50 protein-coding genes (2 of these 50 running past the window's edge) are annotated in these 57,200 nt (G+C 66.6%); 34 read left to right on the top strand and 16 right to left on the bottom strand.

The genetic code is table 11. The features are described 5' to 3' along the window. The 4 genes from OEJ37_RS11195 to fdhA all read left to right on the top strand — a co-directional run. A protein-coding gene (locus OEJ37_RS11195) for a glycosyltransferase family 2 protein (protein ID WP_263344315.1) crosses the window boundary here: on the top strand, positions 1-701 show its 3' portion. The gene continues 247 nt to the left of window position 1, outside the view; the window shows 701 of its 948 coding nt (coding positions 248-948); its start codon lies beyond the left edge, outside the window; it ends in the stop codon at positions 699-701. Next, positions 698-2,557 (top strand): efflux transporter outer membrane subunit, encoded by a 1,860-nt coding sequence (locus OEJ37_RS11190; protein ID WP_411859255.1) that lies wholly within the window; start codon positions 698-700, stop codon positions 2,555-2,557. Before OEJ37_RS11195 ends, OEJ37_RS11190 begins: the two co-directional genes overlap by 4 nt. After that, positions 2,557-3,747, top strand: a complete 1,191-nt coding sequence (locus OEJ37_RS11185) for an efflux RND transporter periplasmic adaptor subunit (protein ID WP_263344313.1) — start codon at positions 2,557-2,559, stop codon at positions 3,745-3,747. Before OEJ37_RS11190 ends, OEJ37_RS11185 begins: the two co-directional genes overlap by 1 nt. Positions 3,748-4,003: 256 nt before the next feature. Beyond that, positions 4,004-5,200: a formaldehyde dehydrogenase, glutathione-independent gene (gene fdhA, locus OEJ37_RS11180; RefSeq protein ID WP_129515652.1), complete on the top strand. Its 1,197-nt coding sequence runs from the start codon at positions 4,004-4,006 to the stop codon at positions 5,198-5,200. Positions 5,201-5,293: 93 nt separating this feature from the next. On the opposite strand, the gene OEJ37_RS11175 is transcribed toward fdhA, so the two are convergent. Together OEJ37_RS11175 and OEJ37_RS11170 are read right to left on the bottom strand one after the other, a co-directional pair. Then, entirely contained in the window at positions 5,294-6,064 is a 771-nt protein-coding gene (locus OEJ37_RS11175) for a hypothetical protein (protein ID WP_263344393.1), read from the bottom strand. A 263-nt stretch (positions 6,065-6,327) separates the two neighbouring features. Next, positions 6,328-7,749 carry a PLP-dependent aminotransferase family protein gene (locus OEJ37_RS11170; RefSeq protein WP_263344312.1) on the bottom strand — a complete coding sequence of 474 codons (1,422 nt, stop codon included), beginning with the start codon at positions 7,747-7,749 and terminating at the stop codon, positions 6,328-6,330. Between the two features lie 268 nt (positions 7,750-8,017). Between OEJ37_RS11170 and OEJ37_RS11165 the strand changes: the two genes are divergently transcribed. Then, a complete protein-coding gene (locus OEJ37_RS11165) occupies positions 8,018-9,430 on the top strand; it encodes a discoidin domain-containing protein (RefSeq protein WP_263344310.1) in 1,413 nt (470 codons plus the stop codon). Positions 9,431-9,493: 63 nt separating this feature from the next. Here the strand turns inward: OEJ37_RS11165 and OEJ37_RS11160 are convergent, their stop codons facing one another. Further along, a complete protein-coding gene (locus OEJ37_RS11160; RefSeq protein ID WP_263344309.1) occupies positions 9,494-10,519 on the bottom strand; it encodes a GlxA family transcriptional regulator in 1,026 nt (341 codons plus the stop codon). Between the two features lie 444 nt (positions 10,520-10,963). Here OEJ37_RS11160 and OEJ37_RS11155 point away from each other — a divergent pair, with 444 nt between their 5' ends. The 11 genes from OEJ37_RS11155 to OEJ37_RS11105 all read left to right on the top strand — a co-directional run bounded on the left by OEJ37_RS11155 (position 10,964) and on the right by OEJ37_RS11105 (position 25,242). Further along, positions 10,964-12,238 carry a serine hydroxymethyltransferase gene (locus OEJ37_RS11155; RefSeq protein ID WP_263344307.1) on the top strand — a complete coding sequence of 425 codons (1,275 nt, stop codon included), beginning with the start codon at positions 10,964-10,966 and terminating at the stop codon, positions 12,236-12,238. A 40-nt stretch (positions 12,239-12,278) separates the two neighbouring features. Beyond that, positions 12,279-13,250, top strand: coding sequence for a dipeptidase (locus OEJ37_RS11150; RefSeq protein WP_174417596.1), 972 nt, complete (start codon positions 12,279-12,281; stop codon positions 13,248-13,250). Positions 13,251-13,389: 139 nt separating this feature from the next. Continuing rightward, positions 13,390-13,923: a DUF5943 domain-containing protein gene (locus OEJ37_RS11145; RefSeq protein WP_059451758.1), complete on the top strand. Its 534-nt coding sequence runs from the start codon at positions 13,390-13,392 to the stop codon at positions 13,921-13,923. A 66-nt stretch (positions 13,924-13,989) separates the two neighbouring features. Continuing rightward, positions 13,990-16,053 (top strand): NADH:flavin oxidoreductase, encoded by a 2,064-nt coding sequence (locus OEJ37_RS11140; protein WP_175918492.1) that lies wholly within the window; start codon positions 13,990-13,992, stop codon positions 16,051-16,053. A 2-nt stretch (positions 16,054-16,055) separates the two neighbouring features. Beyond that, complete coding sequence (locus tag OEJ37_RS11135) at positions 16,056-17,981, top strand: (Fe-S)-binding protein (RefSeq protein WP_175918491.1); 1,926 nt, start codon at positions 16,056-16,058, stop codon at positions 17,979-17,981. A gap of 8 nt (positions 17,982-17,989) precedes the next feature. Then, positions 17,990-19,156 (top strand): electron transfer flavoprotein subunit alpha/FixB family protein, encoded by a 1,167-nt coding sequence (locus OEJ37_RS11130; protein WP_175918490.1) that lies wholly within the window; start codon positions 17,990-17,992, stop codon positions 19,154-19,156. Beyond that, on the top strand, positions 19,153-19,938 hold the full coding sequence (locus tag OEJ37_RS11125) for an electron transfer flavoprotein subunit beta/FixA family protein (protein WP_263344298.1): 786 nt from the start codon (positions 19,153-19,155) through the stop codon (positions 19,936-19,938). The genes OEJ37_RS11130 and OEJ37_RS11125 overlap by 4 nt, the downstream gene beginning before the upstream one ends. A 52-nt stretch (positions 19,939-19,990) precedes the next feature. Beyond that, positions 19,991-21,232 carry an aromatic ring-hydroxylating oxygenase subunit alpha gene (locus OEJ37_RS11120; protein WP_174417592.1) on the top strand — a complete coding sequence of 414 codons (1,242 nt, stop codon included), beginning with the start codon at positions 19,991-19,993 and terminating at the stop codon, positions 21,230-21,232. A 29-nt stretch (positions 21,233-21,261) separates the two neighbouring features. Beyond that, a complete protein-coding gene (locus OEJ37_RS11115; RefSeq protein ID WP_174417591.1) occupies positions 21,262-22,410 on the top strand; it encodes a hybrid-cluster NAD(P)-dependent oxidoreductase in 1,149 nt (382 codons plus the stop codon). Between the two features lie 133 nt (positions 22,411-22,543). Further along, positions 22,544-23,407, top strand: a complete 864-nt coding sequence (locus OEJ37_RS11110) for a glycine betaine ABC transporter substrate-binding protein (RefSeq protein ID WP_175918488.1) — start codon at positions 22,544-22,546, stop codon at positions 23,405-23,407. 179 nt (positions 23,408-23,586) lie between these two features. Then, complete coding sequence (locus tag OEJ37_RS11105; RefSeq protein ID WP_263344296.1) at positions 23,587-25,242, top strand: APC family permease; 1,656 nt, start codon at positions 23,587-23,589, stop codon at positions 25,240-25,242. Positions 25,243-25,400: 158 nt separating this feature from the next. On the opposite strand, the gene purU is transcribed toward OEJ37_RS11105, so the two are convergent. Both purU and OEJ37_RS11095 read right to left on the bottom strand, forming a co-directional pair. Beyond that, positions 25,401-26,276: a formyltetrahydrofolate deformylase gene (gene purU, locus OEJ37_RS11100; protein ID WP_072441954.1), complete on the bottom strand. Its 876-nt coding sequence runs from the start codon at positions 26,274-26,276 to the stop codon at positions 25,401-25,403. Between the two features lie 170 nt (positions 26,277-26,446). Beyond that, positions 26,447-27,352, bottom strand: coding sequence for a choline sulfate utilization transcriptional regulator (locus OEJ37_RS11095; RefSeq protein WP_174417587.1), 906 nt, complete (start codon positions 27,350-27,352; stop codon positions 26,447-26,449). 241 nt (positions 27,353-27,593) lie between these two features. Here OEJ37_RS11095 and betC point away from each other — a divergent pair, with 241 nt between their 5' ends. From betC to OEJ37_RS11080, 3 genes are all read left to right on the top strand, one after another. Continuing rightward, on the top strand, positions 27,594-29,129 hold the full coding sequence (gene betC, locus OEJ37_RS11090) for a choline-sulfatase (protein WP_263344294.1): 1,536 nt from the start codon (positions 27,594-27,596) through the stop codon (positions 29,127-29,129). 45 nt (positions 29,130-29,174) lie between these two features. Then, complete coding sequence (gene choX, locus OEJ37_RS11085; protein WP_174417585.1) at positions 29,175-30,140, top strand: choline ABC transporter substrate-binding protein; 966 nt, start codon at positions 29,175-29,177, stop codon at positions 30,138-30,140. 256 nt (positions 30,141-30,396) lie between these two features. Beyond that, positions 30,397-31,536, top strand: a complete 1,140-nt coding sequence (locus tag OEJ37_RS11080) for a porin (RefSeq protein ID WP_175918486.1) — start codon at positions 30,397-30,399, stop codon at positions 31,534-31,536. A 105-nt stretch (positions 31,537-31,641) separates the two neighbouring features. Here the strand turns inward: OEJ37_RS11080 and OEJ37_RS11075 are convergent, their stop codons facing one another. Then, on the bottom strand, positions 31,642-32,652 hold the full coding sequence (locus tag OEJ37_RS11075; protein WP_263344293.1) for a helix-turn-helix transcriptional regulator: 1,011 nt from the start codon (positions 32,650-32,652) through the stop codon (positions 31,642-31,644). Positions 32,653-32,912: 260 nt separating this feature from the next. Between OEJ37_RS11075 and OEJ37_RS11070 the strand changes: the two genes are divergently transcribed. Further along, positions 32,913-33,746 (top strand): alpha/beta hydrolase, encoded by an 834-nt coding sequence (locus OEJ37_RS11070; protein ID WP_208459176.1) that lies wholly within the window; start codon positions 32,913-32,915, stop codon positions 33,744-33,746. A gap of 57 nt (positions 33,747-33,803) precedes the next feature. On the opposite strand, the gene OEJ37_RS11065 is transcribed toward OEJ37_RS11070, so the two are convergent. From OEJ37_RS11065 to OEJ37_RS11045, 5 genes are all read right to left on the bottom strand, one after another. Next, complete coding sequence (locus tag OEJ37_RS11065) at positions 33,804-34,166, bottom strand: YbjQ family protein (protein WP_263344291.1); 363 nt, start codon at positions 34,164-34,166, stop codon at positions 33,804-33,806. Between the two features lie 131 nt (positions 34,167-34,297). After that, positions 34,298-35,551 (bottom strand): M20/M25/M40 family metallo-hydrolase, encoded by a 1,254-nt coding sequence (locus tag OEJ37_RS11060; RefSeq protein WP_174417580.1) that lies wholly within the window; start codon positions 35,549-35,551, stop codon positions 34,298-34,300. Between the two features lie 79 nt (positions 35,552-35,630). Continuing rightward, a complete protein-coding gene (locus OEJ37_RS11055; RefSeq protein WP_174417579.1) occupies positions 35,631-37,343 on the bottom strand; it encodes a M36 family metallopeptidase in 1,713 nt (570 codons plus the stop codon). A 479-nt stretch (positions 37,344-37,822) separates the two neighbouring features. Further along, positions 37,823-38,767: a GlxA family transcriptional regulator gene (locus OEJ37_RS11050; protein WP_111018779.1), complete on the bottom strand. Its 945-nt coding sequence runs from the start codon at positions 38,765-38,767 to the stop codon at positions 37,823-37,825. Positions 38,768-38,896: 129 nt separating this feature from the next. After that, the gene (locus tag OEJ37_RS11045) at positions 38,897-39,841 is read right to left on the bottom strand and encodes a helix-turn-helix domain-containing protein (RefSeq protein ID WP_411859260.1); all 945 of its coding nucleotides are present in this window, start codon (positions 39,839-39,841) and stop codon (positions 38,897-38,899) included. Between the two features lie 262 nt (positions 39,842-40,103). Between OEJ37_RS11045 and OEJ37_RS11040 the strand changes: the two genes are divergently transcribed. From OEJ37_RS11040 to OEJ37_RS11010, 7 genes are read left to right on the top strand one after another with little or no spacing between them, the layout of a single operon-like run. Next, entirely contained in the window at positions 40,104-41,261 is a 1,158-nt protein-coding gene (locus OEJ37_RS11040; protein WP_263344288.1) for an amine dehydrogenase large subunit, read from the top strand. Between the two features lie 7 nt (positions 41,262-41,268). Continuing rightward, positions 41,269-41,823 carry a MauE/DoxX family redox-associated membrane protein gene (locus OEJ37_RS11035; protein WP_263344287.1) on the top strand — a complete coding sequence of 185 codons (555 nt, stop codon included), beginning with the start codon at positions 41,269-41,271 and terminating at the stop codon, positions 41,821-41,823. After that, on the top strand, positions 41,820-42,446 hold the full coding sequence (gene mauD / locus OEJ37_RS11030; protein WP_263344286.1) for a methylamine dehydrogenase accessory protein MauD: 627 nt from the start codon (positions 41,820-41,822) through the stop codon (positions 42,444-42,446). Before OEJ37_RS11035 ends, mauD begins: the two co-directional genes overlap by 4 nt. 39 nt (positions 42,447-42,485) lie before the next feature. After that, positions 42,486-43,034 (top strand): methylamine dehydrogenase light chain, encoded by a 549-nt coding sequence (locus tag OEJ37_RS11025; RefSeq protein WP_174417574.1) that lies wholly within the window; start codon positions 42,486-42,488, stop codon positions 43,032-43,034. Next, positions 43,031-43,531 carry a c-type cytochrome gene (locus OEJ37_RS11020; protein WP_263344285.1) on the top strand — a complete coding sequence of 167 codons (501 nt, stop codon included), beginning with the start codon at positions 43,031-43,033 and terminating at the stop codon, positions 43,529-43,531. Before OEJ37_RS11025 ends, OEJ37_RS11020 begins: the two co-directional genes overlap by 4 nt. Positions 43,532-43,563: 32 nt before the next feature. Beyond that, positions 43,564-44,079 (top strand): c-type cytochrome, encoded by a 516-nt coding sequence (locus OEJ37_RS11015; RefSeq protein WP_263344392.1) that lies wholly within the window; start codon positions 43,564-43,566, stop codon positions 44,077-44,079. Between the two features lie 33 nt (positions 44,080-44,112). Beyond that, positions 44,113-45,618, top strand: coding sequence for an aldehyde dehydrogenase family protein (locus OEJ37_RS11010; RefSeq protein WP_263344284.1), 1,506 nt, complete (start codon positions 44,113-44,115; stop codon positions 45,616-45,618). A 151-nt stretch (positions 45,619-45,769) separates the two neighbouring features. On the opposite strand, the gene OEJ37_RS11005 is transcribed toward OEJ37_RS11010, so the two are convergent. Both OEJ37_RS11005 and OEJ37_RS11000 read right to left on the bottom strand, forming a co-directional pair. Beyond that, a complete protein-coding gene (locus tag OEJ37_RS11005) occupies positions 45,770-47,350 on the bottom strand; it encodes an isocitrate lyase (protein ID WP_263344283.1) in 1,581 nt (526 codons plus the stop codon). 1 nt (position 47,351) lies between these two features. After that, positions 47,352-47,633 carry a hypothetical protein gene (locus OEJ37_RS11000; protein ID WP_263344282.1) on the bottom strand — a complete coding sequence of 94 codons (282 nt, stop codon included), beginning with the start codon at positions 47,631-47,633 and terminating at the stop codon, positions 47,352-47,354. Positions 47,634-48,060: 427 nt separating this feature from the next. Here OEJ37_RS11000 and OEJ37_RS10995 point away from each other — a divergent pair, with 427 nt between their 5' ends. The 6 genes from OEJ37_RS10995 to OEJ37_RS10970 all read left to right on the top strand — a co-directional run bounded on the left by OEJ37_RS10995 (position 48,061) and on the right by OEJ37_RS10970 (position 53,776). After that, the gene (locus tag OEJ37_RS10995; RefSeq protein ID WP_175944087.1) at positions 48,061-49,014 is read left to right on the top strand and encodes a choline ABC transporter substrate-binding protein; all 954 of its coding nucleotides are present in this window, start codon (positions 48,061-48,063) and stop codon (positions 49,012-49,014) included. A gap of 79 nt (positions 49,015-49,093) precedes the next feature. Continuing rightward, positions 49,094-50,023 carry a 3-keto-5-aminohexanoate cleavage protein gene (locus tag OEJ37_RS10990; RefSeq protein ID WP_263344281.1) on the top strand — a complete coding sequence of 310 codons (930 nt, stop codon included), beginning with the start codon at positions 49,094-49,096 and terminating at the stop codon, positions 50,021-50,023. 84 nt (positions 50,024-50,107) lie between these two features. Next, positions 50,108-51,073, top strand: coding sequence for an L-carnitine dehydrogenase (locus OEJ37_RS10985; protein ID WP_072441925.1), 966 nt, complete (start codon positions 50,108-50,110; stop codon positions 51,071-51,073). Between the two features lie 10 nt (positions 51,074-51,083). Beyond that, on the top strand, positions 51,084-51,572 hold the full coding sequence (locus OEJ37_RS10980) for a thioesterase family protein (protein ID WP_072441924.1): 489 nt from the start codon (positions 51,084-51,086) through the stop codon (positions 51,570-51,572). Positions 51,573-51,600: 28 nt separating this feature from the next. Further along, on the top strand, positions 51,601-52,557 hold the full coding sequence (locus tag OEJ37_RS10975) for an alpha/beta hydrolase (protein ID WP_263344279.1): 957 nt from the start codon (positions 51,601-51,603) through the stop codon (positions 52,555-52,557). 22 nt (positions 52,558-52,579) lie between these two features. Continuing rightward, on the top strand, positions 52,580-53,776 hold the full coding sequence (locus tag OEJ37_RS10970) for a TauD/TfdA family dioxygenase (protein WP_263344278.1): 1,197 nt from the start codon (positions 52,580-52,582) through the stop codon (positions 53,774-53,776). Between the two features lie 200 nt (positions 53,777-53,976). On the opposite strand, the gene OEJ37_RS10965 is transcribed toward OEJ37_RS10970, so the two are convergent. The 3 genes from OEJ37_RS10965 to OEJ37_RS10955 all read right to left on the bottom strand — a co-directional run bounded on the left by OEJ37_RS10965 (position 53,977) and on the right by OEJ37_RS10955 (position 55,937). Next, entirely contained in the window at positions 53,977-54,279 is a 303-nt protein-coding gene (locus OEJ37_RS10965) for a DUF4148 domain-containing protein (protein ID WP_174417566.1), read from the bottom strand. A gap of 214 nt (positions 54,280-54,493) precedes the next feature. Then, positions 54,494-55,480: an oxidoreductase gene (locus OEJ37_RS10960; protein ID WP_263344276.1), complete on the bottom strand. Its 987-nt coding sequence runs from the start codon at positions 55,478-55,480 to the stop codon at positions 54,494-54,496. A 166-nt stretch (positions 55,481-55,646) separates the two neighbouring features. Next, the gene (locus tag OEJ37_RS10955) at positions 55,647-55,937 is read right to left on the bottom strand and encodes a DUF3331 domain-containing protein (RefSeq protein ID WP_152858126.1); all 291 of its coding nucleotides are present in this window, start codon (positions 55,935-55,937) and stop codon (positions 55,647-55,649) included. Positions 55,938-56,602: 665 nt separating this feature from the next. On the opposite strand from OEJ37_RS10955, the gene OEJ37_RS10950 reads away from it, so the two are divergent. Continuing rightward, positions 56,603-57,200, top strand: partial view of an SDR family oxidoreductase gene (locus OEJ37_RS10950; protein WP_174417563.1) — the 5' portion only. Its footprint extends 167 nt past the window's final position; 598 of the gene's 765 nt are visible here — the first part of the coding sequence; the start codon lies at positions 56,603-56,605; its stop codon lies off the right edge, out of view.

The following is a 57,200-nucleotide window of genomic DNA, read 5'->3' as shown; positions in this document are numbered from 1 at the left end:
TTGCGCTGTTCGACCAGGATTCGTCGGTGCCGGCCGCGTATTTCCCGGCGATGCGCGATGTCTGCGCGGGGCTCGCGGGGCGTGCGTTCCTGGCCGGCCCGCGCATCTTCGACGAGAACGCGCGCAGCTTCCTGCCCGAACTCTCGACCAACGGGATCGGGCTGCGCCGCCTGCGCATCGAGCCGGGCGCGCCGCTGCAGCGCTGCGCGTTCCTGATCTCGTCGGGCTGCGTCGTATCGCGCGACGCGTTCGACGTGCTCGGCCGGTTCGACGAGACGCTGTTCATCGATCACGTCGACACCGAATACAGCTTCCGCGCACTGTCGCGCAACGTGCCGCTTTATGTCGTGCCGTCGCTGGTGCTGCCGCACCGGATCGGCGCGAAGCAGCGTCACGCGATCGGCCCTTTTGAAATGACGTCGATGAATCACTCGTGGCAACGGCGCTACTACAGCGCGCGCAATGCGGTGCAGCTCGGGATGCAGTACGGGCTGCGCTTTCCGGTGGCGATCGTGCCGAACCTGCTGACCGTGTGGCAGGTCGTGCAGATCGCGCTCGTCGAGCGCGACAAGCGCGCGAAGCTCGCCGGCATTCTGTTCGGTGTCGCCGATGGCCTGTTCGGCCGGCTCGGCCCGCTCGAACGCACGCGGCCGCGGCTCGTTGCGCGCGAAGCGCATTCGGCAAGGGTGAGGGCACGATGAGGCGTATGAAAAAGGCGGCAGGTCTGGCGTGTGGCGTGCAACGCGGCTCGATGATCGCGGCGGCGGCCGTGCTGCTGGCACTGGGCGGATGCGTGCCGTCGGGCTTCCTGCCGTCGCTGTCGCTGCGCGCGCCGGCCGGCGATGCGCTCGCGCACACGGCCGGCCCCGGCGCGAACGGCGCGTGGCCGTCGCCCGACTGGGTGAAGCAGTTGCAGGATCCGCAGCTCGACGCACTGGTGACGGAAGCATCGCAGAACAACCCCGATCTGCAGGTCGCGCAGGCGCGGCTGCGGATCGCGCAGGCGCAGCTTCGGCAGTTCGATTCGCTGACGGGGCTGACGGGCACCGCCGGCGCTACGGTCAGCCGCGCGCGGATGCCGAAGCCCGGCGACATCGCCGACGTGACGGCCGGCGGCTATCGCGTGCCGGTCGAGATATTCGGCGATCCGAACGTATCGCCGTCGTCGGTGTTCGTCGGGCTGAACTACCAGCTCGACCTGTGGGGGAAGAACCGCGCCGCGACGAAAAGCCTGATGTCGCTGCGCGATGCGGCCGCCGTCGAGGCCGAACAGGTGCGGCTCACGCTCGCCGTCGCGATCGTCACCGTGTACTGCCAGCTCGACCAGGCGTACGCGGTGCGCGACCTGCTGCAGCAGAAGCTGAAGATCAGCCAGCGGGTGACGGCCGTGCTGCGCGAGCGCACCGCGCGCGGCCTCGACAACGCGTACGACGCGAGCGACGCGTCGATCAAGCGCAGTCGCCTGCTTGAACAGATCGCGCTGAACGACGAGCAGATCAAGCTCGCGCAACTGCAGCTCGGCGTGCTGTCGGGCCGCGGCCCCGAGCGCGGGCTCTCGCTGCAGCGGCCGCGCGTCGGCGCGTTCGCGGGCAGCGCGGTGCCGGCGCGGCTGCCGGCCGACCTGCTCGGCCGTCGGCCCGACATCGTCGCCGCGCGGCTGCGCGTCGAAGCCGCGTTCGCGAATGCCGATTCGACGCGCGCGCAGTTCTATCCGGACGTGAACCTCGTCGCGCTCGGCGGCGTATTCGCGCTCACACCCGCATCGCTGTTCTCGCGCGACTCGCTTGCAGGCTCCGTCGGCCCGGCGATCTCGCTGCCGATCTTCGATCGCGGCCGGCTCAAGGCGAAGCTCGGCGCGGATGTCGCGCAGGCCGACGTCGCGATCGGGTTGTACAACAAGACCGTTGACGATGCGCTCGGGCAGGTCGCGCAGCTCGTCACGTCGCTGCAAACTTCGCAGACGCTCGTCACGCAGCAGCAGGACGCGGTGGCCGCCGCGCAGAAGATCGTGCAGATCGCGGCCGACCGCCATCGGCGCGGCGTGCTGATGCAGAAGGATGTCGATGTCGCGGATCTCACGCTGATCGACGAGCGCGCGCAGATGATCGCGTTGCTCGGCCGGCAGCGGGCGCTGCGCGTCGGGTTGATCGGCGCGCTCGGCGGCGGGTTCGATGCGGGCGCAACGGTTGCGCAGGCGCCGGTGGTGCATCAGGCGCGCAGCGGAGCGGCAAGACGCGGTGCGGCGACCGCGGCGGCCGCCGGCACGGCTGCGACCGCGAATCGGGCGGCGGCGGGTACGTCGAACGACGCGCGCCCGGGGAGCGTGGCAGTGCCGCCGGCTACCGGTACGGCGAGTTCCGCACCCGCAACCGCAACCGCATCGCGTAACGACGCGGCGCGTCCGTCGACGGTCGGTGCGACCAACCCCGGCGCGACGCCTCGCGGTACGCCTGTTCTCGCGCGCACGGCATCGGCGAGCCCGGCGCCGGGCCAGTCGGTCATGCCGGCGATCCCTGTCTTTCAGCACGATCGTCTGATCGTTACGCAAAGCGACTGATGCACCACGACAACCTTCATACCGCCGCGCAACCGGCCGCGCTGAACGATCCGGCACTCGATGCGCGCCGCGCAACGCGCCGCAAGCGCTTCACGGTGTTCTTCGCGGTCGTGCTGCTCGCCGCGCTCGCGTGGATCGCGTTCTGGCTGTTGAGCGGCCGCTATTACGAAGACACCGACGACGCGTATGTCGCGGGCAGCATCGTGCAGGTCGCTGCGCAGATTCCGGGCGCCGTGACCGACGTGCTGGTTGCCGATACGCAGGCCGTGCGCGCCGGGCAGACGCTCGTGCGGCTCGACGACACCGAGGCGTCCGTCGCGTTCGCGCAGGCGAAGGCGCAGCTCGCGCAGGCCGTGCGGCAGGTCGCGAACGCGAAGATCTCGAACACGATGTACGTCGAGGCCGTGAACGCGCGGCGCGCTGACCTGTCGCTCGCGCAGCGCGCGCTGGTCGCGCGCTCGGGCGCGTCGGTCGAGATCGTCGCACCCGAGGAGCTGGCGCGTGCGCGCGCGGCGGTGGCCGGCGCGCAGGCGAATCTCGCGGCCGCGCAGGCGCAGCTCGATGCCGCGCGCGCGCTCGGCAGCAAGCTGCCGGTCGACGAAAGTCCGGCCGTCGTGCAGTCGGCCGCGCAGTTCAAGCTCGCGTACCGGAACCTGAAGCGCACGACGATCGTCGCGCCCGTCGACGGCACGATCGGGCAGCGCTCGGTGCAGGTCGGCCAACAGGTCGGGCCCGGCGTGCCGCTGATGTCGGTCGTGCAGTTGAACCGGCTGTGGATCGAGGCGAATTTCAAGGAAGGGCAGATTCGCCACATGCGCGTCGGGCAACCGGTCGAGGTCGTGTCGGATCTCTATGGCACCCGTGTTGCCTATCGCGGCCGCGTGCAGGGGTTCTCGGCGGGCACGGGCAGCGCGTTTTCGATGCTGCCGTCGCAGAACGCGGCCGGCAACTGGATCAAGGTCGTGCAGCGCGTGCCGGTGGTGATCGCGATCGATCCGCGCGATCTCGCCGCGCATCCGCTGCGCGTCGGGCTGTCGATGCGCGCGACGGTCGACACGCACGACCGCAATGGCCATGCGCTCGACAGCGAGCCGCCGACGCCGGCCGTCAGCACGCGCGTGCATGACGGCGTCGCGAGCGAGGCGGAGGCGGCTGCCGCGGCGGTCATCCGCGAGAATCAGGGCGGGTAACGCACGCCGAAAAAAGGGCAGGGCCGGTCATCAGGATCGGTCCGACCCGAGATGCGTCCCGCCGCGTCCCGGCTGCTCCGTCGTTTCCCGCTCGACTTTCGTATTTCCGCCATCGATGTCGGCGCCGTTCAAACACATGTCGCGTTTGAGACATCGGCGCCCCTGCCTCCGGGACTACTCTCGAACAGCACGTTGCGTGTGCGCCGCATTGGCCGGCGCGCCGCCGCGCCATCCAACGAGACATGGAGACAATACGATGAGCAGCAATCGAGGTGTCGTCTATCTTGGACCGGGCCAGGTCGAAGTCCAGAGCATCGATTATCCGAAGATGGTCGATCCGAGCGGCCGCGCGATCGGCCACGGCGTGATTCTGAAAGTGGTCAGCACGAACATCTGCGGTTCCGACCAGCATATGGTGCGCGGCCGCACGACCGCACCGGTCGGCCTCGTGCTCGGTCACGAGATCACGGGCGAAGTGGTCGAGGTGGGTCGCGACGTCGAGACGCTGAAGATCGGCGATCTCGTGTCGGTGCCGTTCAACGTCGCGTGCGGCCGCTGCGCGATGTGCAAGGACACGCATACGGGCGTGTGCCTGAACGTGAATCCGTCGCGTGCCGGCGGTGCATACGGCTACGTCGACATGGGCGGCTGGATCGGCGGCCAGGCCGAATACGTGCTCGTGCCGTATGCCGATTTCAACCTGCTCAAATTCCCCGACCGCGACCAGGCGATGGCGAAGATTCGCGATCTGACCTGCCTGTCCGACATTTTGCCGACCGGCTATCACGGTGCGGTCAGTGCGGGCGTGAAGCCGGGCTCGACCGTCTATATCGCGGGCGCGGGCCCGGTCGGGATGGCGGCGGCCGCGTCGGCGCGCCTGCTCGGCGCGGCCGTGACGATCGTCGGCGACATGAACGCCGAGCGCCTCGCGCACGCGAGGGCGATGGGCTTCGAGACGGTCGACCTGTCGAAGGACGCGTCGCTCGGCGAACAGATCGAGCAGATTCTCGGCGTGCCCGAGATCGATTGCGCGGTCGACTGCGTCGGCTTCGAGGCGCACGGCCACGGTTCGTCGGGCCACTCGGAGGAAGCACCCGCGACGGTGCTGAACTCGCTGATGGAAATCACGCGGCCGGCCGGCGCGATCGGCATCCCGGGCCTGTACGTGACCGACGATCCGGGCGCGAAGGACAAGGCCGCGCAGCACGGCAGCCTGAGCATCCGCTTCGGCCTCGGCTGGGCGAAGTCGCATTCGTTCTTCACGGGCCAGACGCCGGTGCTGAAGTACAACCGCAACCTGATGCAGGCGATCCTGTTCGACCGCCTGCCGATCGCGAAGATCGTCAACGTCGAGGTGATCTCGCTCGACCAGGCGCCGGAAGGCTACAAGAAGTTCGACGGCGGCGCGCCGCGCAAATTCGTCATCGACCCGCACGGGTTGCTGGCGGCCTGATGCGCTAGCGTTCGACAGGCGTAACGCGAAACGGGCGGCTCCGGAAACGGGCCGCCCGTTTTTGCTGTGGGCGCGAACGACAGGATCACGCGCTCAGTGGCCGGCATAGAGCTTCGCGATATCGGCTTTGTCGGATGCATTGCGCCGCGCGTGGCTATGGCCGTGGCCGGTGTGCAGGCCCACACGGCGGATCGCATGCGAGCGATGCGCGGGATCGCGACTGCGTTGCCAGTCCGTCACGCGAACTGCCCTGGTGTGGGTCCGGCCAGGTTCGCGAATCGATGGTGCGGCCTGCGCAACCGGCATCCGGGTTGCGGGTTCGCCGGCGCTCGGGCCGCCGTGTAATGGATTGGCCGCCAGTTGCGTTCCGTCAGTCGAATGAAACGGATAGACGGGCACCGGCAACACCGGCAGCGCCGGATCATTCGATGCAAGCAGACCGGACTCGGCCGCCGACGCGGCAGGCGTGTCGGAGCCGCGACAAACGGGATCGGCCTTGCACGACCGGTCGGCCGTCACGTAGCCACCGACCAGCAGCATGAGCGTCAGGATGCTCAGGATCGGTGCGCTCGATGCGTGAGGCCGCCGGAAGGCCGCGTTGCGCAGCGTACGCGCGACGCGTGACGACCACGTGTGGAAGGATCGTGGCGCACGTGTGGCGTGCGCGTCGTCCGATGCGCGGTGAATCGGATCGAACGGCCAGTTCCACCGGCCGCAGACGGGGCAGTGCTCGAGTGCGCGAAATGCTACGAAGCCGCATGCCCTGCAGCGGCAGCAAGCGGTATGCCGCGATTCGGCGCGCGTGTTCAGCACGACGCGCCAGGCATCGCGCGCGCGGACGTTCCGGTTGGGCAGGACTCGCATGGTTCGAAGCGGGCAGGTGTCATTGACGAGACGAAGGGTCGCCGACGAGCGTGTTTTTCTCGTACGCGGCAATCGATCCACGCGCGCCATCAGCCAGCGGAGCGTGCGTCGTCGACTGTCGTTCGCATGCGGTGCTCATGTGATTCTCCATAACATCGGACGCGTTGAACACGTTCGTCCGCAGCTGCCTTCCGCTTCATTCTTTGTCGCTCGCGTGCGAAACGCAAGGAGCATGTCGGTCGTCGCGATCCGCACGTTCTGCGCTAACCCTCGTGCCGCTGCCGGGCCGCGAGCGTCCCGATGGTCTCCATCGCACGCTCGACTGCCGGCGTCCACGGCCGGCCGTAGTTGAGCCGCAGATAACGGCGGAATCCGCCGGTCGCGGAAAAGATCGGCCCCGGCGCGATGCTGACGCCGCTTTCCATCGCATCGCCGAACAGGTGCATCGCATCCACGCGCGGCGGCAGTTCGATCCACAGGAAATACCCGCCGCGTGGCGCGAAGACTTCGGTGCCGGCCGGAAAATACGCGCGAACGGCGGCGAGCATCTGCGCCTGGTGTGCGGCGAGATTGCGCCGCAGTTTCCGCAGGAAGCGGTCGTACGCGCCGTTGCGCAGGTAGCTCGAAATCGCCATCTGCGCGGGCACGTCGGCCGACGGCGCGCTCGCGTCTTTCGCCTGCCGGATCTGTCGCACGTAGCGTCCGGCCGCGACCCAGCCGATCCGGAATCCGGGCGCGAGGCATTTCGAGAACGAACCGCAATGCAGGACGAGCCCGCTGTCGTCATACAGTTTCGCGGGGCGCGTGGGAGCCGATCCGAAATGCAGTTCACCGTACACGTCGTCCTCGATCAGCGGCACGCCGCGCGATGCGAGCAGGTCGATCAGCGCGCGCTTGCGCTCGTCGGTCAACGTCGCGCCGGTCGGGTTGTGGAACGACGTCATGAACCAGCAGGCGCGCACCGGGTGCGTATCGAGCGCCTCGGCGAGCGCGTCGAGGTCGAGGCCGGTGAGCGGGTCGACCGGGATCTCGACGGCCTTCAGATGCTGGCGCTGCACGGCCTGCAGCACCGCATGGAACGCCGGTCGTTCGATCGCGACGATGTCGCCGGGGCGCGTCAGCGCCTGCAGGCTGAGCGTCAGCGCTTCGAGCGCGCCGGTCGTGACGACGATCTCGTCCATCGGCAATGCCGCGCCCGCGCTCAGGTAGCGCAACGCGATCTCGCGACGCAGCGCGTCGTTGCCGGGCGGCAAGCCGGACAGCAGCTTCGTGTGATCCATGCTGCGGGCCGCCGACGCCATATAGCGCCACAGGCTGCTCATCGGGAACAGCGAATAGCTGGCGAATGCCGAGCCGAGCGGGACGATGTCCTCGCACTTCAGCGAGTCGAGCAGGCGGAACAGCGGATCGTCGTCGCCGGTTTGCGCAGCGGCCGGCTTGCGCGGCGGATTGTGGCCGCCCCGTACGTGCTTGTCTTCCAGGTTCGCAACGAAATAACCGGACCGCGCACGCGCGACGATCAGACCCTCGCTTTCGAGCGCGTAGTACGCGCGAAATACGGTGGATGGGCTCACGCTATACGCGCGGCACGCGGCGCGCACGGTGGGGATGCGCGCGCCGGCCGCCAAGTCGCCACGCCGGATCGCATCGGCGATCGTCTGTGCCAGCGTCGCATATCGCTTCATGCCAGCCCTCCGGCCGCTCGGGGCCCTGCTGAAAAAAGAGTAGCACGGCACCCGTCGCGCGCAATCGCGCCCCAATCGCTGATCCGCATGTTTTTGAACGGCTCTGATCCTTTTCTTTCGTCTGACAAGCGGGCATGCTCCTGCAAGTCTTGTTCCCGATGTCCGACCGATACGGAATTCACGGTGCCCGACGGCGGATCCGTGGCCCCCGCGCGTTCCGCGCGGGACCTTGTCTGCGGCGTCCTTACCTTACCCGGAAGCATTCAGCGTGAAATCGAAGACCCTCATCGCGGGCCTGGTGGCCGGCATCGCCCTCAACCTGTTCGGCGGCGCCGCCACGGCGGCCTGCATCAGCAATCCCGCGGCCCAGCCGAACGCGACGTTCCCCGCCGCGCTGACCGGCAAGCTCGTCTATCACAGCTACGTCAATTACGGCGACGGCACGAGCCAGCTGTTCCTCTACGATTTCTCGGCCCATACGCTGACGCAACTGAGCAAGAGCACGTGGGGCATCACCGATCCGATGAACGGCGTGTTCAGCCCCGACGGCAAGTGGCTCGCGTTCATGGGCATCAGCAACGGCGCATGGAACGTCTTCATGCTGCAGCTCGGCGCCGGCACGCCGCCCGTCAACATGACGAACAGCACGGGCGCCACGCGCAACGAGGACCCGAAATTCAGCGCGGACGGCAGGACGCTCGTGTTCAAGCAGAACGGCGACGTCAAGCAGGCCACGCTGTCGTACACGAGCGCGGGCCCGGTGTTCACGTCGGTCGTGAGCCTGACCAACGCGCCGGCCGGCGCCGAATACTCGATGCCGTATCTCGCGCCGGACGCGAGCGCCGTCTACTACGCGACCGGCACGGGCTCGAACATGGGGCTGATGAAGCGCACGATCGCGACCGGCGCGACTGCTGTGTTCGATCGTCCGGCCGGGCTGCAGACGTACTACCCGATCGTGCGTGCGGACGGCATGGTGTTCTACGCGCGCTGGAAAGACAGCGGTGGGGCCGACCAGATCTATTCGAAGACTGCCGACCCGGCGTCGACGCCGAACGCGTTGTCGCTCAACGACTGCGTGAGCAACAACTCGGACCCGGCACCGGTGAGCGGTACGAACTACCTGTTCTTCTCGTCGACGACGGCGGGCGGCTATCAACTCTATGTCGGCGACGTGACGACCGGCCAGCGCTGGAGCCTGTCGCAGTTCGGCGTGAATGCCGATACGACGAAGGCCAAGCTCGGGTCGAGCTACTACGGCGGCCCGGCCGCCGCGCAGCCGACGCTGCTGTCGCAAGGGCGTCCGGCTGCCGCGTCGGCGAGCTACAACGCGTCGCTCACGCCCGACAAGGCGTTCGACGGCAACACCACGAGCACGCGCTGGGATTCGCCGGAAGGCGCGGGCGTCGATCCGCAATGGATCTCGGTCGATCTCGGTGCGACGAAGCATATCGATCACGTCGATCTGTACTGGGATGCGGGCGCGCTTGTCTACCAGATCCAGACGTCGAACGACAACGCGAACTGGACGACGATCTACTCGACGAACAACGGCGTGTCGTACGGCCATGTGACGCTGCCGAACCTGAAGGCGAGCGGCCGCTACGTGCGGATGCTGGGCACGAAGCGCGCGACGCAGTGGGGTTATTCGCTCGACGAAATGCAGGTGTGGGGATCGTAAGCGAAAAAAAGGCGGCTTTCAAAGCCGCCTTTTTTATTCGTCATGCGTCACGCGCTGCGCGCTTCACGCATGCAGCACATGCGTCGGAAACGCCGGACTGGCACTGGCCGCACCCTGCGCGAGCGGCGCGACCTGCTTGCGGCGCTCTCTCGTCGGCGCGACGCCGAACGAGTCGCGATAGCTCTTGCTGAAGTGGCACGCCGACTGGAAGCCGCACGCCATCGTGATGTGCATGATCGACATGTCGGTCTGCAGCAGCAGTTCGCGCGCGCGGCGCAGCCGCAGCGTCAGGTAGTAGTGCGTCGGCGTCATCCCGAGATGTTCGCGGAACAGCCGCTGTAATTGCCGCTGCGACATGTTCGCGAGCCGTGCGAGCTCCTCGCGCGACAGCGGCTCCTCGATGTTGTTCTCCATCAGCGAGATCACTTCGAACAGCGACTTGTTCGCCGAGCCGAGGCGCGCGACGAGCGGCATGCGTTGCTGCGCGCTGGTGTCGCGCACGTGTTCGACGATGAACTGCTCGGCGATCTGCGTGACGCGCGCGGTGCCCACGCGCGCGGCGATCAGGTTCAGCATCATGTCGAGCGGCGCGACGCCGCCCGTGCACGTGATGCGGTCGCGGTCGATCACGAACAGTTCCTTCAGGAAGCGCGTATCCGGAAACTCTTCCTTCAGCGCCGACATGTTTTCCCAGTGGATCGCGCACGCGTAGCCCGCGAGCAGCCCCGACTTCGCGAGCGCATAGGTGCCCGTGCACAGGCTGCCGAGCGGGATGCCCGAACGCGCGAAGCGGCGCAGCGCCGACAGATGGGCGGGCGTGGTCGCGCGCTGCACGTCGACGCCGCCGCACACGAATACGATGTCGGGCTGCCCGACGCATTCGGCCGGGCCCGTGTCGACCGTGAGCCCGTTGCTCGCCGTGATCGGGCCGCCGTCCGGGCTGATCACCGACCAGCGGTAGAGCGGCTGGCCGCTCAGGTAGTTCGCCATCCGAAGCACCTCGATCGCATTGGTGAACGCGATCATCGTGAAGTTCGGTAAAGGCATGAACGCGAAGTGGGACAGCGACGCTGTGCGGTCGGGCGACATGGGGAGCTTCCTGGAATCTCTAATAGCTATAGGCCCGAGGCACGAATCGGGCTGCGGTATTGTGTGAGCGAGCGCAACAAGCGTGCCATACGGCTAAACCCTAGCCGCTTTCGTTGATCTGGCTCAAGCGCATGCTGCACTGCACCGAACCCGTGACGCGCTGCACCTGCGCCGGGCGGCGGTGGCACCGCCGAAGTGCCTGTTCATAGGTAAACGCGCTCCGCGTATTTCATTGGCCATCCGGAAAAGCACGACCGGTCACTTGTATAAAACGGACGCGCATGGCGGAAAAGGCAAAGAACGCGTCTAAATTCATCAATCCGCCGAAAATCCGAACGACAAGAATAGAGCCGTCGGCAGCCTTGCACTGGGCAAGCAGGAAACCCAGGCAGGGCGGGCCTTGAGCTTCGGTTTCAGCCCCTTATTCTTCGTCACGGACGCACTATGTCGAACACCCAGCCTTTCTTCTCGCAGCCCCTTGCCGAGCGCGACGCGCCGGTGCGCAGCGCCATCCTGAAGGAACTCGAGCGTCAGCAGTCGCAGGTCGAGCTGATCGCGTCGGAAAACATCGTGTCGCGCGCCGTGCTCGAAGCGCAGGGTTCGGTGCTGACCAACAAGTACGCGGAAGGCTATCCCGGCAAGCGCTACTACGGCGGCTGCGAATTCGCGGACGAAGTCGAGGCGCTCGCGATCGAGCGCGTGAAGCAGATCTTCAACGCCAGTTATGCGAACGTGCAGCCGCACTCGGGCGCGCAGGCGAACGGCTCGGTGATGCTCGCGCTGGCCAAGCCGGGCGACACGGTGCTCGGCATGTCGCTCGATGCGGGCGGCCACCTGACGCACGGCGCGAAGCCGGCGCTGTCGGGCAAGTGGTTCAACGCCGTTCAGTACGGCGTGAACCGCGACACGATGCTGATCGATTACGACCAGGTCGAGGCACTCGCTCACGAGCACAAGCCGAACCTGATCATCGCCGGCTTCTCGGCGTACCCGCGCGCGCTCGACTTCGCGCGCTTCCGTGCGATCGCCGACAGCGTCGGCGCGAAGCTGATGGTCGACATGGCGCACATCGCGGGCGTGATCGCCGCGGGCCGCCACGCGAACCCGGTCGAGCACGCGCACGTCGTCACGTCGACCACGCACAAGACGCTGCGCGGCCCGCGCGGCGGCTTCGTGCTGACCAACGACGAGGACATCGCGAAGAAGATCAACTCGGCCGTGTTCCCCGGCCTGCAGGGCGGCCCGCTGATGCATGTGATCGCCGGCAAGGCCGTCGCGTTCGGCGAAGTGCTGCATGCGGACTTCAAGACCTATATCGACAACGTGCTCGCGAACGCACAGGCGCTCGGCGAAGTGCTGAAGGCCGGCGGCGTCGATCTCGTCACGGGCGGCACCGACAACCACCTGCTGCTGGTCGACCTGCGCCCGAAGGGCCTGAAGGGTGCGCCGGTCGAACAGGCGCTGGAGCGCGCGGGCATCACCTGCAACAAGAACGGCATTCCGTTCGACACCGAGAAGCCGACCGTCACGTCGGGCATTCGCCTCGGCACGCCGGCCGGCACGACGCGCGGCTTCGGCGTCGCGGAGTTCCGCGAAGTGGGCCGCCTGATCCTCGAGGTGTTCGACGCGCTGCGCGCGAACCCGGAAGGCGACCACGCGACCGAACAGCGCGTGCGCCGCGAGATCTTCGCGCTTTGCGAGCGTTTCCCGATTTACTGATCGACACCGACAAGACCAGAGACTCAAGCGAGAGGCGGATATGAGCACGCTGCATCAGGACAGCATCATCATCGACGGACTGAACATCTCGAAGTTCGAGAAGCCGGTGTTCGAAGACATGCGCAAGGGCGGCATCACGGCCGCGAACTGCACGGTGTCGGTGTGGGAGAACTTCACCAAGACCGTCGACAACATCGGCGTGATGAAGAAGAAGATCCGCGACAACGGCGAGCTGCTGACGCTGGTGCGCACGACGGACGACATCTTCCGCGCGAAGAAGGAAGGCAAGACCGGGATCATCCTCGGCTTCCAGAACGCGCACGCGTTCGAGGACAACCTCGGCTACATCGAGGCGTTCCACGACATGGGCGTGCGCGTCGTGCAGCTTTGCTACAACACGCAGAACCTGGTCGGCACGGGCTGCTACGAGCGCGACGGCGGGCTGTCGGACTTCGGCCGCGAAGTGATCACCGAGATGAACCGCGTCGGCATCATGGTCGACCTGTCGCATGTGGGCGGCAACACGTCGTCGGAAGCGATCGCGTTCTCGAAGAAGCCGGTGTGCTATTCGCACTGCCTGCCGTCGGGCCTGAAGGAGCATCCGCGCAACAAGAGCGATGAGCAGCTGAAGGAGATCGCCGATGCGGGCGGCTTCGTCGGCGTGACGATGTTCGCGCCGTTCCTGAAGCGCGGGATCGAGGCGACGATCGACGACTACATCGAGGCGATCGATTACGTCGTGAACCTGATCGGCGAGGACGCGGTCGGCATCGGCACGGATTTCACGCAGGATTTCGCGAAGGAATTCTTCGACATGCTGACGCATGACAAGGGCCGCTATCGCCAGCTGACGAACTTCGGCAAGGTGATCAACCCGGACGGTATCCGCACGATCGGCGAATTCCCGAACCTGACCGCGGCAATGGAACGCGCGGGCTGGAAGGAGTCGCGCATCCGCAAGATCATGGGCGAGAACTGGGTGCGCGTGTTCAAGGACGTGTGGGGCGCGTAAGCGCCACGCCGGCCGGACCGCCCCCAGCGATTCAACAAATTAAAAATCGGGACGTGCCCGCGCAAGCCGCGCGGGCACGCGGACGATGTCGTGCCTGCGCGCCGAGACGCGCGGCCAATTTCCTCACGGAGTCACCACGATGCAACCGCAACTGCCGATCAACGTCGATCCCGATACCGGCGTCTGGACCACCGATGCGCTGCCTATGCTGTACGTGCCGCGCCACTTCTTCACGAACAACCACGTCGCGGTCGAGGAAGCGCTCGGCGTCGAAGCGTATGCCGAGATCCTCTACAAGGCCGGCTACAAGTCCGCATACCACTGGTGCGACAAGGAAGCGAAGCTGCACGGTCTGACCGGCATGGCCGTGTTCGAGCACTACCTGAAGCGCCTGTCGCAGCGCGGCTGGGGCCTGTTCTCGATCATCGAGGCCGATCCGGCCAGTGCGCGCGCGAAGATCGAGCTGCGCCACTCGTCGTTCGTGCTCCAGCAGCCGGGCAAGGAAGGCAAGCTCTGCTACATGTTCGCCGGCTGGTTCGCCGGTGCGATGGACTGGGTCAACGACACGACGCCGGAAGGCAAGGGCGCGCCGCGCGCGCATTCGAAGGAAGTGCAGTGCGCGGCCGAGCATCACGACCACTGCGTCTTCGAAGTGTCGCCGATCGCGCACTGAAGTACCGACTCACCGACACAGAACAACCCGCAACACGAGACATTCGAACGCCAGAGGTCGCCTGCGATGCGTTATCCCCACCTGTTCAAACCCATGCAGCTGAACCAGCTGACGCTGCGCAACCGGATCGTCAGCACCGCGCACGCCGAGGTGTATGCCGAGCCGGGCGGCCTGCCGGGCGACCGCTATATCCGCTACTACGAAGAAAAGGCGAAGGGTGGCGTCGGCCTCGCGATCTGCGGCGGGTCGAGCCCGGTGTCGATCGACAGCCCGCAGGGCTGGTGGAAATCGGTGAACCTGTCGAACGACAAGATCATCGATCCGCTTACGCGTCTCGCCGACACGATGCACAAGCACGGCGCGAAGATCATGATCCAGGCGACGCACATGGGCCGCCGCTCGTCGTTCCACGGCGAGCACTGGCCGCACCTGATGTCGCCGTCGGGCGTGCGCGAGCCGGTGCACCGCGGCAACGCGAAGATCATCGAGATCGAGGAAATCCGCCGCATCATCGGCGATTTCGCTGCGGCCGCGAAGCGCGTGAAGGCCGCCGGCATGGACGGCATCGAAATCTCGGCCGCTCACCAGCACTTGATCGACCAGTTCTGGAGCAAGCGCTCGAACCACCGCACCGACGAATGGGGCGGCAGCCTGGAGAACCGCCTGCGCTTCGGCATCGAGGTGCTGACGGCGGTGCGCGAGGCGGTCGGCAAGGATTTCTGCGTCGGCCTGCGCATGTGCGGCGACGAATTCCACGAGGACGGCCTCGATCACGAAGCGCTGAAGGAAATCGCGCAGGCGATGTCGGAGACGGGCCTGATCGACTACCTGAGCGTGGTCGGTTCGGGCGGCGACACGCACAACACGATCGCCAACTGCATGCCGCCGATGGCATTGCCGCCGGAGCCGTTCGTGCACCTCGCGGCCGGCATCAAGTCGGTCGTGAAGATTCCGGTGATGCACGCGCAAAGCATCCGCGATGCGGGCCAGGCCGAACGCCTGCTCGCCACCGGCATGATCGACCTGGTCGGCATGACGCGTGCGCAGATCGCCGATCCGCACATGGTGATCAAGATTCGCGACGGCCGCGAGGACGAAATCAAGCAGTGCGTCGGCGCGAACTACTGCATCGACCGCCAGTACAACGGCCTCGACGTGCTCTGCATTCAAAACGCCGCGACGTCGCGCGAAGCGACGATGCCGCACATCGTCGAGAAGTCGCGCGGCCCGAAGCGCAAGGTGGTGGTGGTGGGCGCCGGCCCGGCGGGCCTCGAGGCGGCGCGCGTCGCGAAGCTGCGCGGCCACGACGTCGTGCTGTTCGAGAAGAACACGGAAGTGGGCGGCCAGGTGATGATCGCCGCGAAGGCGCCGCAGCGCGAACAGATGTCGGGGATCATCCGCTGGTTCGACATGGAAACCAAGCGCCTGGGCGTCGATCGCCGCTTGGGCGTCGCCGCCGACGAGAAGATGATCATGGCCGAGAAGCCGGACATCGTCGTGCTCGCGACGGGCGGCTCGAGCTTCACGTGGCAGGTGCCGGGTTGGGGCGTGGCCGAAGGCCTGGCCGTCAGCTCGTGGGACATCCTGACCGGCAAGGTCGAACCGAAGCAGAACGTGCTGCTGTTCGACGGCGTGAGCACCCATGCGGGCGCGGGCGTGGCCGACTTCATGGCGAGCCGCGGCTCGAAGGTCGAGGTCGTTACGCCGGACGTGAAGGTGGCCGACGATTGCGGCGGCACGACGTTCCCGATCTTCTATCGTCGCCTGTACGCGCTCGGCGTGATCCCGACGCCGAACACGATGCTCGACCGCGTCTATGAAGAAGACGGCAAGAAGATCGCCGTGCTGCGCAACGAGTACACGGAAGAACTGGAAGAGCGTGCGGTCGACCAGGTGGTGATCGAGAACGGTTCGTCGCCGAACGACGAGCTGTACTGGAAGCTCAAGCCGGAATCGCTGAACCGCGGCCAGATCGATCCGCACACGCTGTTTGCGGCCGAACCGCAGCCGTGCCTGTCGGAAGAACTCGGCAACGGCCGTTTCCTGCTGTTCCGTGTCGGCGACTGCATCTCGATGCACAACGTCCACGGCGCGATTTACGACTCGCTGCGTCTCGTGAAGGATTTCTGAAGATGAATCCGTCCTTCCTCATTACCGCACTGTTGTGGCTGTCGGTGGCGGGGCTCGCGTTCGCGGTCGCGAAGCGCTCGTCCTACTGGCGTCTCGGCCGGGCCACGGCGCCCGGCTCGTTCGGCGTCGCGAACCTGTTCGCGATTCCGAAGCGCTATTTCGTCGACCTGCACCATGTGGTTGCCCGCGATCCGTACATCGCGAAGACCCACGTCGCGACCGCCGGCGGCGCGATCGGCGCGCTCGCGCTGGTGTTCGTCAACTACGGCCTCGCGATCTACTCGCCGTGGCTCGACAAGCTGATCTTCCTCGCGGCGCTCGCGATGCTGGTCGGCGCGGTGTTCGTGTGGCGCCGGCGCGCGGCGAAGGACGTGCCCGCCCGCCTGTCGCGCGGCCCGTGGAATACGCTGCCCTGGCTGCTCGGTTCGTTCGCGCTCGGCCTCGTGCTGTTCATGCTGGTGCCGACCGGCGCGATGTCGGGTGCGTTCGCGGTGCTCTGCGCGCTGCTGATCGGCATCGGCGCATTCACGATGACGGTCGGCGCCGCGAAGGGCGGCCCGATGAAGCACGCGATCGCCGGCCTGCTGCACCTCGCCTTCCACCCGCGCCAGGAGCGTTTCGCGGCCACACGCGAGTCGTTCACCGGCAACGGCACGGCCACGCCGCCGACCGCGCTGAAGCTGCCGGACATCGAGCATCAGGAGTACGGCGTCGCGAAGCCGGTCGAATTCCGCTGGAACCAGCTGCTGAGCTTCGACGCGTGCGTGCAGTGCGGCAAGTGCGAAGCAGCGTGCCCCGCGTTCGCGTCGGGCCAGCCGCTGAACCCGAAGAAGCTGATCCAGGATCTCGTGGTCGGGATGGCCGGCGGCACCGATGCCGCGTACGCGGGCAGTCCGACCCCGGGCCTCGCGGTCGGCCAGCATCGCGGCGAGCCGAACGGCCCGATCGTGTCGGGCCTGATTGAAGAACAGACGCTGTGGTCGTGCACGACCTGCCGCGCGTGCGTGCAGGAATGCCCGATGCTGATCGAGCACGTCGACGCGATCGTCGACATGCGCCGCAACCGCACGCTCGTGCACGGCTCGGTGCCGGGCAAGGGCCAGGAAGTGCTTGCGAACCTGCGCGAGACCGGCACGATGGGCGGCTACGACACGGCCGCGCGCTACGACTGGTCGGTCGACCTGAGCGCGCCGGTCGCGCAGCCGGGCAAGCCGGTCGACGTGCTGTTCGTCGCGGGCGAAGGCGCGTTCGACATGCGCTACCAGCGCACGCTGCGCGCGTTCGTCAAGGTGCTGAACAAGGCCGGCGTCGACTACGCGGTGCTCGGCTCGACCGAGACCGACACGGGCGACGTCGCGCGCCGGCTCGGCGACGAAGCGACGTTCCAGCAGATGGCGAAGCGCCTGATCGGCACGCTCGGCACGCTGTCGTATAAGCAGATCGTGACGGCCGACCCGCACGTGATGCACAGTCTGCGCAACGAATACCGTGCGCTCGGGCTGCGCGTGACGGTCAAGCATCACACGACCTATCTCGCCGAACTGGCCGACAGCGGCAAGATCGTGCCGAAGGCCGTCGAAGCGCTGAGCGAGAAGCGCACCACGTATCACGACCCGTGTTATCTCGGCCGCTACAACGGCGAGACGGAAGCGCCGCGCAAGCTGCTAAAGACGATCGGCATCCAGGTCGTCGAGATGGAGCGCAACGGCATGCGCGGCCGCTGCTGCGGCGGTGGCGGCGGTGCGCCGCTGACCGACATCCCCGGCAAGCAGCGCATTCCGGACATCCGCATCGCCGACGCACGCACGATCGGCGCGGACGTGGTCGCGGTTGCGTGCCCGAACTGCACGGCGATGCTCGAAGGCGTCGTGGGCCCGCGCCCCGACGTGCTCGACGTAGCCGAACTCGTTGCCGCTTCGCTGGAGTGAGTGAATCGATGAATACGATCAAACGAATCGATCCGCGCCGGCCGTTCATCATCACGGCCGCAGGCCTGAAGCGCATCACGCTCGGCGAGGAAGGCAGCGCCGACGCGAGCGCCGCACACTGGTCCGCGCACGGCCACGCGGCTGCCGCGAAGCCGCGCCGCGCGGTGCAGGAGCCGAAGCACGTGGTGCTGGTGGTCGCGCACGGCGAACGCGGCGCACTCGACGATCACGCACGGCAGGCGATTGCCGCCGCCGCGGTGCTCGCCGATGCCCAGACCGAAGTCGCGCTGCTTGCATTCGGCGAACTGAAGGACGACGTCGCCGAACTCGGCGTCGACAAGCTGGTTGAACTCGCCGGCTTCGATCGCCGCGCATTCGATCCCGAAAGCGAATTGCAAGCGTTGCAGGCGTGCGTGGCGGCGCTCTCGCCGAAACACGTGTTCGTGCCCGACAACGCGACGGGCGACGGCGATCTCGGCCGGCGTTACGCGGCGGCCGCCGGTGCGAGCGTCGCGACCAACGTCGTCGAGATCGACGCGAAGCATGTCGGCGCGTATGCGCAGGCCGGCCGCGCGTTCGCGACGCGCGGGCTGCCCGACGTGATCCTGCTCGCGCAGAACGCGGTCGACGCGAAGCTGCCGTTCGTCGGTGCGGGCGAACGCCTGGCCGCCGACTTCATCCGCCCGGCCCATGACGCCGCGCAGCCTTACCGCGATCTCGGCCTCGAGGAAATCGATGCGGCGCGGGTTGCGCTCGAGGAAGCCGATTTCATCGTGTCGGCCGGCAACGGCGTGTCCGACATCGGCGCGTTCGAGCAGCTGGCCGGTGCGTTCGGCGCGGCGATCGGCGCGAGCCGCGTCGCGGTCGACAACGGCCACTTCACGCGCGACAAGCAGGTCGGCGCGACCGGCAAGACGGTCGAGGCGAGCGTGTATATCGCGTTCGGCATTTCGGGCGCGGTGCAGCATCTGCAGGGGATCAAGGACTGCCGCCACGTGATCGCGGTGAACCTCGACGGCAGCGCGCCGATCGCGAAGCGCGCGAACCTGACGGTGGTCGGCGATGCGCAGGCGACGATCGCCGCGCTGATCGAACAGGTGCAGGCCGCGCGGGTCGCGCGCGGACAATCGCCGGCCGCGGTCGGCAACCGTGAACCGGAAGGAGTCGCAGCATGAACGCCCCTCGCCAGTTGCAACGCATCGCGGTGCTCGTGTCCGTCGGCCGGCACCGGGTCAGCGGCGTCGCGCGATACAGCCGCAACGACGCGGCCGCGCTCGAAACCGGCCGCCAGCTCGCGGAACGGCATCGCGCGCAGCTCGACGTGATCCATGCAGGCGACCCCGCGAACGCGGCGCTTGCCGAATATCTCGCGCTGGGCGCGCGGGAGGTCGAAGTGCTGGCCTGCCGCGACGGCGACGATGCCGTGCATGCGCTCGCCGCGCGCGTCGAAGGCTACGACGTCGTGCTGACCGGCACGCGCGCCGAGGGCGCGTACGACACCGGGATGCTGCCGTATCGCATCGCCGCGGCGCTCGGTTATCCGCTCGTCGGCTCGGCCGTCGACGTGACGATCGAAGGCGGCCGCGCGGCCGTGCGGCAATTTTTGCCGAAAGGACTGCGGCGCCGCGTCGACGCGGCGCTGCCGGCCGTCGTCGCCGTCCATCCGCTCGCCAATGCCGAGCCGCGCTACGCGTATGCGCGGCTGCGCGCCGGCGCGATCCGGCCGGCGCTCGCGGCGCCCGGCGCGGACGCCGACGCGGCCGCGTGGACGGTCGGTCCGGTTGAGCGTAAACCCGTAAAACTGGTCGCCGCCGAGAAGCGTTCCGGGCATGCCCGGATGCTGTCCGCGACGACGACCGAAAGTCGTGGCGGCAGCGTCGTAAATGAAGGGAGTTCGGTCGAAAAAGCACAAGTGATCCTCGCGTATTTGCGCGAGCATCAGCTCATCGACTACTGATTTTGATGCCTGTCGGCAAGAACCCAGGGATGCAAGGAATCCGGAGCAAACGATGAAAGTATCGGCAGACATTCGTGCACTGATCGAGCGGCGCAAGGAAGGGCACAGCCTCGACGCACCGTTTTACACGAGCGAGGAAATTTTCGCGCTCGACATGGAGGCGATTTTCCGCCAGCACTGGATCCAGGTGGCGGTCGAGCCGGACATTCCCGAGCCGGGCGACTACTTGACCGTGGAGCTGGGGACCGATTCGATCCTGATCGTGCGCGACGACGACATGGCGATTCGTGCGTTCCACAACGTGTGCCGTCACCGCGGCGCGCGCCTGTGCAACGAGGACAAGGGCTCGGTCGGCAACATCGTGTGTCCGTACCACAGCTGGACCTACAACCTGACGGGCCAGCTGATGTTCGCCGAGCACATGGGCGAGCAGTTCGACCGCTGCAAGCACAGCCTGAAGTCGGTGCACGTCGAGAACCTCGCGGGCCTGATCTTCATCTGCCTCGCCGAGGAGCCGCCGGTCGACTTCGCGAAGATGCGTGCCGAGATGGAGCCGTACCTGCTGCCGCACGACCTGCCGAGCACGAAGGTCGCCGCGCAGATCGACATCATCGAGGAAGGCAACTGGAAGCTCACGATGGAGAACAACCGCGAGTGCTATCACTGCGTCGCGAACCATCCGGAGCTGACGATCTCGCTGTACGAATACGGCTTCGGCTACCAGCGTTCCGACGCCAACGCCGAGGGCATGGACGCGTTCGCTGAGACGTGCGTCCGGCGCGGGAAGGAATGGGCCGAGATGGGCCTGCCGTCCGCCGAGATCGAGAAACTGCTCGACGTGACGGGCTTCCGTACGCAGCGCCTGCCGCTCGACCGCAGCGGCGAATCGCAGACGCTGGATGCGAAGGTCGCGTCGAAGAAGCTGCTTGGTGGATTCGACAAGGCCGATCTCGGCGGGCTGTCGTTCTGGACGCAGCCGAACTCGTGGCACCACTTCATGAGCGATCACATCGTGACGTTCTCGGTGATCCCGCTGTCGGCCGGCAAGACGCTGGTGCGCACGAAGTGGCTCGTGCACAAGGACGCGAAGGAAGGCATCGACTACGACGTGAAGAACCTCACGGCCGTGTGGAATGCGACCAACGACCAGGATCGCGCGCTCGTCGAATTCTCGCAGCGCGGTGCGACCAGCAGCGCATACGAGCCGGGCCCGTACTCGCCGTACACGGAAGGTCTCGTCGAAAAATTCTCGGCCTGGTACATCGGCCGGCTCGCCGAAAAAACCGGCGAATAGTATCCAGCAGCGAACAAGCGGAGCAAGACATGATGCGAGATGCGGCCAATTTCGAGCCGACGGACAGCCGGGTGACACGCCCGGCGTTCTGGAACGCCCTTCCCGAGCGCTGGACGAGCGACGTCGAGGAAACGCTGGTGTGCTGCCAGGTGCGGCAGGAAACGCACGACGTGAAGAGTTTCTTCTTCCGTTCGCCGCAGGGCCGCTCGTTCTCGTTCGAACCCGGGCAGTTCCTCACGCTCGAGCTCGACATCGACGGCGAAACGATCAACCGCTGCTACACGATCTCGTCGTCGCCGGCGCGGCCGCACACGGTGTCGATCACGGTCAAGCGCGTGCCGGGCGGCAAGGTGTCGAACTGGCTGCACGACAACCTGCAGCCGGGCGCATCGGTGCGGGTGCTCGGCCCGGCCGGCGAATTCACGTGCGCGCGGCATCCGGCGCGCAAGTACCTGTTCCTGTCGGCCGGCTCGGGCGTCACGCCGCTGATGTCGATGAGCCGCGCGCACCATGATCTCGCGGAAGATCGCGACATCCTGTTCGTGCACAGCGCGCGTACGCCGGACGACATCATCTTCGCGCGCGAGCTCGACCTGATCGCGTCGAATCATACGAATTTCCGCACATCGTTCGTCGTCGAGCGCCTGGGCGCGCGCACCAACTGGCCGGGCGTCACGGGCTTCCTGACGCTGCCGCTGCTGAAGCTGATCGCGCCGGACTTCATGGAACGCGAAGTCTTCACCTGCGGCCCCGCGCCGTACATGAAGGCCGTGCGCGACCTGCTCGACGAAGCCGGTTTCGACCGCAAGCAGTATCACGAGGAGAGCTTCTCGTTCGAAACGCTTGCGCAGACCGCGAGCGACGAGCTGCTCGCCGATCTCGCGCCGCCGGCCGAAGGCGGCGACGCCGATACGAAGCAGTACACGGTCAGCTTCGCGAAGAGCAACCGCGAGATCGCGTGCGGCTCGGAGCAGCACGTGCTCGACGCGGCACGCCAGTCGGGCGTGCGGCTGCCGGCCTCGTGCACGCAGGGCATGTGCGGCACCTGCAAGGTGAAGCTCGTGTCGGGGCAGGTCGAGATGAAACACAACGGCGGCATCCGGCAGCGAGAGATCGACCAGGGGATGGTGCTGCTGTGCTGCAGCAAGCCGCTGTCCGATCTCGTGATCGACAAGTAGTCAAGACGCGCCATCGGCTGTCTGGGCGCGTCGCGTCCGGACAAGCATCCGTCGGAAAACAACGATACCGCGGATTTGTGGTTGAAGAACCTAGAGAGGCAACGCGCGCAGGCGCATATCAAGGAGATCGACCATGAAGTTGTTCGGAAAACTGTTGTGGACCGGCGCACTGTCGGCGATGGTGGCGCTGAGCGCATCGGCGCTTGCCGATACGAAGCCGACGCTGAAGATCGGCTACGTCGAAGGCTGGGACGACAGCGTTGCCACGTCGAACGTCGCGGCCCGCGTCATCGAGAAGAAGCTCGGCTACCAGGTCCAGCTCGTGCCGGTCGCCGCCGGCATCATGTGGCAGGGCGTCGCGCGCGGCGATCTCGACGCGACGCTGTCCGCATGGCTGCCCGTCACGCACGGCTCGTACTGGGATGAGTACAAGGCCAAGGTCGTCGACCTCGGCGCGAATTTCCCAGATGCGAAGATTGGCCTGATCGTGCCCGCGTACGTGAAGGCGAAGAGCATCGACGACCTGAACGCGGAGAAGGCCAATTTCGGCGGCCGGATCGTCGGCATCGACGCGGGCGCCGGCGTGATGCGCAAGACCGACGAAGCGATCAAGAGCTACGGGCTGAACTACACGCTGATGCCGAGCTCGGGCAGCGCGATGACGGCCGAGCTGTCGCGTTCGGTCAACGCGAACAAGCCGGTCATCGTGACCGGCTGGGCGCCGCACTGGATGTTCGCGAAGTGGAAGCTGCGCTTCCTCGAGGATCCGAAGAAGGTGTTCGGTGGCGCGGAGCACGTCGACAGCGTCGCGAATCCGGGCCTCGAAACGAAGGCCAAGCCGGTCGTCGCGTTCCTGAAGAAATTCCAGTGGAAGCCGGGTGAAATCGACAGCGTGATGCTGGCAATCCAGAACGGATCGAAGCCGGAAGCGGCGGCCGACGCGTGGATCGCGGCGCATGCCGACCGCGTGAATTCGTGGACGGAAGGCGCGCAGTAAGCACTAAAAGCTTTGTCATACGAAGCACCATGAAAAATACGCCGGGAATGGCATGCAGGAATCCGAAATAATCGTGAATTCATGCAGCCGTATCCCGGTTTTCTTTTACTGAATCTGCAAAAAAGCCCGTAAGTTGTTACACTACGGCCCTTGTGCAGAGTCATCACAGGAGGAATTGGATGAGTCAAGCAGGACTGCGTGCGAACCGCACCAGTGATGTCGAGGCAACCATCTCACATGATTCGACGGGCCACACGCTGCATCGTGGCCTGACTTGGAAAGACGCGTTCTGGGTAACGAGCGGCGTGCCGGCGGGCGTGCTGTTCACGATCGGCGGCGTATGCGCGACGATCGGCCAGCCCGCGTGGGCGATCTGGATCGCCGCGATCACGATGGGGTTGATCCAAAGCGCGACTTATGCGGAAATCTCGGGGCTATTTCCTCATAAATCGGGCGGCGCGTCGGTGTATGGCGCGATCGGCTGGGTCCGTTACAGCAAGCTGATTGCCCCGGTGTCCGTGTGGTGCAACTGGCTCGCGTGGTCGCCGATGCTTGCGCTCGGCTGCGGCCTCGCGGCGAGCTATGCGCTCACGAGCCTCTTTCCCGCCGACGCGGCGGTGCTGCACTGGCAGCTCAAGTTAGCGGACCTGAGCTTTATCAAACCCGGCCTGTCCCTGCGGATCAACGCGACGTTCATCATCGCGACGATCCTGCTTCTCATCACGTTCAAGCTTCAGCACAGCGGAGCATCGAAGGCCGCGCGCACGCAGCGCATCCTCGGTATCGCGTCGCTCACGCCGCTGTTGATCGTTGGCATCGTGCCGTTCGTCACGGGCGACGTGCCGATGTCGAACCTGCTCCCGCTGCTGCCGCTCGGCCACGACGCGCACGGCAACCTCACGGCCGCGACCTACGGCTCGTGGAACGGGCAGGGCGTCACGATGGCGCTCGGCGCGATGTTCATGGCCGGCTGGGCGTCGTACGGCTTCGAGACGGCCGTCTGCTACACGCGTGAATTCCGCGATCCGCGCCGCGACACCGCGAAGGCGATCTTCTGGTCGGGTGCGTTGTGTCTCGTTGTGATGACGCTCGTGCCGCTGGCGTTCCAGGGCGCGCTCGGCACGCAGGCGATGCTCGATCCCGCGATCGGCGACGGCACCGGCGTCGCGGCCGCGATGGCGAAGATCGTCGGCGGCGGCGCGTGGGTGGCGAACGCGGTCGTCGTGATGCTGATGCTGTCGATCCTGCTGATCGTGATGACGTCGATGATGGGTTCGTCGCGCACGCTGTACCAGGCATCGGTCGACGGCTGGCTGCCGAAGTATCTGTCGCACGTGAACGAGCACGGCTCGCCCACGCGCGCGATGTGGACCGATCTCGGCTTCAACCTCGTGTTGCTGATGATGTCGGACTACATGACGGTGCTGTCGATCTCGAACGTCTGCTACATGCTGTTCGTATTCCTGAATCTTCAGTCGGGCTGGATCCATCGGATGGATCGCGGCAACTGGGATCGGCCGTTCCGCTGCCCGACGTGGCTGCTGGTCGGCGGCGCGATCTGCGGTTATGCGAACCTCGTGTATGTCGGCGCGGGTGCGAACCTGCAGGGCGAAGGCACGCTGCGTAACGGGCTGATCGCGATGCTGCTGATCGTGCCGGTGTTTCTCTATCGTCACTACTGGCAGGACCGCGGCCGGTTCCCCGCGCAGATGCAGCGCGACATGGAGCTCGAGGTGCCGAAGCGCAGTGCGTGGCTGAATCTGATGCCTTACGCGGCGCTGATCGGCGCGGGGCTGACGATCTGGTTGTCGTATTACCTTGCGTGGGTGAAGTGACGAGGTAATGCGTGCATTGTCGCGCGCGATGGCGCCGGAAACCGCACACGGGGCCGTCGCGCGATGCGTCGAATGCAACGCGATCGCAAAAAAGGCCCGACGGTACGCCCGTCGGGCCTTTTTCGTTTTCTTCGCGTTCGAACGAACGTGCTGCCCGATTACGAAAACACCACCGTCCGATCCCCGTTCAAGAACACCCGCCGCTCGATGAACGCCTTCACCGCGCGCGCGAGCGTGATGCTTTCGACATCACGCCCGACCGCGAGCAGCTGCTCCGGCCGCAGCGCGTGATCCACACGCTCGACGACCTGCTCGATGATCGGACCTTCGTCGAGATCGTCGGTGACGAAGTGCGCGGTCGCGCCGATCAGCTTCACGCCGCGCGCATGCGCCTGGTGATACGGCTTCGCGCCCTTGAAGCCGGGCAGGAACGAATGATGGATGTTGATCGCGCGGTTCGCGAGCTTCGCGCTCGTCTCCTGCGACAGCACCTGCATGTAGCGCGCGAGGATCACGAGCTCGGCGCCGCTCGATTCGAAGAAGTCGAGCCACTGCGCTTCCTGCTGCGCCTTCGTGTCGGCCGTGATCGGGAAGTGCCGGAACGGCAGCCCGTGCTGCGCGGCCATCGGCTCGAAATCGGGGTGGTTCGACACGATGCCGACGATGTCCATCTTCAGTTCGCCCATCCGCCAGCGGAACAGCAGATCCGCGAGGCAGTGCTCGAGCTTCGACACCATGATCAGCACCTTCGGCCGCGCGTTCACGTCGTGGATCGCCCATTGCATGTCGCCGCCCAGGCCGGCCGCGATCGGCGCGAATTCCTGGCGCAACGCGTCGATCTGCAGCGTTTCATCCGTCGGATGAAAGACGCAGCGCACGAAGAAGCGGTTGCTGAGATCGTCGTCGAACACGTTCAGCGCATCGACATAGCAGCGATGGCGATCGAGAAAGCCGACGACGGCGGCGACCTGGCCGGCCGCGCTCGAGCACGACAGTGTCAGGACGAATTGATCGGGGCGGTGCTCGGCGGTCATGAGAATCCTCGGATGGCATGGGGCGCACGGCCGTGCGGCAGCGCACGAAAGCGCCGCGCCGCGCGGGTTGCGGGAGACTCAAGTAAATCAGGACGATTTTGGGGAGGATAGAACCAACGCGCCGTGTGGCTGGTATCGGTGCGTCAGCGCGCGGGGGCAGGCTCGACCCGTCACGCGCTCGCGCACGCGTCGAGCAGCCAGCGCCGGAACACGTGGGTCGCGTCCGGCTCGGGCCGCTGCGGCGGCCGCACCAGGAAGTAGCCGCGCGACGTGACGACGGGCGCGTCGACCAGCTTCACGAGCTGGCCGGACGCGACGAGCTCGTCGACGAGCGGCGACCAGCCGAGCGCGACGCCTTCGCCGAGCAGCGCCGCGTGGATCACGAGCGCGTAGCTGTTGAAGGTCACGCCGCGCGCGGCGGCCGCCGTGTCGAGGCCGTGCGCGTCGAACCAGCCGGACCACGACAGCCAGCGTTCGGGGCGCGTCGGCTGCACGTGCAGCAGCGGCAGCGCGAGCAGTTGGTCGGCCCGCGCGACGTGCAGGTGCGCGTCGCGGAACGCGGGCGAGCATACGGGCGTGACGGATTCCGGAAAGAGCCGCGCGGCCGTGCACGACGGCCAGTGGCCGTCGCCGAACAGGATCGCGATGTCGCCGTGGTCGCGCTGCGCGTCGTAATCCTGTGATGTGACGACGCGCACGTCGACATCCGGCATCACGTGCTTCAGGCCCGCCAGGCGCGGCATCAGCCAGTAGGTCGCGAAACCGAAGTCGGTGACGATCGTGAGCGCACCGTGCTCGCGGCGCGCGCGCAGCGTCGCGGTGGCGCCGCGCAGCGTGTCGAGGCTCAGCCGCACGGCTTCGTACAGGCACTGGCCGTCGGCCGTCAGCGTGACGCCGCGCGGGCTGCGCTCGAACAGCGGCACGCCGAGCTCGGCCTCGAGCTGGAACACCTGCTGGCTCACGGCCGGCTGCGTCGAGCCGAGCTCGCGCGCGGCGGCCGTGAAGCTCGCGAGCCGGGCGGCCGATTCGAATGCGCGCAGCGCCTGCATCGACGGTAACGGTTCCGGTTTCGACATAAGTCCTTCTAATGGCCCCATAAGGGCAGGACGCCTTCCCGCCCGAATTCGGGCGGGCGATAGTGCATCGGACGGTACGGCACACGCGCTTCACGGCCGCCGCGCCAGGCCTTTCCGCGATTCTAGCCAGTCGCGGCCGGCATGCGCGGCACTTTCTTCGGGCCGCATCCGTCATGCCGGACGTCTCGCTGCCAAGGCGGCGCGCCGTTCCATTCGAACACCGTTTCCCCCACGACCGCCGATGACGAACCCGACACCCAACATCCTGATCCTGATGGCCGACCAGCTCACGCCGTTCGCGCTGCCGGCGTACGGCAACCGCGTCGCGCGCACGCCGACGCTCGACCGGCTTGCCGCGCAAGGCGTGGTGTTCGACGCCGCGTATTGCGCGAGCCCGCTGTGCGCGCCGTCGCGCTTCTCGCTGCTGACCGGCAAGCTGCCGTCGGGGATCGGTGCCTACGATAACGCCGCCGAATTGCCGGCGCAAACGCTGACGTTCGCGCACTACCTGCGCGCGGGCGGCTACCGGACGATGCTGTCCGGCAAGATGCATTTCTGCGGGCCCGATCAGTTGCACGGCTTCGAGGAGCGGCTCACGACCGACATCTATCCGGCCGATTTCGGCTGGGTGCCCGACTGGGACAGCCCGACCGAGCGGCCGAGCTGGTATCACAACATGAGCTCGGTGCTCGACGCGGGCCCGTGCGTGCGCACGAACCAGCTCGATTTCGACGACGAAGTCACGTTCGCCGCGAAGCAGAAGCTGTACGACGTCGCGCGCGAACGTGCGGCCGGGCACGACGCGCGGCCGTTCTGCATGGTCGTGTCGCTGACCCATCCGCACGACCCGTATGCGATCACGCGCGAATACTGGGATCTGTACCGCGACGACGAGATCGACATGCCGGCCGTGCGGCTCGATGCAGCGGACAGCGATCCGCATTCGCAGCGGCTGCGCTTCGTCTGTGAGAACGACCGCACGCCGCCGACCGATGCGCAGATCCGCGCCGCGCGCCGCGCGTACTACGGCGCAACCTCCTACGTCGACGCGCAGTTCGGCAGCGTGCTGGCCGCACTCGAGCAGTGCGGGTTCGCCGACGACACGATCGTGATCGTCACGTCCGACCACGGCGACATGCTCGGCGAGCGCGGGCTCTGGTACAAGATGACGTTCTTCGAAGGCGGCTGCCGCGTACCGTTGATCGTCCATGCGCCGGGCCGCTTCGGCGCCGCGCGCGTGCGCGGGCCGGTGTCGCACGCCGACCTGCTGCCGACGCTCGTCGACCTGGCCGGCGCCGCGCCCGCCGGCGGCTGGCCCGACCCGGTCGACGGCGCGAGCCTCGTGCCGCACCTGCACGGCACGCCCGCGCACGATGTCGCGCTCGGCGAATACCTCGCGGAAGGCGCGGTCGCGCCGGTCGTGATGATCCGCCGCGGCGACTGGAAATACGTGCATTGCCCGGCCGATCCCGACCAGCTCTACAACCTCGCCGACGATCCGCGCGAACTCACGAATCTCGCCGGCTCGCCGGAAGCCGCCGGCGTGCTCGCGGCGTTCCGCGTTGAAGCCGCGCAGCGCTGGAACCTGCCCGAGCTGGACCGGCAAGTGCGCGCGAGCCAGCGGCGCCGGCGCTTCCATTACGCGGCGGCGACGCAGGGCCGCATTCACGCGTGGGACTGGCAGCCGTTCACCGACGCGAGCCAGCGTTACATGCGCAATCACATCGAACTCGACACGCTCGAGGCGATGGCGCGTTTTCCGCGGGTCGGGCGCTGAGCGTCCCGCATCGCGATCATTGACGAACGACGGAGGAAGCTGGCGATGGAACGGCAATGCAATGCAGCAATCCGGATCGGCGCGGCGCTCGCCGCGGCCGCCTGCCTGGTGGTGGCGCAGGGCGCGCATGCGGCCGACCCGCAGACGTGCAGCGACGTGAAGATGGCGGCGCCCGGCTGGACCGACATCGACGCGACGAACGCGATGGCGGGCGTCGTGCTGAAGGCGCTCGGCTACCGGCAGGACGTGGCGAACCTGTCGGTGCCGATTACGTACCAGGGGCTCAAGAAAGGGCAGGTCGACGTGTTCCTCGGCAACTGGATGCCCGCGCAGGCGCCGCTCGTGAAGCCGTTCGTCGACGAGAAATCGATCGACGTGCTGCACGCGAACCTGAGCGGCGCGAAGTTCACGCTTGCGGTGCCCGACTACGTCGCGGCCGCGGGCGTGCATACGTTCGCCGATCTCGCGCGCTATGCCGACCGCTTCGGCGGCAAGATCTACGGGATCGAACCGGGCGCGCCCGCGAACCAGAACATCAAGCGGATGCTGTCCGACCACGCGCTCGGCACGGCCAGCTGGTCGCTCGTCGAATCGAGCGAGACGGGCATGCTCACGCAGGTCGAGCGCGCGGTGCGCGACAAGCGCTGGATTGTATTTCTGGCGTGGGAGCCGCATTTGATGAACACGAAGTTCCATCTGACCTACCTGTCGGGCGGCGATGCGTACTTCGGCCCGAACTACGGCGGCGCGACCGTCAACACGGTCACGCGCGCCGGGTTTGCCGGCCAGTGCGCGAACCTTGCGCGGCTGTTCCGGCAGATGACGTTCTCCGTCGACGTCGAGAACCGGATGATCGCCGACATGCTCGACAACAAAACGTCGCCCGCGCTCGCGGCTCAGCACGCGCTGAAGGCCGACCCGGCACTGGTCGCCGGCTGGCTGGACGGCGTGACGACGGCCGCCGGCGCACCGGGCCTGCCGGCCGTGCGCGCGGCCCTCGACGGCCGCTGACCCCCCTCCGGGCGGCCGGTTTTTGCCGTGCCGCCCGTCTACGTGTTTTCCCGACCCGTCGCATCGTGACCATTTGGTGTCGCCTTCAGACGGGTGACCCGAAATATGGGTTTGTATTTTTCGGCAATGGCTGCGTTATTGCGAAAAACGAAATGCCGAAGCCAGCGGGTGTACCGAATTCGAATCCACCGGCGTATCGCGGCACGCGCCGGGACGAGATTCTTTCCATCGAACGGTTCAGGGAGGGTGGTCGATAATGAAGCACACGAAAGTCGCCGTAGCCGCCGCGCTTGCATGCGCGGCCTGTATTCCCGCCATCGGGCACGCGCAAAGCAGCGTGACGCTGTACGGGATTCTCGACGCGGGCATCACGTATGTGAACAACACCGGCGGTTCGCACGTGGTCAAGTTCGACGACGGCGTCTCATACGGGAACCGCTTCGGCCTGAAGGGCACGGAAGACCTGGGCGGCGGCCTGAAGGCCGTGTTCACCCTCGAGAGCGGCTTCCACCTCGGCAACGGGCAGCTCGGCTTCGGCGGCGCCGAGTTCGGCCGGCAGGCGTATGTCGGCCTGCAGAATGACTGGGGCACGCTGTCGTTCGGCAACCAGCTCGACATCACGAACGAACTCGTGTCGATCTACAACATCTCGGCGTGGGGCAGCGGCTATGCGATCCACCAGGGCGACTTCGACCGCTTCAACGGTGATCGCCTGCCGAATTCGGTGAAGTTCCTGTCGAACGACCTCAGCGGCTTCAAGTTCGGCGCGATGTACTCGTTCGGCAACGTCGCGGGCAACTTCCACCGCAACAGCGCATGGAGCGCGGGCGCGAGCTTCACGAAGGGCGACTTCTCGATCGGCGCCGCGTACACGCGCCTGAACAACCCGAACGGCATCTACGCGTTCGATCCGTACGCGATGATCGGCACGCACACGTTCCTCGGCCAGCAGACGGTTACCGTCGATCCGGCGACCGGCGCGCGCACCGACCTGTTCGCGAACACGCCGATGAACGTCGACAGCCAGGGCACGTTCGGCATCGGCTCGAGCTACACGATCGGCAAGCTGACGCTCGACGCCAACTTCTCGTACACGACGATCAAGGGTTTCGGCCAGTCGTCGCACATGCAGGTGTATGAAGGCGGCGGCTTGTACCAGTTCACGCCGGCGCTGAGCCTGATTGCGGGCTACCAGCATACGCGCTTCGAAGGCCATCACTGGAACCAGGGCACGGCGGGCCTGCACTACCTGCTGTCGAAGCGCACCGACGTGTATATCTCCGGCGATTACCTGCGCGCGTCGCAAGGCGTCGATGCGGTGGTCGGCTACAGCTTCACGCCGTCGACGACGCAGACGCAGGCCGACGTGCGGATCGGGATGCGGCATTCGTTCTGAGCGGGGTGGTGTGGGGTAGTGACGTCTTCAGCGAGGTCTCTCTTTGGCGCGAACCGAGGTTCGCGCTTTTTTTTTGCGCGTTTCGGCCGACGGCGTATCGCAGTCTCAGCGCTTCGAGCGCGTCTCGGACGGGCGTTCGCCGAACATCCGACGGTAATCCGCGGCGAACTGCCCGAGATGGCCGAAGCCCCAGCGCGTCGCGATCTCCGTGATCGAAGCAGCGTCGTCCGGCGCCTGCAGCGCCGTTCTCACGCGCTGCAGGCGGACTTCCTTCAGGTAGCGCATCGTGCCGATGTCGCGCCATTGCTGGAATGCGCGTTGCAGCGTGCGCACGCTGCAATGCGTGGCGGCCGCGATGTCGGACAGCGCGAGCGGCTGGCCGGCATGCGCGTCGATATACGCGATCGCGCGCTTCACGCACGCCGGCGCGACACGCTCGCGTGCCGGCGCCGCATCGGCGAGCTGCTCGCCGACGAGGGACATGATCAGCAGTTCCTCGACCAGCGGCAGTTGCATCGCCTTCAGCGCGGGCGGTGTGTCTGGATCCAGCAAGTGCCTGAGCATCTGCACCGACGCGAGCCAGCGGTTGCGGCGCTGTGTGTCGAGCAGCGCGCACGACGGCAGCACCGACGGCGGCTCGCGCCCGGACACGCGGCGCCAGATCTCCGCGATCCGGCGCGCATCGATGCGCACGCCCATCTGGACGTTGTCCTCGCTGTAGCGGAACCGCGCCTGCTCGTCCGACGCGACGAGCACGGTCGAACCGCTGCCGCCCGCGTGCGCGAGCGCGCCGCTGCGGATGTCCGAATGCCCGGCCAGCGTGGTGAGCACGAGCACGAAATTGCCGAAGATCTCCGGGCTGATCGCGATGTCCGTTCCGTATGCAAACCAAGACAGCGCAACGTTGTCGCCGTCGAGATTGAACATGGTGGCGGGCGTCGCGCGGTGCCGCGCGGCGCTGAACCGATGGGGGCGATAGACCTTGCTGACTTCGCGGCGGACATGTTCCAGATCGTCGGACACGAACAGCATCGCGCTGCGCGGAATGTCGTTGTCGGACAGCAGCGGCGGGAAGGTCAGCGGCGGCATGCCGGGCCGCGCAAGCAGGTCGTTCAAGGAGTCCCTCCTGACGGAAGCGGAGCGGATGGCCGCGATACACGAAAAATGGCGCGTTTCCGATGCCGGTGGCGCCGAGGCGATAGTCGCCCGCGCCCGTTCGCGCAATCATGGGGACGTATCGGACGGCCTGCCACCAATGGCCTGACATTATACGGCGCGCGTTGGCGGCGGCTTCGGGCCCCGTCGCGCGACGGCCGGTCGTCCGTCCGGTGCCGCACGGCGGCTTTATGTCTGGAAACGACGCTATTCATCGGAGCATGATCATGACCACCCTTTATCGCGGCATGGACCGCGCCACGCTCGACGCTGCGTACAACAACACCGAAGCGGTGCCGGATTTCCCGGCGGTGCTGGCGGATTGCCAGGCGCGCAGCGCGAAGCTGTACGACACGGCGTCGTGCCGGCGCGATCTGCGCTACGGCGAGCGCCCGCGCGAGCGCTACGACTGGATCGCGTGCGGCCGCGAGCAGGCGCCGACGTTCGTCTTCATTCACGGCGGCTACTGGCAGAACTGCGAGAAGGAGGATTTCGCATACATCGCGAGCGGGCCGCTGGCCGCGGGATTCAACGTCGTGCTGGCCGAATACACGCTGGCGCCCGATGCATCGATGACGCAGATCGTCGGCGAGATCGGCCGCCTGCTCAACCATCTGGCGGCCGATCGTGACCGGCTCGGCATCGCGGGCCGGCCGCTCGTGCTGAGCGGCCATTCGGCGGGCGGGCACCTGACGGCGCTGTATCGCGCGCATCCTGCCGTTACGGCCACGTTGCCGATCAGCGCGCTGGTCGATCTGGAGCCGATCAGCCTGTCGTGGCTTGACGACAAGCTGAAACTGTCGAAGCAGGAAATCGACGCATTCAGCCCGTTGCGCCACATCGGCAAGGGCGCGCCGACCGTCGTCGCGGTCGGCGGCGCGGAGCTGCCGGAGCTCGTGCGTCATTCGGACGACTATGCGGCCGCGTGCCTGGCGGCCGGCGAGACGGTCGAACTGATCCACGTTCCGGGTTCCACGCATTTTTCGGTGCTCGACGAGGTCGTGCGCGCGGACGGACGCCTGCTGCAGGCGTTGTCCGCCATCGTCACGCGGTGACAACGCGGAACGCGGCCGCGCACGTGCAACGCGCGCGCCGGCGCGTTTCCGTGTGCGTCAGGCGTCAGGCGTCACGCGTACGGCCGTGCCGAAGCAGATGACTTCCGTTACGCCCGAACCGATCTCGGTCGAGTCGTAGCGCATCGCGACGATCGCATTCGCACCGAGCTTGCGCGCATCGGCGAGCATCTTGTCGAATGCCTGCTGGCGTGCCTTCTCGCACAGCGACGTATAGAGCGTGATGTTGCCGCCGAAGATCGTTTGCAGCGACGCGCCGAAAGAGCCGACGATCGAGCGCGAGCGCACGACGATGCCCTGTGCGACGCCGAGCGAGCGGACGGTCGTGTGGCCAGGCAGGTCGAATGCGGTCGTGACGCGAGCAGGCGACAGATCGTCGACGGAGCGGGTGGTGTCGGTCATGGCGGGAGCATGTGGTGCGGTAGTGATCAAGCGACGATTCTAGCCGGAAGGCGACCAGACGCCGGAACGGGCGCACACGCCGTGCGCGCCCGTGTCTTCACCGCAGCGAAGCACTTCCCGATCCGGTTCGGTCAGTGCTTGACCGCCGTACCACCATCCCCGCCGAGATCGACCGCATAGGCCAGCGCCAGCTTGCCGAACTTCAGCGCGTGGTTCGCCTGGCGATCCGAGTTCTCCAGCGTGTCGTTCACCGTATGGATATACGGGCTGTCGTTCTGGTCGGCCTCGAACGGGAACGACGCCGGATAGCCCTGCGCATTCCACGACGCATGGTCAGAGCACGCATACCCGCACTGCGACGTGCCGATCGTGAGTTCCGGCAGGTAGGTCTTCGCCAGATTCGTCAGGTACGTGTTCTGCGATGCGTTCGTGTAGTCGGTGATCAGGTAGATATCCTTCGGATCGCCCTTGTAGTTCGTCATGTCGAGCTGTAGCACGCCGACCACGTTGGCATTCTGCGCGCGGAACTGCTTCGCGATCGCCTTCGAGCCGAGCAGGCCGGCTTCCTCCGCCGCGTACCCGACAAACTTGATCGTCCGCTTCGGCCGGTAGTTGTTCGCGAGCAGCACGCGCAGCGCTTCGGTGAGGCTCGCGATGCCCGATGCGTCGTCGTCCGCGCCGGGCGAGCGCGTGTTCTCCGTCGTGCGGCCGACGGTCGAATCGAGGTGGCCGCCCAGCACGACGGTGCCCGCGGCCGGATCGCTGCCGCGGATCGTCAGGATCACGGATTTCTGCGGAAAGCCCGTGTGCGCGAACTGTTCGACGGCGATGTCGGCGCGCCCGCCCGCCAGTTGCTTCCACTGCAGCGCGAGCCAGTCCGATGCGGCAACGCCGTGCGACGTCGTGTAGTAGCGGTTCGTGAAGCCGGACAGCGACGTGATCGTGCCGACGATGTTGCTGGCCTGCAGTTGCTGGATCCAGGTGCCGATCTGCGGCGCGTTCGACACCTTGTACGCGGGGGCGGCCGCCTGCTTTGCGAGCGACGGCGGCACCGGCTGCAGTGCCTGGCGCGCTTCGTCGAACGAGTCGTGCACGACGTAGCCGGGCCCGTGGCCGCGCGTGCGATGGACGGCATGGGCCAGCTCGCCGAGTCGCGAATCGTCGATCTCGACGACGTGCACGGTTTCGCGGCGCGCGGCGCCGTCGGCGGTCTTGCCGGCATCGACCGTCGTGCTGTATTGCGCGGTCGCGCTTGCGTCGATGCGTTGAAGCTGGCGGAACGCCGCATCGCCGAGCGTGATCCACACGGGGGCCGCATGTGCGGCGGCGGTCAACAGCATGCCGCCCAGCGCGGCGCTCAGATAAGTCAATTTCAGAGTAGGCATGTTCGATCTCGCGAGGGTAACGATGTCGAGGAAGAGGGCGCGCCGCAGGTCGTGCGATGCGCCCCCGCCTGCTGCGGAATTACGATTTCTGCGGCACGGTCACGCCGTACGTGCAGCTCTTGTTGTACGCATTGCCGATCGCCGTCAGTTGCGCGCTGCTGTAGCCGAGCGCGGAGGCGGCCGTCAGCACGGCCTGCGCGGCGGCCTTCTGGTTGGTCGAGCCGTTGGTCATCGACAATCCCTTCAGGAACGCCTTGTCCATCGCCTGCGCGCCGATCGCGTCGCGCGCGACGAGGTTGCACGATGCCCAGTACTGGCCGGCCGTGTGAATCTCGGCACCGCGCGCCTGCGCATAGGTGCGCCCGACGTTCCAGTTGGTCACGCGGCCGCCCCAGTATTCGTTGTGGCCGTCCCAGTTGAAGACCCAGTGGTACTGCGCGTCGGTCGGGCTCCACTGGTTGAAGTCGCGGCTGTACGCGGCGGCGAGATAGTCGCCGGTGCCTTCGGACAGCCCCTCTTGTTGCGACAGGCCGCCGTTGGTCACCCAGTCGTGGATGCCGTGGCCGAGTTCGTGGATCACGACGTCCGCATCTTCCGCGTCGTCGACACCGCCCTGCCCGAAGGTCAGCCGGCCGCTGCTCGACGAGTACGACGAGTTGTCGTCGCCCGATTCGCCGTGCGGGTCGTACTGCACGCCGCCCGTGTACTGGTACGGAAGCGCCTTGATCCCGAGCGTCTGGTTCACGTAGCGCAGGAACGTGTCGATGTGGTAGTACGCGTTCACGGCCTCGAAATACAGGTTGCCGCGCGTGAATTCGAACGCGGGCGTCGACTGCAGCGGGCACGCGTTGTCGCGCGGCGCGTCGAAGTCGACGCACGCCGCATACGGGCCCGACAGCGCGTAGCGCGAGCCCGACTGCGCGAGATCTTTCAGCGTCACGCGCACGCGCGCGGCCGTGAGCTGGGTTGAATCGGCGTCGCTGCTGTCCTTGTAGCCGGTGCTGCCGTAGCTGCTCTTGGTCGGCGACAGCGGGTCCGGCCGGAACACGAAGCCGGTGCCGTCGGTCGCGTAGAACGCCTTGTCCTCGGCGCGCAGCACTTCGCCGCTGCCTGAATCGATCAGTAGTTCCCAGTCGCCCTTCGGGCCGTCCTGCGGGCGGCCGCGCACCTTCCACGCGGTGTGCGTGCCGGCCTTGTCGACGAACGCGACGAGCTGCGCATCGAGATTCGTGAAGCCGCTCACGCCGAGATACGCGCGCGCACGGTCGAGCGCCTGCTGCTGGTCGACGGCCTGCGACTTGCGCGACGTCGCGACCACGCCGTTGATCGTGTTGCTCGCAACGTAAAGGATGCGGCCGTCCTTCGCGACCGTCACCGCGATGTCGCTGCCATATACGGGCAGCCCGGCTGCCTGCTGCTGCAGGCGCACGACGGTGAAGTCGGCATCGTTGCGTTCCGACGTGACGACGAGACTCGCGAGCGCGGTCGCGTCGAGCCCGAGCTGCGCCGCTTGCGATGCGACAAAGTCGCGCGCGGTTGCAGCGGGCGTCGCGGCAGCCTTCTTCACACGATACGCGGGGTTGTACAGCGTGACGGCGACGCCGTCCGCGCGGAACTGCCCGGCGGCCGTATCGGCTTTCGCGGCGGGCGGCGCGACGCCGCGCGTCAGGCTTTCGCGCAGGCTCGCTGCCTGCGGATTCGAGACCTTCGTATCGGCCGCGGCGCCGCCGACGATGCCGAAACCGAGCGCAAGGCCCAGGGCGAGCGGCAATGCTTTGCGTGATGTCTGCATACGTGAATCCTCATCTCAACGGTTGGACACGCCCGCGCGCTCGTGGCGCGCAGGCACGACACGGCCCGCGCGCCGGTTCGATGGAACCGGCGCGGCGAAGCGGTGTTGGGAGCGTCGACTGACTAAGGAAACCTAAATGTCAGGTCGAAAAGAAACAGGCGGAGGAAGGAGCGGGGAAGCGAACGGCAGGCAGGTGCGGCGACGGCGAAGCGAGCATCGTCATGTCATACCCCTCGGATCGATATCGGTCGGCAGCCTGCGCGGATCGACGTGTGTCGGATCCGGTCTCTCGTCTCGTTAGGCTGCCTATCTAATTGCTAATTGCGAGGTATGTTACAGAATATTTTCATCGACATTGCAATTTATTTTCGACGATCGCTTCGATCCGTCGATCGATCGCCGGCATTGTTCAGCGAGCGGCGGGAAATGCCGCCGGAACGCGCAATTCCGCGCAGGATTGTGATTAAAACCCGCGACGATCAGCGTGTTGCACGACGGTCGCTGCGCGGGCTCAAGCCGAACCGCGCGCGATACGTGCGCGAGAAATGCGACGGCGATTCGAACCCGCACGCGACGCAGACCGACGTGATGCTCATGTCGGTCTGCTGTAGCAGTTCGCGAGCACGATCGAGGCGCAGGTTCAGGTAGAAATGCGTCGGTGTGTCGTTCAGCGTCGCGCTGAACAGCCGTTCGAGCTGGCGTCGCGTGATCGATACGTCCTGCGCGAGCGCGTCGGAGCCGAGCGGATTTTCCATGTGCCGCTGCATCGTGCCGATCACCTGGATCAGCTTGCGGTTGTGCACGCCGTAGCGCGCGGCGATCTCGAGCCGCTGGCTGTCCGAGCGCTGCCGGATGCGGCTGACGACGAACTGCTCGGAGATCGCCGCCGCGAGATCGGCGCCGTGCCGGCGCCCGATCAGGTCGAGCATCATGTCGATCGACGCAGTGCCGCCCGCGCACGTGATGCGCCGGTCGTCGATCTCGAACAGCTCCTGCGTCGCGTTCAGCCCCGGATAGCGTTCGCGGAACGCGGCCAGCGCTTCCCAGTGCAGCGTCAGCGGCTGCGACGCGTCGAATAGCCCGGCTTCCGCGAGCACGAAGCTGCCCGTGTCGATGCCGCCGAGCGTCGCGCCGTGCCGGTGCTGGCGGCGCAGCCAGTCGCCGATTGCGCGCGTGTAGCACACGAGCGGATCGAAGCCCGCGACGACGAACACCGTATCGACCTGCGCGACGTCCGCGCACGCGGCTTCGGCGGCGACGGGGATGCCGTTGCTCGCGGCGACCGGTGCACCGTCGGCGCTGATCACGTGCCAGCGGTAAAGCTCGGTGCGGAAGCGGTTCGCGACGCGCAGCGGCTCGACCGCGGACATGAAGCCGAGCGCGGAGAAGCCGGGCAGCAACAGGAAGTGGAAATCCTCGGGCATCGGGGGCAGGGGATGGAATCCGGTGGTCGTCGCACATCGCACGGGATTGCGAACGGACGGGCACACGTCGCGTGCCGGCTCGCAGGCGCCGAACGGTCAGCGGAAGATTATCGCGGGTTTTGCTCGTCTTCAGCGCGTTTTTGCGGCGCGCACCGACCGGCGCGCGGTGGTCGAAGGCAGTTCGCCGAATTGCGCCTTGTACGCGTTCGCGAAATGGCCGAGATGGATGAAGCCCCAGCACGCGGCCACGTCGCCGATCGGCAGGTCGGCCTGCCGCGTGTCGAGCAGCATCCGCCGCACCTGCGACAGGCGCAGCGAGCGTACGTAGTGCAGCGGGCTGGTCTGCACGACCGACTGAAAGCTGTTCTGCATCGTGCGCCGGCTCACGCGCAACTGCGCGCACAGGCTCAACACGTCGACGGGCGCTTCCGGGTGGTCGATCACGTAGTCGTGCACGCGGCGCACGATGTCGGCGCGGCACGCGTGCGTGAGCCGGTTCGACGGCTCGGGCATCCGGTACGTGAGGAGATCGACGAGCATGTTGCCGATATCGCCGCGCAGTTCGCGTTGCGCGCGCGGGTCGCCGAACGTGTCGGGCGAGGACAGCACGCGTTCGAGTTGCGTCGCGATCCGCACGCTCGCGCGCATCAGCACGGCTGTCGGCAAGTCGACGACGCCGCGTCGCAGCGTCGCTGCGTCGAGTCGGACATCGGCCGCATCCTCGACCTGTTGCAGCAGCTCGGCGTCGACGACGACACCGATCAGCGACATGTCGTCCGGCGAATGCAGTTCGAACGGCGCACCGCCGCGCGCCATTACCATCGTGCCGCGTTCGATGCGCGCGCCGCCGAACGCGAACACGCCCGAGCCGGTGAGCGGCATGCCGAACACCGTGTGACCGGGCGGTAGCTGTCCGCGCTGGATGATGCGAACGTTCGCGGCTTCCTGGAACAACTCGATGCCGTCGAGCACGGCGTGCTTGACCACACTGCGATACGCGCCCGAACCGATCTGGTCGTAGCGCTGGTTCCAGCCGCGCAGCGCGTCGGCATGCCGGTCCGCGTCGTCGAACATCTCGTGAAACACGAACACAGCGCCTCCAGGGGTGTCGATCAGGACCGCGGAAGATTAAACCGACCGAGCGGTCGGCGCAATAAGGTCGAGCGCTATTCCGCGCGTATTCGTCAGAGGGTCGGAAGCCGCGTGCGCGCGCGGCTTTCAGGCGCATTTCCAATATCCCGAATCGGCACGCACGCGTTGCCGGTCCTGGTGCTGACCGGATTTTTTGTCGAACTACAGTCGCCCCACATCAAGTGAATTCCCAACTGGAGGCGACATGAGGACAACGCGACGAACCGCGGCGCTCGCGGCGACGCTGGCGTTCGCGGCGGCATGGGTCGGCAGCGCATGCGCGACGGAAAAACCCGAGGAGCTGGTCGTGCAGAAGATGCCGCCGTGGCATCCGCACGAGGTCTATGTCGTCGACATCTCGATGCCGTCGATGACCGACGGGCGCATCTACGTATACGACGCCGACGCGAAGAAGCTGCTCGGCCAGATCGACGGCGGCTTCGGCCCCGGCTTCGCGATTTCGCCCGACCACAAGACGAGCTTCGTCGCGACCACCTACTTCTCGCGCGGCTCGCACGGCACGCGTACCGACGTCGTCGAGATGACCGACAACACGACGCTCGATCACGCGGGCGAGATCGTGATTCCGCCGAAGCACGGGCAGCATGTGCCGTCGCCGTACAACACCGCGTTCAGCACCGACGGCAAGCGGCTGTACGTCGCGAACATCACGCCGGCCGCGTCGGTGACGGTGATCGATGCCGTATCGAGGAAGGTGCTGTCGGAGATCGACACGGCCGCGTGCGTGCTCGCGTATCCGTCGGCGAGCGACCGTTTCACCGCGCTGTGCGAAAGCGGCAAGGCGCTGACCGTCACGCTCGATGCGAGCGGCAAGGAAACGAAGCGCACGATGTCGAATGCATTCATCGACGTCGACAAGGATCCGGCGTTCGTGAACGCGTCGCCATACAAGGGCGCTTATCTGTTCACGACATACGGCGGCAACGTGCGCAGCGCCGATTTCCGTGGCGACAAGCCGGCGTTCGGCAAGTCGTGGCCGCTGCTGACGGACGCCGAGCGCGCCGAAGGCTGGCGCCCGGGCGGCATGCAGCAGACGGCCGTGCAGGCGAAGCAGAACCGCTACTACGTGCTGATGCACAAGGGCGGCGACGGCTCGCACAAGGATCCCGGCACGCAGGTGTGGGTGTACGACCTGAAGTCGAAGCAGCGTGTCGCGCGCTGGGAACTCGCGCAGCAGAAGGTCGATCCGCTCGTGTCGATCCAGGTCAGCGAGGACGACAAGCCGCTGTTCTACGGGCTGACGGCGACGTCCGACCTCGTCGTGATGGACGCGCATACCGGCAAGCTGCGCAACGTAGAGAAGCAGGTCGGCAATACGTCGACGCTGCTCGTCAACCCGTGAGGCCGCGATGACTCTCGATCCCGTACTCGCCACCAGCGCGCAGGCCGGCGCGGCCGTCGTCGTGCTGCTCGGCGCGTTCGCGAAGATGCGCCGGCCCGCCGCGTTCCGCCACGCGCTTGCCGGCTACCGGCTGCTGCCCGATGCGCTGACTGCGCCTGTCGCGTTCGCGATTCCGCTTGCGGAAGCCGTCTGCGCGGCGGCACTGCTGTTTCCCGATACGCGCGTGGCCGGCGCGATCGGCCTGATCGCGTTGCTCGCGGTTTTCGCCGCCGGGCTTGCGATCAACCTGCTGCGCGGCCGCACCGACATCGAATGCGGCTGTTCCGGCTTCACCGCTGCGCGCGCGGATGCGCCGCGCGGCATCGGCTGGCTGCATGTCGGCCGCGTGCTGCTGCTCGCCGCGCTGGCCGCAACCGCGCTCGTCGCGCCGGACACGCGCGCGGTCGTGTGGTTCGACTACCTGACGCTGTGCTTCTCCGTATTGCTGATCGTCTGCGCGCTGCTCACCGTCGACGTGCTGCTCGCCAACGTACCGCGCCTTTCCCACCTGAGGAATTCATGATGCAAACCGCTCTCACCGTTTCCACCGCACTGCTGTGGGTTGCCGTCCTCGCGCTCGGCGCGATCTGCCTCGCGCTGGTGCGCCAGATCGGCATCCTGTACGAACGCATCATGCCGGCAGGCGCGCTGATGATCGACAAGGGGCCGGCTGTCGGCGCGATCGCACCGACGTTCGAGCTGACCGACATTCGCGGCTCGCAGGTGAAGGTCGGCGGCATCGATGCATCGGGCAAGGCGACACTGCTGTTCTTCCTGTCGCCGACGTGCCCGGTCTGCAAGAAGCTGCTGCCGCTGCTGCCGTCGCTGCAGGCGAGCGAATCGACGCCGGTGAACATCGTGCTCGCGAGCGACGGCGATTTCGACGAGCACGCGCGCTTCGCGCAGAAGCACGGCCTCGGGCGCTTCCCGTACGTGTTGTCGCAGGAGCTTGGCCTCGCATACCAGATCGGCAAGCTGCCGTATGCGGTGATGCTCGACGAAACCGGCACGGTGCGCGCGAAGGGGCTCGTCAACACGCGCGAGCATCTCGAGAGCCTGTTCGAGGCGAAGGAGCGCGGCGTCGCATCGCTGCAGCAGTTCGTGCATGGCGATCACAGCCACGACGCCCACGCGCAGCACGCATGACCGGCCGAACCTCTTTCAACGTCATTGGAGAACAACGACATGGGCCTGTTTGATTCATGGTTCGAGCGATCGGCGCGCGGAGTCGCGCAGCACAGTTCGCGGCGCAGCGCGATGGCGAAGCTCGGCAAGGTGCTGGTGGGATCGGCGATGCTGCCGCTGCTGCCCGTCGATCGCACCGCGTATGCGGCCGATGCGGCGTCGGGCGCATCTGCTTCGTCCGGAGGCGCGGCCGCCTCGGGGGCCAGCGACGACCCGATGAGCTGCGACTACTGGAAGTACTGCGCGATCGACGGCTGGCTTTGCAGCTGCTGCGGCGGCACGTCGAGCAGTTGCCCGCCGGGTACGACGCCTTCGCCGATCACGTGGATCGGCACCTGCCGCAACCCGCACGACGGTTCGGACTACATCGTGTCGTACAACGATTGCTGCGGCAAGACGTCGTGCGGAAAATGCTTCTGCAATCGCAACGAGCGTGAGAAGCCGCTGTACAAGCTGTCGTTGAACAACGACATCAACTGGTGCATGGCGAACGGTAATTCGAATTACCACTGTTCGGTTTCGGTTCTGCTGGGAGCGGCGAAGCAATGAAAGTGAAGCAAGCTGGAAAGATCGTCGTCGCGTGCTTGGCGACCGTTTCGGCAATGGCGTTGCCGGGCATCGCCGGCGCGCAGCTGGCCGTGCATTACCCGGCCGGCAAGAGCCTGTTCGACGCGCAGTGCGCGGTATGTCACCAGGCGGGCGGCAAGGGGCAGGACGGCCTCGCGCCGCCACTGACCGAGTATCCGGGCAAGTACGCGGCGGCCGAAGCCGGGCGTGCGCAACTGGTCGCGACGCTGCTGCACGGGATGTTCGGCGAGATCAAGGTGCACGACAAGAGCTACAACTTCAAGATGCCGTCGTTTGCGAGCGCGAGCGACGACGATATCGCGCACGTGCTCAACTACGTCGTGTTCGACCTGAATGAGCAGCACGGCAACGCGAAGCCGTTCACGGCGGCCGATATCCGCGCGGCTCGCGCGAAGGAGATGGACGGCACGGCTGTTCATGCGCAACGCGCCGTGGTGGTCAAGGGGCTGGGCCTGTGAACGTCGCCTGGGCATCGCGCGTTGGCGGGCCGATGCGGCGCGCACGGCGCACGTCGAAGGCGGCATCGCGGGTCGGCGGCCTGTCGCGTCGGCTGCTGTCGCTGTTGCTGTTCGTCGGCGCTGTCGCATGCGTGACCGCTGCACCCGCGCATGCCGACGGTGCGGCCGATGCGGCACTCGCGCGGCAGCACTGGGTGCTCAACTGCATGGGCTGCCATACGGCGACGGGCGGCGGCATTCCGGGCAAGGTTCCGCCGCTCGCGAACTCGCTCGGCTACTTCACGCATCTGCCGGCCGGGCGCGAATACGTGATGCGCGTGCCCGGCGCGTCGAACTCGGCGCTGTCGGATCAGGATCTGGCCGACGTACTCAACTGGGTGCTCACGACGATGAACCGCGATGCGCTGCCGCGCGACTTCAAGCCCTATACGGCAGCCGAAGTCGCCGCGCACCGCAGGCCTGCCTTTTCCGACGTCGCGACCGTGCGCGCCGGCCTCGTCCGCGCGTTGCAGGAGCGCGGGATCGACGGCGTCACGGATCGCTACTGATCGACTCAATCAGGAAATCGAGGAGGAGTGGACATGGAGACGAACGAAACATTTCCGTTGCTCGATGCAACCCGCGCGTTTCTCGCGAAGCCGAAGAAGATGTTGATCGGTGCCGAGTGGACCGACGCCGTGTCGGGCCGGCAGATCGACGTGGTGAACCCGGCCGACGGCACCGTGATCGCACGCGTGCCCGAGGCGGACGAACGCGACGTGCAGCAAGCCGTTGCCGCCGCGCGGCGCGCATTCGATGCGGGGCCGTGGCGCACCGCGAAGACCACCGACCGCGAGCGCCTGCTGCTCGAGCTCGCCGACCTGATCGAAGCCAATGCGCGCGAGCTTGCCGAACTCGAATCGCTCGACAACGGCAAGCCGGTGGTGGTGGCGCAGGGGCTCGACGTCGCGATGGCCGCGCAGTGCTTCCGCTACATGGCCGGCTGGGCGACGAAGATCGAAGGCAGCGTGATCGATGCGGGCATGCCATACATGCCGGACAGCGAAATCTTCACCTATACGCGCAAGGAGCCCGTCGGCGTGGTCGGCGCGATCATTCCGTGGAATTTCCCGCTGTTGATGGCGGCATGGAAGATCGCTCCCGCACTCGCGACAGGTTGCACCATCGTGCTGAAGCCCGCGGAAGATACGCCGCTGAGTGCACTGCGCCTGTGCGAGCTGATTCAGCAGGCCGGGTTCCCGGACGGCGTCGTCAATATCGTCACCGGTTACGGCCACACGGCAGGTGCCGCGTTGTCGCGCGATCCGCGCATCGACAAGATCGCGTTCACGGGCTCGACGCAAACCGGCAAGACGATCGGTCACGCGGCGCTCGACAACATGACGCGGATGTCGCTCGAACTCGGCGGCAAGTCGCCGGTGATCGTGCTGCCCGACGTTGATCTCGACAAGGCCGCGCTGGGCGTCGCGAATGCGATCTTCTTCAACCAGGGGCAGGTGTGCACGGCCGGTTCGCGCGCATACATCCATGCGAAGGTGTTCGACGGCGTGATCGAACGCGTCGCGAAGATCGCCGCGAGCCTGAAGATCGGCCCGGGGATGGACCCGTCGACGCAGATCGGCCCGCTCGTATCGGCGAAGCAGCGCGAGCGCGTGTGCGGCTATATCGATTCGGGGTTCGAAGAAGGCGCACGCGCTGCTGCGGGCGGCCGCGCGATCGACGGCCCCGGCTTCTTCGTCGAGCCGACCGTGCTGGTCGATACGACGCAGGCGATGCGCGTCGTGCGCGAGGAGATCTTCGGGCCGGTGCTCGTCGCGATGCCGTTCGACGATGTCGACACGGCCGTGCAGTTCGCGAACGACACGCCGTATGGTCTCGGCGCGAGCATCTGGTCGAACGACCTTTCCGCGATTCACAAGCTCATCCCGCGTATTGCTGCCGGCACGGTGTGGGTCAACTGCCATTCGCTGCTCGACAACGCGATGCCGTTCGGCGGGATGAAGCAGTCGGGCTTCGGCCGTGAACTCGGTCGCGCGGTGATCGACCAGTACACGGAAAGCAAGTCCGTGATGATGAACTACGCGTAAGCGCGGATGCGAGCGCGTGCGGGGCCGGTCGAGCCGACGGTGCTGGCGCGGGCGTTCGTGCGGATGCTGAACGGGGGCGGGAGGAATGACGGCCCGAACAGAAAAACGCCAACCCGGATGGGTTGGCGTTTTGCCTGGAGTATGACCGGTATCAGAACTGGTTCATCGTGTTGTCTTTACCCGCCGCCTTCAGCGCTGCTTCGCCGCTGAAATATTCCTTGTGGTCGTCGCCGATGTCCGAGCCGGACATGTTCTGGTGCTTCACGCACGCGATGCCCTGACGGATTTCCTTGCGCTGCACGCCGGCCACATAACCCAGCATGCCCTGGTCGCCGAAGTATTCCTTGGCCAGGTTGTCGGTCGACAGCGCGGCGGTGTGGTACGTCGGCAGCGTGATCAGGTGGTGGAAGATACCGGCTTCGCGCGATGCATCTGCCTGGAACGTGCGGATCTTTTCGTCTGCGAGCGCCGCCAGTTCGGTCTGATCGTATTCCACGCTCATCAGCTGCGCGCGGTCGTATGCCGACACGTCCTTGCCCTCGGCCTTCATCGCGTCATACGTCTGCTGGCGGAAATTCAGCGTCCAGTTGAACGACGGGCTGTTGTTGTACACCAGCTTCGCGTTCGGGATGATCTTGCGAATCTCGCTGACCATGCCGCCGATCTGCGCGATATGCGGTTTTTCGGTTTCGATCCACAGCAGGTCGGCGCCGTTTTGCAGTGCGGTGACGCAATCCAGCACGCACCGTGCTTCGCCCGTGCCTGCGCGGAACTGGAACAGGTTGCTCGGCAGGCGCTTCGGACGCAGCAGCTTGCCGTCGCGCTTGATGATGACGTCACCGTTGCCCAGTTGGTCGGCCGACAGTTCTTCGCAATCGAGGAACGAGTTGTACTGGTCGCCCAGGTCGCCCGGCGTGTTGGTCACGGCGATCTGCTTGGTCAGGCCGGCGCCCAGCGAGTCGGTACGGGCCACGATGATGCCGTCGTCCACACCCAGTTCCAGGAACGCGTAGCGGATCGCGCGGATCTTCGCGAGGAAGTCCTCGTGCGGCACGGTGACCTTGCCGTCCTGGTGGCCGCACTGCTTCTCGTCGGACACCTGGTTTTCGATCTGGATGCAGCAGGCGCCCGCTTCGATGAACTGCTTGGCCAGCAGGTACGTGGCTTCCGCGTTGCCGAAACCTGCGTCGATGTCGGCGATGATCGGCACGACGTGCGTCACGTGGTTGTCGATTTTTGCCTGGATGGCAGCCTTGGCCGAGCCTTCGGCCGCGTCGAGTTCGCGGAACAGGCCGCCCAGTTCACGGGCGTCGGCCTGGCGCAGGAACGTGTACAGCTCGCGGATCAGCGCGCTGACGGAGGTCTTCTCGTGCATCGACTGGTCCGGCAGCGGGCCGAACTCGGAGCGCAGCGCGGCCACCATCCAGCCGGACAGGTAAAGGTAGCGGCGTTCGGTGCTGTTGAAGTGCTTCTTGATGGAGATCATCTTCTGCTGGCCGATGAAACCGTGCCAGCAACCGAGCGACTGCGTGTATTTCGCCGGGTCGGCATCGTAGGCGGCCATGTCGGCGCGCATGATCCTGGCGGTGTACTTCGCGATGTCCAGACCCGTCTTGAACTTGTTCTGGGCACGCATGCGGGCGGCATACTCGGGGCTGATGGCATTCCACGCGCTGCCGTGGTTTTCTTTCAAACCGGCAACTGCCTTGATGTCGTCTTGATACTGGGCCATGTCAATCTCCTAAGAGCAAAGCGCGTTTGAGTAAATGGTTGAGCGTGGCGCTCCGTATGTCGAAGCGAACTGCATGACTGAATAGTAACGCCGCCCGATGCGCTTTTGGAGATGTCTTATATAAGACATAAGACATAAATTTCTCTTGTTTTTCAATGAGATACGCAGCGATTTTTGCGATGCAAAACAAGTTTTCAAGCGGCGAAAAAGGGAGGCTGCCGGAATCCGATATGGGTTCCGCAATGTGAAATGCCCTTTCGGCTGCTGGAGGAAGGGCAGGCACGATGGTTCGAGCAACGATGGCTGGCGGGATGATTGTGTAGACGTCTGTTTCGACGAATCGCCAGACGGTTTTCCAACGTGCGACTCATCGCGCCGCGGAGGCCGTCAGGCTGACCTGGCCAATTCATCCGTGCGGCTCCAGCGCCGCGAGCCCGAAGCGGCATCGGCGTCCCGCCTCGTCCCGGCAGGCTCGAAAGCCCAGCGCCGCATGTGGACAAGCCCGTTTCATCCAAAAAGCGCGTGAAAACCCCGCCCATCAAGCCTCTACAAAAACCTAGTGGTTTCCACTCATAGTCGCAAATAGTCAAGAACAGGTCGCCGACGGTCTTCTCGCGGCCAATATGGCTCGTTACTTTTACTCCCACGATGCAGGCCGGCGCACACCCCGCGCACCGGCTGCCACGCGTCCCAACGGGAGGAACCGAACCATGAAGTCGACGAAGATCGCCGCGCTTGTCGCGGCCGTGCTGGCGACCGCCGCGTTCACGAACGCGGCGCGTGCCGAAACGGATGCCGCGACCTGCCGCACCGTGCGTTTCGCGGATATCGGCTGGACCGACATCACGTCGACCACGGCGCTCGCGTCGACCGTGTTCGAGGCGCTCGGCTACAAGCCGACCACGACGATCGCGTCGGTGCCGATCTCGTTCGCCGGCCTGAAGAGCAAGCAGCTCGACGTGTCGCTCGGCTACTGGTGGCCCGTGCAGCAGAAGCAGCTCCAGCCGTTCCTCGACAACAAGTCGATCAACGTCGTCGAAACGCCGAACCTGTCCGGCGCGAAAGCTACGCTCGCGGTGCCGAGCTACGAATACCAGGCCGGCCTGAAGACCTTCGAGGACATCGCGAAGCACCGTGCGGAACTCGACGGCAAGATCTACGGGATCGAGCCGGGCAGCAGCGCTAACGCGACCATCCAGAAGATGATCGACACGAACCAGTACGGGCTCGGCGGCTTCAAGCTCGTCGAATCGAGCGAGGCCGGGATGCTGGTGACGGTCGAGCGCGCGATCCGCGAGAAGAAGTGGGTCGTATTTCTTGGGTGGGAGCCGCATCCGATGAACATCCAGCTCAGCATGAACTACCTGTCCGGCGGCGACGCGTCGTTCGGCCCGAACTACGGCGAAGCGCGCGTATACACGCTGACGGCGCCCGACTTCATCGCGCGCTGCCCGAACGCGGGCAAGCTCGTCACGAACCTGCGCTTCTCGACGCAGCTCGAGAACCAGCTGATGCAGTCGGTGATGAACAAGACGAAGCCGGCCGACGCCGCGAAGGCCTACCTGAAGAAGAACCCGCAGGTGCTCGATCCGTGGCTGGCTGGCGTCAAGACGTTCGACGGCAAGGATGGCCTGCCGGCTGTAAAGGCGTATCTCGGCCTGTAATGGCCTGCGCGCTGCACGACGCGTGCACTGACAAAATATCAGCAATGCGAAATAACCAGAGTCAAGCGAGGCAATCAGCATGAACCATGAAGTCATCGTGACCTGCGCCGTCACCGGCGCGGGCGATACGGTCGGCAAGCATCCGGCGATTCCGGTCACGCCGAAGGAGATCGCGGCCGCCGCGATCGAGGCCGCGAAGGCCGGCGCCACCGTCGCGCACTGCCACGTGCGCGATCCGCAGACGGGGCGCGGCAGCCGCGACCCGCACCTGTACCGCGAAGTGGTCGACCGCATCCGCTCGGCCGACGTCGACGTGATCATCAACCTGACGGCCGGCATGGGCGGCGATCTCGAGATCGGCCCGGGCGAGGACCCGATGCGTTTCGGCAAGGGTACCGATCTGGTCGGCGGCCTCACGCGTCTCGCGCACGTCGAGGAACTGCTGCCCGAGATCTGCACGCTCGACTGCGGCACGCTGAATTTCGGCGACGGCGACTACATCTACGTGTCGACGCCCGCGCAGTTGCGCGCCGGCGCGAAGCGCATCCAGGAGCTCGGCGTGAAGCCGGAGCTGGAGATCTTCGATACGGGCCATCTGTGGTTCGCGAAGCAGTTGCTGAAGGAAGGGCTGCTCGACGATCCGCCGCTGTTCCAGCTTTGCCTCGGCATTCCGTGGGGCGCGCCGGCCGATACGGGCACGATGAAGGCGATGGTCGACAACCTGCCGCCGGGCGCGCACTGGGCCGGCTTCGGGATCGGCCGCATGCAGATGCCGATGGTCGCGCAGGCGATGCTGCTCGGCGGCCACGTGCGCGTCGGCCTCGAAGACAACATCTGGCTCGACCGTGGTGTGCATGCGACCAACGGCACGCTCGTCGAGCGCGCGAGAGAGATCGTCGAACGGCTCGGCGGCCGCGTGCTGACGCCGGCCGAAGGCCGCCGCAAGCTTGGCCTGCCCGCACGCGGCGAGCGTCCGCTCGAACGCCGCGCGATCGCCGAATTCGCGTGAGCTTTTTTTCTGACCGATACGACACGGCGGCGCGCACAGGCGTGGCCGCCCACCGATTTCTCCTGAATTGAAGGATGCGTTGACATGGCTGTGAAGACCGATATCAAGACGTTCGCCGCCATCGGCACCGGCGTGATCGGCAGCGGGTGGATTTCCCGCGCGCTCGCGCACGGTTTGGACGTGGTCGTGTGGGACCCCGCGCCGGGCGCGGAAGAACGGCTGCGCGCGAACGTTGCGAACGCATGGCCCGCGCTCGAACGCGTCGGTCTCGCGCCGGGCGCCGATCCCGCGCGGCTGCGGTTCGTGTCGACGATCGAAGCGTGCGTCGCCGATGCCGACTTCATCCAGGAAAGCGCGCCCGAGCGCGAGGCGCTGAAGCTCGAACTGCACGAGCAGATCAGCCGCGCGGCGAAGCCTGACGCGATCATCGCGTCGTCGACGTCGGGGCTGCTGCCGACGGATTTCTACGCGCGTGCGACGCATCCGGAGCGCTGCGTGGTCGGCCATCCGTTCAATCCGGTCTACCTGCTGCCGCTCGTCGAGGTGCTCGGCGGCGAGCGCACGTCGCCGGAGGCGGTCGAAGCGGCGATGGAGATCTATCGCAAGCTGGGGATGCGGCCGCTGCACGTGCGCAAGGAAGTGCCGGGTTTCATCGCGGATCGGCTGCTCGAAGCGCTATGGCGCGAGGCGCTGCACCTGGTCAACGAAGGTGTCGCGACGACCGGCGAGATCGACGACGCGATCCGTTTCGGCGCGGGCATCCGCTGGTCGTTCATGGGCACGTTCCTGACCTACACGCTGGCGGGCGGCGACGCGGGCATGCGACACTTCATGCAGCAGTTCGGCCCAGCGCTCGAACTGCCGTGGACGAAGCTGGTCGCGCCGACGCTCACCGATGCGCTGATCGACAGTGTCGTCGAAGGCACGACCGAACAGCAGGGCACGCGCAGCATCAAGGAACTCGAACGCTATCGCGACGAGTGCATCACCGAGGTGCTGAAATCGATCGCCGCGGTGAAGGCGCGGCACGGGATGCGATTCGAGGACTAAAGGACAGGCGATGACGGGCGATACCCCGCTGACGATATACCGCGACGTGGTGCGGCCCGAATGGGTCGACTACAACGGCCACCTGCGCGATGCGTTCTACCTGCTGATCTTCAGCTTCGCGACCGATGCGTTGCTGGATCGTATCGGCCTCGACGACGCCGCGCGTCGCGAGCGGGGCCGCTCGGTCTACACGCTCGAAGCGCACGTGAACTACCTGCACGAGATCAAGGAGGGCACGCAGGTGCGCGTCGATGCGCGCGTGCTCGCGCACGACGCGAAGCGGCTGCACCTGTATCTCGAACTGTTCGCGGATGGGCATGACGACGCGGTATCGGCGAGCGAGCAGATGCTGCTGCACGTCGATACGCGCGACGGCGCGAAGTCGGCGCCGTTCGACGAAGACGTCGCCGCGCGCGTGGCCGAGCTTCATGCGTTGCAGCGCGATTGCGCGGCGCCTGCGTATGCGGGCCGCGTGATCGGGCTGCCGCCGCGCCGCTAGCGTCGATCTTCAACCGCGGAGGCACGCGATGCTCGAACCGGAAATCGCGGCGTTTGTCGCAGCCGTCGACGCGTGGTATCCGGCCGATGCGGCGGCGCGCTCGCCCGACGAACAGCGCCGCCTCTACGACCGCTTCGCGGCCGCATGGACACCGGCCGCGCTGCCCGCCGGCATCGTGCAGCAGGATGCCGTGTGGCATGCACCCGATGGACGCGCGATCGCACTGCGGCGCTACACGGCCGCGCACGGCACGTCGCGCGGCACGGTGCTGTTTTTTCATGGCGGCGGCTTCGTCGTCGGCTCGCTCGACAGTCATGCGCTGATCACCGCACAACTGGCGGCCGACACGGGGCTCGACGTGATCGCGGTCGACTACCGGCTGGCACCCGAACACCGCGCGCCGGCCGCGCTTGAAGATTGCCTCGCGGTCACACGCGCCGCGCGCGATGCGCGCTGGCCGTTCGGGCCGTGCGTGCATCCGCTGACGCTCGCGGGCGACAGCGCGGGCGGCATGCTCGCGGCGGCCGTCGCGACCGCGCTGCGCGATGCGGGCGAAGGCGGCATCGACGGCATCGCGCTCGTCTATCCGATGCTCGGATTCGAACCGCAATCGCCCGCGCGCGAAACGGAAGCGCATGCACCGATGCTGACGCTCGATGATGTTTATCGCTATCGCGCGCTGTACTGGGAAGGCGGCCTGTCCGACGCATTGACCGAAGGCGACCCGCTGCTGCGCGCGTCGGTGCCGCTCGCGGCTTCGCGTTTCGACGGCCTGCCGCCCGTGCTCGCGATCGGCGCGGAGCACGATCCGCTGCGCGACGATGCGCGCGTGTATGTCGAACGGATTCGCGCGGCCGGCGGCGCCGCGCGCTACTGGATGGGAGAGGGGCTGGTGCATGGCTGCTGGCGCGCGCTCGGGACGAGCCCGCAGGCGGCATGGATGCACCGGACGGTCGGCGGGTTTCTGCTCGCACCACACGCGTAGCGGGCGTTTCCGGGAGGCAACGATGCAGGCAGCACAACACCGTATCGAGGACTGGCGGACGTTTTCCGCCGACGCGGCCATTGCCGCGGTAGCAATCGGCGACGGAGCGGTGGACGTCGAGTGGAGCGACACGCGACGATCGCCGTTCCATTTCGACTGGCTGCGCGACAACTGCGCGTGTTCCGCGTGCGTGCATGCGGTCACGCGCGAACAGGTGTTCGAGATCGCCGATGCGCGCGAGGACCTGTCGGCGCTCACCGTGCAAGTCGAACCCGACGGCGCGCTGCATGTCGAGTGGAACGACGGGCATCGCAGTGCGTGGTCGCCGGGCTGGTTGCGCGCGCATGCATATGACGACGCGTCGCGCGCCGAGCGCCAGGCCGCGCACGGGCGGCATGTGTGGGCTGGCGACGATGCGACGGCGATCGGCGTGTTCGCGTGGCGCGACGTGATGGAGGACGACGGCGCATTGCTCGCGTGGCTCGCCGCGCTGCAGCGCACCGGTTTGACGCTCGTCGAAGGCGTGCCGGCGGAGCGTGGCCGCGTCGACGAAATCGCGCGCCGCGTCGGCCTGATCCGCGAGAGCAATTTCGGCGTGCTGTTCGACGTCGAATCGAAGCCGCGCCCGGACAGCAATGCGTATACGTCGCTCAACCTGCCGCCGCACACCGATCTGCCGACGCGCGAGCTGCAGCCGGGCGTGCAGTTCCTGCACTGCCTCGCGAACGACGCGACGGGCGGCGACAGCGTATTCCTCGACGGCTTCGCGCTCGCGGATGCACTGCGGCGCGAGCATCCGGCCGATTTCGAGCAGCTTGCGTCGACGCCGTTCGAGTTCTGGAACAAGAGTGCGAACAGCGACTACCGTTGTTCGGCGCCGGTGATCGGGCTCGATGCACGCGGCAACGTGACCGAGGTGCGCGTCGCGAACTTCCTGCGCGGGCCGCTCGATGCGCCGGCCGGGTCGGTCGCGGGCGTCTATCGCGCGTATCGGCGGTTTCTCGCGCACGCGCGCGAGCCGCGTTTTCGCGTGCAGCGACGGCTGCGGGCGGGCGACATGTGGGCGTTCGACAACCGGCGTGTGCTGCATGCACGCACCGAGTTCGATCCGTCGACCGGCCGCCGGCATCTGCAGGGCTGCTACGTCGATCGCGATGAACTGCTGTCGCGGTGGCGGGTGTTGTCGCGTTCGGCGCCTGCCGCGGCCGTGCCGCGCTGACCGGCGGCGCACACGGCTTCATCTTGATGCACGCATGCCTCGCAGACGAAAAAGCGCCCGGACGCAAGGCGCCCGGGCGAAGCCACCCGCTGCCGGGCGGCGGAGGTATGCGTTTCACAAAAAAGACGAGCCCCGCAAAGGGGCTCGTCCTGATACGGCTTCATCGCGCGACGCGCGACGCCCGCCGGGGGCGCATCGGCTTACTGGCCGAAGAAGATCGAGTCGCGTGCGTTCGACGACGCTGCGGCAGCCGGGGCGCCCGAGTGGACGACCGGAGCCGGCTGCGCGCCGTAGCCGCTGGCGTCGGCACCATGAACGCGCGCTTCGGCGCTCTGGATGTCGTTCGGGTAGTACGGGCTCGACACGCCCGGCTTGTAGCCGGCTTGTTCGAGCTGGACCAGTTCGTTCTTCACTTGCGCGCGGGTCACGGTGCTTTGGGCGAATGCGCCGAACGAAGCGGACAGGGCGACAGCGGCAACGACTGCGGAAACGAGCGATTTCATGATGACCTCCGGTGTTTTATTGAGTTCGCTGTCGACACCATGTCTTGAGCGATTGATCAAATCTTAGTCATCAGAGGGTTGAGGGTAAACGCTGATTTTGACGATAGATTGTTTTCTAGGCGGTAACAATGATGCGCCGAGTCAGTCTTTCAATCTGCTTTCTTCTCGGTTGATGTAATAAGTATGAAGAATATTGCGGATGGCGGCGCGCGGTTCAGCGTGCCTCGGCCGCCGTGTCGAACGGCCGGCCGGTCGAGCGCCCGGCCGGCGCGCCCGAGCTGAGGAACCGCACGCCGGTCGCGGCTTCCGACGCCTCCCACAGCAACGCCGCCGAAGCCACGTCGCGCGCCGAGCGTGGCACGCTCGCGGGCGCCGGCAGCCCGCGCGATTCGAACCAGCCGGACGGCCCGATATACGAACCGCCCGCGAGATCGGGCGACGTCGCCGCGTGGATCGCGGGCAGCGCGCCCTGGTCGGCCGGCTGCGCGAGATAACGGTTCGCGGCACGCATCAGCGCGGCGCGGGCGGGCGAGCTCTCCATCGCCGGGCCCGCGAACTGCAGGTTGGTCGCCGCATAGCCGGGATGCGCGGCGACGCTGATCCCGGCGAACGCGGCACGCTCGAAGCGGCGCTGCAGTTCGATCGCGAACACGAGGTTCGCGAGCTTGCTGTCGCAATAGGCGAGATAGCGGTTGTAGCGCTGCTCGGCGCGCAGGTCGTCGACGCGAATCCGGCCGCCGCGATTGAAACCGCTCGACATCGTCACGACGCGCGCACGCCGCGCGGCGCGCAGCGCGGGCAGCAGATGGCCGGTCAGCGCGAAATGGCCGAGGTGGTTGGTGCCGAACTGCATCTCGAAGCCGTCGTGCGTGTGCCGCAGCGGCAGGAACATCACGCCGGCGTTGTTGCAGAGGATGTCGACACGGCCGTGGCGTTCGGCCACGTTAGTCGCGAACCGTTCGATCGACGCGAGATCGGTGAGGTCGAGCGCATCGACTTCGACGCGCGCATCGGGATGGAGCCGGCGGATCGCATCGGCGGCTTGCGCGGCGCGCGCGGCGTCGCGGCAGCCCATCACGACGGTCGCGCCTTTCGCGGCCAGCGTTTCCGCGAGCTGCCAGCCGAGGCCGCTGTTGGCGCCGGTCACGACCGCGACCTTGCCGCCCTGCGCCGGGACGTGGCGCGCGCTCCATGCATGCATGTCTGCCTCCATCGGCGCGACCGGTCGGCCGCGGCACGTAATCGTTACATTGAGTGGTGTAACGATAGTGCGCGCGAGCGCGGCAGACAAGCGGGGGAATAGACCGGCGCTTCTAGGGCCGGCGCGCGGCGTGGCGCAGCGGGCCGCGGCACGCGGTCGGCGGGATTTACCTGCTCCCGGCGAGGGCGAGCACTTCGGCGGCGGAGATCATCGCGGCCGCGTTCGCGGGCGCCGGGCGTTCGGCCGGGCGGAACACTTCGTCGCCGCGATGGATGACCTGGCGCGACAGTGCGCAGGTGCCGGTGCGTTGCGCGAAGCGGCGGCGCCAACGCTGTTCGCCGTAGTGACAGCGGCCGGGTTCGACCCAGCGGACGACGAGCAGCGTATCGGACTGTTCGAGGATTTCGACGTGGACGTCGGCGGGATCGAGCGCAGGCAGGGAATTGGAGGCCTTCATTTGCCGTTTCCTAAAGCTCGTGCGGTTTCGGCCGTGGCAGTGGATGTCACTACCCGATGGCGAATCCGTAGCGGTTTCCATGAGTGGTGCGCTAAATGTAAGCGTCTGTGACCGGAAAAAACATCCTGTCTGGCTCAAATTACCTTTTGCCGAATTAGAAACAATCCACGCTCGTTTTTTTGGGATCCACGGACAAAAACGCCCCGGACGGAAAGTCCGGGGCGGGAAATCGGCCCGCGCGCCGTGTCTGCTCGCCCAGTCACGGAGTACATCGCCGGGGGACGGAGTGCCCGCAGGGATCGAACGCGGGCGGGGTGGCGATGTACCGGAAGCGCGGTCCGGCAACGCCATGATGGCGCGTGCATCCCGTTGAGACCCTGACGCGAACATGACTTTTTCGTCAGTTTGGCGCGGCCACCGCGCCGGGCGTGCGCGGAAAAACGGCTGAGAGACCCGCCGGCATTGGGTTTGCGTGAATCCGAAAGCGCGCGGCCAGAGCCGGTCGAGCGCCGGATATTCTTGTCCACCCGCCGGATTTACCCGCTCGGGTAAATACTGAATCCCAAATTCGTGACAAACGGGCGATCACTTCCTATCATTGGTTGGACCTTTAGTCCTTTGTGCCAATCGGCCGACCGGTGGCCGGCTTTTCGGGAGACGTGCTCATGAGATTGCAGGGCAAGCGTGCGCTGGTGACGGCGGCCGGGCAGGGCATCGGCCGCGCGACCGCGCTGCGGTTCGCAAGCGAGGGCGCCGACGTGCTGGCGACCGACATCAACGAAGCCGCGCTCGCGCGGCTCGCGGCCGACGCCGAACGCGCGGGCGGCCGGCTGACCACGCGGCGGCTCGACGTCACCGACGCGCAAGACGTCGCCGCGCTCGCCGCGAGCGAACGCGCGTTCGACGTGCTGTTCAACTGCGCGGGCTACGTGCATCACGGCTCGATCCTCGACTGCGACGACGACGCGTGGGCGTTCTCGCTGAACCTGAACGTCACGTCGATGTACCGGCTGATCCGCGCGCTGCTGCCCGCGATGCTCGAAGCGGGCGGCGCGTCGATCCTCAACATGGCGTCGGCCGCGTCAAGCGTGAAGGGTGTGCCGAACCGCTTCGTGTACGGCACCACCAAGGCGGCCGTGATCGGGCTGACCAAGGCGGTGGCCGCCGATTTCGTCGGTCAAGGCATTCGTTGCAACGCGATCTGCCCCGGCACGGTCGAGTCGCCTTCGCTCGAGGCCCGTATTACCGAGCAGGCGCTGAAGC

The sequence above is a fragment of the Burkholderia sp. BKH01 genome (genome assembly GCF_025685725.1).
GTDB classification, from domain to species: Bacteria; Pseudomonadota; Gammaproteobacteria; order Burkholderiales; family Burkholderiaceae; genus Burkholderia; species Burkholderia pyrrocinia_C.
Note: the sequence above shows the minus strand (reverse complement) of the source record. Positions and strands in the feature narration are given on the sequence as shown.

Bases quoted from the DNA above. Each gene is read 5' to 3' on its own strand.
- OEJ37_RS11190 (WP_411859255.1), top strand. From the start codon at position 698: ATGAGGCGTATGAAAAAGGCGGCAGGTCTGGCGTGTGGCGTGCAACGC.
- OEJ37_RS11185 (WP_263344313.1), top strand. From the start codon at position 2,557: ATGCACCACGACAACCTTCATACCGCCGCGCAACCGGCCGCGCTGAAC.
- fdhA (WP_129515652.1), top strand. From the start codon at position 4,004: ATGAGCAGCAATCGAGGTGTCGTCTATCTTGGACCGGGCCAGGTCGAA.
- OEJ37_RS11175 (WP_263344393.1), bottom strand. From the start codon at position 6,064: ATGCGAGTCCTGCCCAACCGGAACGTCCGCGCGCGCGATGCCTGGCGC.
- OEJ37_RS11170 (WP_263344312.1), bottom strand. From the start codon at position 7,749: ATGAAGCGATATGCGACGCTGGCACAGACGATCGCCGATGCGATCCGG.
- OEJ37_RS11160 (WP_263344309.1), bottom strand. From the start codon at position 10,519: ATGTCGCCCGACCGCACAGCGTCGCTGTCCCACTTCGCGTTCATGCCT.
- OEJ37_RS11155 (WP_263344307.1), top strand. From the start codon at position 10,964: ATGTCGAACACCCAGCCTTTCTTCTCGCAGCCCCTTGCCGAGCGCGAC.
- OEJ37_RS11150 (WP_174417596.1), top strand. From the start codon at position 12,279: ATGAGCACGCTGCATCAGGACAGCATCATCATCGACGGACTGAACATC.
- OEJ37_RS11145 (WP_059451758.1), top strand. From the start codon at position 13,390: ATGCAACCGCAACTGCCGATCAACGTCGATCCCGATACCGGCGTCTGG.
- OEJ37_RS11140 (WP_175918492.1), top strand. From the start codon at position 13,990: ATGCGTTATCCCCACCTGTTCAAACCCATGCAGCTGAACCAGCTGACG.
- OEJ37_RS11135 (WP_175918491.1), top strand. From the start codon at position 16,056: ATGAATCCGTCCTTCCTCATTACCGCACTGTTGTGGCTGTCGGTGGCG.
- OEJ37_RS11130 (WP_175918490.1), top strand. From the start codon at position 17,990: ATGAATACGATCAAACGAATCGATCCGCGCCGGCCGTTCATCATCACG.
- OEJ37_RS11125 (WP_263344298.1), top strand. From the start codon at position 19,153: ATGAACGCCCCTCGCCAGTTGCAACGCATCGCGGTGCTCGTGTCCGTC.
- OEJ37_RS11120 (WP_174417592.1), top strand. From the start codon at position 19,991: ATGAAAGTATCGGCAGACATTCGTGCACTGATCGAGCGGCGCAAGGAA.
- OEJ37_RS11115 (WP_174417591.1), top strand. From the start codon at position 21,262: ATGATGCGAGATGCGGCCAATTTCGAGCCGACGGACAGCCGGGTGACA.
- OEJ37_RS11110 (WP_175918488.1), top strand. From the start codon at position 22,544: ATGAAGTTGTTCGGAAAACTGTTGTGGACCGGCGCACTGTCGGCGATG.
- OEJ37_RS11105 (WP_263344296.1), top strand. From the start codon at position 23,587: ATGAGTCAAGCAGGACTGCGTGCGAACCGCACCAGTGATGTCGAGGCA.
- purU (WP_072441954.1), bottom strand. From the start codon at position 26,276: ATGACCGCCGAGCACCGCCCCGATCAATTCGTCCTGACACTGTCGTGC.
- OEJ37_RS11095 (WP_174417587.1), bottom strand. From the start codon at position 27,352: ATGTCGAAACCGGAACCGTTACCGTCGATGCAGGCGCTGCGCGCATTC.
- betC (WP_263344294.1), top strand. From the start codon at position 27,594: ATGACGAACCCGACACCCAACATCCTGATCCTGATGGCCGACCAGCTC.
- choX (WP_174417585.1), top strand. From the start codon at position 29,175: ATGGAACGGCAATGCAATGCAGCAATCCGGATCGGCGCGGCGCTCGCC.
- OEJ37_RS11080 (WP_175918486.1), top strand. From the start codon at position 30,397: ATGAAGCACACGAAAGTCGCCGTAGCCGCCGCGCTTGCATGCGCGGCC.
- OEJ37_RS11070 (WP_208459176.1), top strand. From the start codon at position 32,913: ATGATCATGACCACCCTTTATCGCGGCATGGACCGCGCCACGCTCGAC.
- OEJ37_RS11065 (WP_263344291.1), bottom strand. From the start codon at position 34,166: ATGACCGACACCACCCGCTCCGTCGACGATCTGTCGCCTGCTCGCGTC.
- OEJ37_RS11060 (WP_174417580.1), bottom strand. From the start codon at position 35,551: ATGCCTACTCTGAAATTGACTTATCTGAGCGCCGCGCTGGGCGGCATG.
- OEJ37_RS11055 (WP_174417579.1), bottom strand. From the start codon at position 37,343: ATGCAGACATCACGCAAAGCATTGCCGCTCGCCCTGGGCCTTGCGCTC.
- OEJ37_RS11050 (WP_111018779.1), bottom strand. From the start codon at position 38,767: ATGCCCGAGGATTTCCACTTCCTGTTGCTGCCCGGCTTCTCCGCGCTC.
- OEJ37_RS11045 (WP_411859260.1), bottom strand. From the start codon at position 39,841: ATGTTCGACGACGCGGACCGGCATGCCGACGCGCTGCGCGGCTGGAAC.
- OEJ37_RS11040 (WP_263344288.1), top strand. From the start codon at position 40,104: ATGAGGACAACGCGACGAACCGCGGCGCTCGCGGCGACGCTGGCGTTC.
- OEJ37_RS11035 (WP_263344287.1), top strand. From the start codon at position 41,269: ATGACTCTCGATCCCGTACTCGCCACCAGCGCGCAGGCCGGCGCGGCC.
- mauD (WP_263344286.1), top strand. From the start codon at position 41,820: ATGATGCAAACCGCTCTCACCGTTTCCACCGCACTGCTGTGGGTTGCC.
- OEJ37_RS11025 (WP_174417574.1), top strand. From the start codon at position 42,486: ATGGGCCTGTTTGATTCATGGTTCGAGCGATCGGCGCGCGGAGTCGCG.
- OEJ37_RS11020 (WP_263344285.1), top strand. From the start codon at position 43,031: ATGAAAGTGAAGCAAGCTGGAAAGATCGTCGTCGCGTGCTTGGCGACC.
- OEJ37_RS11015 (WP_263344392.1), top strand. From the start codon at position 43,564: ATGCGGCGCGCACGGCGCACGTCGAAGGCGGCATCGCGGGTCGGCGGC.
- OEJ37_RS11010 (WP_263344284.1), top strand. From the start codon at position 44,113: ATGGAGACGAACGAAACATTTCCGTTGCTCGATGCAACCCGCGCGTTT.
- OEJ37_RS11005 (WP_263344283.1), bottom strand. From the start codon at position 47,350: ATGGCCCAGTATCAAGACGACATCAAGGCAGTTGCCGGTTTGAAAGAA.
- OEJ37_RS10995 (WP_175944087.1), top strand. From the start codon at position 48,061: ATGAAGTCGACGAAGATCGCCGCGCTTGTCGCGGCCGTGCTGGCGACC.
- OEJ37_RS10990 (WP_263344281.1), top strand. From the start codon at position 49,094: ATGAACCATGAAGTCATCGTGACCTGCGCCGTCACCGGCGCGGGCGAT.
- OEJ37_RS10985 (WP_072441925.1), top strand. From the start codon at position 50,108: ATGGCTGTGAAGACCGATATCAAGACGTTCGCCGCCATCGGCACCGGC.
- OEJ37_RS10980 (WP_072441924.1), top strand. From the start codon at position 51,084: ATGACGGGCGATACCCCGCTGACGATATACCGCGACGTGGTGCGGCCC.
- OEJ37_RS10975 (WP_263344279.1), top strand. From the start codon at position 51,601: ATGCTCGAACCGGAAATCGCGGCGTTTGTCGCAGCCGTCGACGCGTGG.
- OEJ37_RS10970 (WP_263344278.1), top strand. From the start codon at position 52,580: ATGCAGGCAGCACAACACCGTATCGAGGACTGGCGGACGTTTTCCGCC.
- OEJ37_RS10965 (WP_174417566.1), bottom strand. From the start codon at position 54,279: ATGAAATCGCTCGTTTCCGCAGTCGTTGCCGCTGTCGCCCTGTCCGCT.
- OEJ37_RS10960 (WP_263344276.1), bottom strand. From the start codon at position 55,480: ATGCATGCATGGAGCGCGCGCCACGTCCCGGCGCAGGGCGGCAAGGTC.
- OEJ37_RS10955 (WP_152858126.1), bottom strand. From the start codon at position 55,937: ATGAAGGCCTCCAATTCCCTGCCTGCGCTCGATCCCGCCGACGTCCAC.